Annotated in this window: 52 protein-coding genes and 1 pseudogene (1 of these 53 running past the window's edge); 25 read left to right on the forward strand and 28 right to left on the reverse strand. The window is 70.0% G+C overall.

Annotated features, from left to right (window positions below):
• From JDV09_RS27655 to JDV09_RS22150, 6 genes and pseudogenes are all read left to right on the forward strand, one after another.
• Window positions 1-271 (forward strand): annotated as a pseudogene (locus JDV09_RS27655) (IS701 family transposase); the annotation flags it as partial.
• A 168-nt stretch (window positions 272-439) separates the two neighbouring features.
• Entirely contained in the window at window positions 440-748 is a 309-nt protein-coding gene (gene napA / locus JDV09_RS22130; protein WP_221371288.1) for a nucleoid-associated protein NapA, read from the forward strand.
• 41 nt (window positions 749-789) lie between these two features.
• Window positions 790-1,251, forward strand: a complete 462-nt coding sequence (locus tag JDV09_RS22135) for a LytR C-terminal domain-containing protein (RefSeq protein WP_221371289.1) — start codon at window positions 790-792, stop codon at window positions 1,249-1,251.
• A gap of 10 nt (window positions 1,252-1,261) precedes the next feature.
• On the forward strand, window positions 1,262-1,966 hold the full coding sequence (gene sodC / locus JDV09_RS22140) for a superoxide dismutase[Cu-Zn] (RefSeq protein ID WP_221371290.1): 705 nt from the start codon (window positions 1,262-1,264) through the stop codon (window positions 1,964-1,966).
• Entirely contained in the window at window positions 1,899-3,089 is a 1,191-nt protein-coding gene (locus JDV09_RS22145; RefSeq protein WP_221371291.1) for a glutamate--cysteine ligase, read from the forward strand. Before sodC ends, JDV09_RS22145 begins: the two co-directional genes overlap by 68 nt.
• Window positions 3,090-3,722 carry an LON peptidase substrate-binding domain-containing protein gene (locus JDV09_RS22150; protein WP_221371292.1) on the forward strand — a complete coding sequence of 211 codons (633 nt, stop codon included), beginning with the start codon at window positions 3,090-3,092 and terminating at the stop codon, window positions 3,720-3,722. It abuts the gene before it with no gap.
• Window positions 3,723-3,800: 78 nt separating this feature from the next.
• Here the strand turns inward: JDV09_RS22150 and mnhG are convergent, their stop codons facing one another.
• From mnhG to JDV09_RS22185, 7 genes are all read right to left on the reverse strand, one after another.
• On the reverse strand, window positions 3,801-4,160 hold the full coding sequence (gene mnhG / locus JDV09_RS22155) for a monovalent cation/H(+) antiporter subunit G (RefSeq protein ID WP_221371293.1): 360 nt from the start codon (window positions 4,158-4,160) through the stop codon (window positions 3,801-3,803).
• Entirely contained in the window at window positions 4,157-4,447 is a 291-nt protein-coding gene (locus tag JDV09_RS22160; RefSeq protein WP_221371294.1) for a monovalent cation/H+ antiporter complex subunit F, read from the reverse strand. Before JDV09_RS22160 ends, mnhG begins: the two co-directional genes overlap by 4 nt.
• Window positions 4,448-4,513: 66 nt before the next feature.
• Entirely contained in the window at window positions 4,514-5,047 is a 534-nt protein-coding gene (locus tag JDV09_RS22165; RefSeq protein WP_221371295.1) for a Na+/H+ antiporter subunit E, read from the reverse strand.
• A 60-nt stretch (window positions 5,048-5,107) separates the two neighbouring features.
• A complete protein-coding gene (locus JDV09_RS22170) occupies window positions 5,108-6,724 on the reverse strand; it encodes a Na+/H+ antiporter subunit D (protein WP_221371296.1) in 1,617 nt (538 codons plus the stop codon).
• On the reverse strand, window positions 6,721-7,191 hold the full coding sequence (locus JDV09_RS22175) for a Na(+)/H(+) antiporter subunit C (RefSeq protein ID WP_221371297.1): 471 nt from the start codon (window positions 7,189-7,191) through the stop codon (window positions 6,721-6,723). The genes JDV09_RS22170 and JDV09_RS22175 overlap by 4 nt, the downstream gene beginning before the upstream one ends.
• Window positions 7,188-10,091 carry a Na+/H+ antiporter subunit A gene (locus tag JDV09_RS22180; RefSeq protein ID WP_221371298.1) on the reverse strand — a complete coding sequence of 968 codons (2,904 nt, stop codon included), beginning with the start codon at window positions 10,089-10,091 and terminating at the stop codon, window positions 7,188-7,190. Before JDV09_RS22180 ends, JDV09_RS22175 begins: the two co-directional genes overlap by 4 nt.
• 66 nt (window positions 10,092-10,157) lie before the next feature.
• Entirely contained in the window at window positions 10,158-10,865 is a 708-nt protein-coding gene (locus JDV09_RS22185; RefSeq protein ID WP_221371299.1) for a potassium channel family protein, read from the reverse strand.
• Between the two features lie 86 nt (window positions 10,866-10,951).
• Between JDV09_RS22185 and JDV09_RS22190 the strand changes: the two genes are divergently transcribed.
• The gene (locus JDV09_RS22190; RefSeq protein ID WP_221371353.1) at window positions 10,952-12,448 is read left to right on the forward strand and encodes a potassium/proton antiporter; all 1,497 of its coding nucleotides are present in this window, start codon (window positions 10,952-10,954) and stop codon (window positions 12,446-12,448) included.
• A gap of 32 nt (window positions 12,449-12,480) precedes the next feature.
• Here JDV09_RS22190 and JDV09_RS22195 read toward each other — a convergent pair whose 3' ends face one another.
• The 6 genes from JDV09_RS22195 to JDV09_RS22220 form a co-directional block, all read right to left on the reverse strand.
• Window positions 12,481-12,957, reverse strand: a complete 477-nt coding sequence (locus JDV09_RS22195) for a DUF1707 domain-containing protein (RefSeq protein ID WP_221371300.1) — start codon at window positions 12,955-12,957, stop codon at window positions 12,481-12,483.
• Between the two features lie 145 nt (window positions 12,958-13,102).
• On the reverse strand, window positions 13,103-15,289 hold the full coding sequence (locus tag JDV09_RS22200) for an AAA family ATPase (RefSeq protein ID WP_221371354.1): 2,187 nt from the start codon (window positions 15,287-15,289) through the stop codon (window positions 13,103-13,105).
• 55 nt (window positions 15,290-15,344) lie between these two features.
• Complete coding sequence (gene pssA / locus JDV09_RS22205; protein ID WP_221371301.1) at window positions 15,345-16,223, reverse strand: CDP-diacylglycerol--serine O-phosphatidyltransferase; 879 nt, start codon at window positions 16,221-16,223, stop codon at window positions 15,345-15,347.
• Window positions 16,220-16,918: a phosphatidylserine decarboxylase gene (locus JDV09_RS22210; RefSeq protein ID WP_221371302.1), complete on the reverse strand. Its 699-nt coding sequence runs from the start codon at window positions 16,916-16,918 to the stop codon at window positions 16,220-16,222. Before JDV09_RS22210 ends, pssA begins: the two co-directional genes overlap by 4 nt.
• Window positions 16,919-17,837: 919 nt before the next feature.
• Window positions 17,838-19,037 (reverse strand): molybdopterin molybdotransferase MoeA, encoded by a 1,200-nt coding sequence (gene moeA, locus JDV09_RS22215; protein ID WP_221371303.1) that lies wholly within the window; start codon window positions 19,035-19,037, stop codon window positions 17,838-17,840.
• A gap of 2 nt (window positions 19,038-19,039) precedes the next feature.
• On the reverse strand, window positions 19,040-19,957 hold the full coding sequence (locus JDV09_RS22220; protein WP_221371304.1) for an SDR family NAD(P)-dependent oxidoreductase: 918 nt from the start codon (window positions 19,955-19,957) through the stop codon (window positions 19,040-19,042).
• A 20-nt stretch (window positions 19,958-19,977) separates the two neighbouring features.
• Between JDV09_RS22220 and JDV09_RS22225 the strand changes: the two genes are divergently transcribed.
• Genes JDV09_RS22225 through JDV09_RS22235 form a run of 3 tightly spaced genes read left to right on the forward strand, consistent with a single transcriptional unit; the run spans window position 19,978 to window position 22,764 of the window.
• On the forward strand, window positions 19,978-20,460 hold the full coding sequence (locus JDV09_RS22225; RefSeq protein ID WP_221371305.1) for a PH domain-containing protein: 483 nt from the start codon (window positions 19,978-19,980) through the stop codon (window positions 20,458-20,460).
• Entirely contained in the window at window positions 20,457-21,902 is a 1,446-nt protein-coding gene (locus JDV09_RS22230; protein WP_372453002.1) for a PH domain-containing protein, read from the forward strand. The genes JDV09_RS22225 and JDV09_RS22230 overlap by 4 nt, the downstream gene beginning before the upstream one ends.
• 46 nt (window positions 21,903-21,948) lie before the next feature.
• Complete coding sequence (locus JDV09_RS22235; protein WP_221371306.1) at window positions 21,949-22,764, forward strand: HAD-IIA family hydrolase; 816 nt, start codon at window positions 21,949-21,951, stop codon at window positions 22,762-22,764.
• An 8-nt stretch (window positions 22,765-22,772) separates the two neighbouring features.
• On the opposite strand, the gene JDV09_RS22240 is transcribed toward JDV09_RS22235, so the two are convergent.
• A complete protein-coding gene (locus tag JDV09_RS22240; RefSeq protein WP_221371307.1) occupies window positions 22,773-24,482 on the reverse strand; it encodes a DEAD/DEAH box helicase in 1,710 nt (569 codons plus the stop codon).
• 205 nt (window positions 24,483-24,687) lie between these two features.
• Here JDV09_RS22240 and JDV09_RS22245 point away from each other — a divergent pair, with 205 nt between their 5' ends.
• A complete protein-coding gene (locus JDV09_RS22245; protein WP_221371308.1) occupies window positions 24,688-26,010 on the forward strand; it encodes a PE-PPE domain-containing protein in 1,323 nt (440 codons plus the stop codon).
• Here JDV09_RS22245 and JDV09_RS22250 read toward each other — a convergent pair.
• Window positions 26,005-26,508: a cupin domain-containing protein gene (locus JDV09_RS22250; RefSeq protein ID WP_221371309.1), complete on the reverse strand. Its 504-nt coding sequence runs from the start codon at window positions 26,506-26,508 to the stop codon at window positions 26,005-26,007. The genes JDV09_RS22245 and JDV09_RS22250 overlap by 6 nt on opposite strands.
• Before the next feature lie 258 nt (window positions 26,509-26,766).
• On the opposite strand from JDV09_RS22250, the gene groL reads away from it, so the two are divergent.
• Both groL and JDV09_RS22260 read left to right on the forward strand, forming a co-directional pair.
• Window positions 26,767-28,392 (forward strand): chaperonin GroEL, encoded by a 1,626-nt coding sequence (groL, locus tag JDV09_RS22255; protein WP_221371310.1) that lies wholly within the window; start codon window positions 26,767-26,769, stop codon window positions 28,390-28,392.
• A 220-nt stretch (window positions 28,393-28,612) separates the two neighbouring features.
• Window positions 28,613-30,172: a phytoene desaturase family protein gene (locus JDV09_RS22260; protein WP_308124208.1), complete on the forward strand. Its 1,560-nt coding sequence runs from the start codon at window positions 28,613-28,615 to the stop codon at window positions 30,170-30,172.
• Between the two features lie 13 nt (window positions 30,173-30,185).
• On the opposite strand, the gene JDV09_RS22265 is transcribed toward JDV09_RS22260, so the two are convergent.
• Both JDV09_RS22265 and JDV09_RS22270 read right to left on the reverse strand, forming a co-directional pair.
• Entirely contained in the window at window positions 30,186-30,551 is a 366-nt protein-coding gene (locus JDV09_RS22265) for a pyridoxamine 5'-phosphate oxidase family protein (RefSeq protein WP_221371311.1), read from the reverse strand.
• Between the two features lie 25 nt (window positions 30,552-30,576).
• Window positions 30,577-32,313 (reverse strand): N-acyl-D-amino-acid deacylase family protein, encoded by a 1,737-nt coding sequence (locus JDV09_RS22270; protein WP_221371312.1) that lies wholly within the window; start codon window positions 32,311-32,313, stop codon window positions 30,577-30,579.
• 22 nt (window positions 32,314-32,335) lie between these two features.
• Here JDV09_RS22270 and JDV09_RS22275 point away from each other — a divergent pair, with 22 nt between their 5' ends.
• From JDV09_RS22275 to JDV09_RS22305, 7 genes are all read left to right on the forward strand, one after another.
• On the forward strand, window positions 32,336-32,725 hold the full coding sequence (locus JDV09_RS22275; protein ID WP_221371313.1) for a VOC family protein: 390 nt from the start codon (window positions 32,336-32,338) through the stop codon (window positions 32,723-32,725).
• A gap of 4 nt (window positions 32,726-32,729) precedes the next feature.
• Window positions 32,730-33,242: a mycothiol transferase gene (locus JDV09_RS22280; RefSeq protein ID WP_221371314.1), complete on the forward strand. Its 513-nt coding sequence runs from the start codon at window positions 32,730-32,732 to the stop codon at window positions 33,240-33,242.
• 22 nt (window positions 33,243-33,264) lie between these two features.
• Window positions 33,265-33,663 carry a hypothetical protein gene (locus JDV09_RS22285; RefSeq protein ID WP_255605846.1) on the forward strand — a complete coding sequence of 133 codons (399 nt, stop codon included), beginning with the start codon at window positions 33,265-33,267 and terminating at the stop codon, window positions 33,661-33,663.
• 52 nt (window positions 33,664-33,715) lie between these two features.
• Complete coding sequence (locus tag JDV09_RS22290; protein ID WP_221371315.1) at window positions 33,716-35,245, forward strand: aldehyde dehydrogenase family protein; 1,530 nt, start codon at window positions 33,716-33,718, stop codon at window positions 35,243-35,245.
• 60 nt (window positions 35,246-35,305) lie between these two features.
• The gene (gene ppk2 / locus JDV09_RS22295) at window positions 35,306-36,163 is read left to right on the forward strand and encodes a polyphosphate kinase 2 (protein ID WP_221371316.1); all 858 of its coding nucleotides are present in this window, start codon (window positions 35,306-35,308) and stop codon (window positions 36,161-36,163) included.
• 38 nt (window positions 36,164-36,201) lie between these two features.
• Entirely contained in the window at window positions 36,202-37,083 is an 882-nt protein-coding gene (locus JDV09_RS22300; RefSeq protein ID WP_221371317.1) for a hypothetical protein, read from the forward strand.
• A gap of 263 nt (window positions 37,084-37,346) precedes the next feature.
• The gene (locus tag JDV09_RS22305; protein ID WP_221371318.1) at window positions 37,347-37,604 is read left to right on the forward strand and encodes an ester cyclase; all 258 of its coding nucleotides are present in this window, start codon (window positions 37,347-37,349) and stop codon (window positions 37,602-37,604) included.
• Here JDV09_RS22305 and JDV09_RS22310 read toward each other — a convergent pair.
• Window positions 37,592-40,204 carry a LuxR C-terminal-related transcriptional regulator gene (locus tag JDV09_RS22310; protein ID WP_221371319.1) on the reverse strand — a complete coding sequence of 871 codons (2,613 nt, stop codon included), beginning with the start codon at window positions 40,202-40,204 and terminating at the stop codon, window positions 37,592-37,594. The two genes, JDV09_RS22305 and JDV09_RS22310, sit on opposite strands and share 13 nt — an antisense overlap.
• Window positions 40,205-40,315: 111 nt before the next feature.
• Here JDV09_RS22310 and JDV09_RS22315 point away from each other — a divergent pair, with 111 nt between their 5' ends.
• Entirely contained in the window at window positions 40,316-41,566 is a 1,251-nt protein-coding gene (locus JDV09_RS22315; protein WP_221371320.1) for a cytochrome P450, read from the forward strand.
• 6 nt (window positions 41,567-41,572) lie between these two features.
• Here JDV09_RS22315 and JDV09_RS22320 read toward each other — a convergent pair whose 3' ends face one another.
• The 3 genes from JDV09_RS22320 to JDV09_RS22330 are packed head-to-tail and all read right to left on the reverse strand — an operon-like array spanning window position 41,573 to window position 43,901.
• Window positions 41,573-42,328: an Rv2686c family ABC transporter permease subunit gene (locus tag JDV09_RS22320; protein WP_221371321.1), complete on the reverse strand. Its 756-nt coding sequence runs from the start codon at window positions 42,326-42,328 to the stop codon at window positions 41,573-41,575.
• Window positions 42,325-43,038 (reverse strand): fluoroquinolone export ABC transporter permease subunit, encoded by a 714-nt coding sequence (locus JDV09_RS22325; RefSeq protein WP_221371322.1) that lies wholly within the window; start codon window positions 43,036-43,038, stop codon window positions 42,325-42,327. The genes JDV09_RS22320 and JDV09_RS22325 overlap by 4 nt, the downstream gene beginning before the upstream one ends.
• A complete protein-coding gene (locus tag JDV09_RS22330) occupies window positions 43,035-43,901 on the reverse strand; it encodes an ABC transporter ATP-binding protein (protein WP_221371323.1) in 867 nt (288 codons plus the stop codon). Before JDV09_RS22330 ends, JDV09_RS22325 begins: the two co-directional genes overlap by 4 nt.
• Window positions 43,902-43,975: 74 nt before the next feature.
• Between JDV09_RS22330 and JDV09_RS22335 the strand changes: the two genes are divergently transcribed.
• Window positions 43,976-44,440 (forward strand): GbsR/MarR family transcriptional regulator, encoded by a 465-nt coding sequence (locus tag JDV09_RS22335; RefSeq protein WP_221371357.1) that lies wholly within the window; start codon window positions 43,976-43,978, stop codon window positions 44,438-44,440.
• Here JDV09_RS22335 and JDV09_RS22340 read toward each other — a convergent pair.
• From JDV09_RS22340 to JDV09_RS22370, 7 genes are all read right to left on the reverse strand, one after another.
• The gene (locus JDV09_RS22340; protein WP_372453004.1) at window positions 44,429-45,943 is read right to left on the reverse strand and encodes an FAD-dependent oxidoreductase; all 1,515 of its coding nucleotides are present in this window, start codon (window positions 45,941-45,943) and stop codon (window positions 44,429-44,431) included. The genes JDV09_RS22335 and JDV09_RS22340 overlap by 12 nt on opposite strands.
• Window positions 45,944-46,027: 84 nt before the next feature.
• Window positions 46,028-46,252: an anti-sigma factor family protein gene (locus JDV09_RS22345; protein WP_221371359.1), complete on the reverse strand. Its 225-nt coding sequence runs from the start codon at window positions 46,250-46,252 to the stop codon at window positions 46,028-46,030.
• Window positions 46,253-46,266: 14 nt separating this feature from the next.
• The gene (locus JDV09_RS22350; protein WP_221371360.1) at window positions 46,267-46,902 is read right to left on the reverse strand and encodes an RNA polymerase sigma factor; all 636 of its coding nucleotides are present in this window, start codon (window positions 46,900-46,902) and stop codon (window positions 46,267-46,269) included.
• Between the two features lie 20 nt (window positions 46,903-46,922).
• The gene (locus JDV09_RS22355) at window positions 46,923-47,414 is read right to left on the reverse strand and encodes a YkgB family protein (RefSeq protein WP_221371324.1); all 492 of its coding nucleotides are present in this window, start codon (window positions 47,412-47,414) and stop codon (window positions 46,923-46,925) included.
• Between the two features lie 89 nt (window positions 47,415-47,503).
• Window positions 47,504-48,157 carry an LpqN/LpqT family lipoprotein gene (locus tag JDV09_RS22360; protein WP_221371325.1) on the reverse strand — a complete coding sequence of 218 codons (654 nt, stop codon included), beginning with the start codon at window positions 48,155-48,157 and terminating at the stop codon, window positions 47,504-47,506.
• 1 nt (window position 48,158) lies between these two features.
• Complete coding sequence (locus JDV09_RS22365) at window positions 48,159-50,237, reverse strand: prolyl oligopeptidase family serine peptidase (RefSeq protein WP_308124207.1); 2,079 nt, start codon at window positions 50,235-50,237, stop codon at window positions 48,159-48,161.
• Window positions 50,238-50,349: 112 nt separating this feature from the next.
• Window positions 50,350-52,185, reverse strand: coding sequence for a flavin-containing monooxygenase (locus JDV09_RS22370; RefSeq protein WP_221371327.1), 1,836 nt, complete (start codon window positions 52,183-52,185; stop codon window positions 50,350-50,352).
• 126 nt (window positions 52,186-52,311) lie between these two features.
• Here JDV09_RS22370 and JDV09_RS22375 point away from each other — a divergent pair, with 126 nt between their 5' ends.
• The 3 genes in view from JDV09_RS22375 to JDV09_RS22385 are tightly spaced (at most 51 nt apart) and all read left to right on the forward strand, a layout consistent with a single transcriptional unit that may run on beyond the window.
• On the forward strand, window positions 52,312-53,358 hold the full coding sequence (locus JDV09_RS22375) for a 2,3-butanediol dehydrogenase (RefSeq protein ID WP_221371328.1): 1,047 nt from the start codon (window positions 52,312-52,314) through the stop codon (window positions 53,356-53,358).
• A 51-nt stretch (window positions 53,359-53,409) separates the two neighbouring features.
• Window positions 53,410-54,216, forward strand: coding sequence for an acetoin reductase (locus tag JDV09_RS22380; protein WP_221371329.1), 807 nt, complete (start codon window positions 53,410-53,412; stop codon window positions 54,214-54,216).
• Between the two features lie 44 nt (window positions 54,217-54,260).
• Window positions 54,261-55,547 carry the 5' portion of a GAF domain-containing protein gene (locus JDV09_RS22385; RefSeq protein ID WP_221371330.1) on the forward strand. Its footprint extends 9 nt past the window's final position, so 1,287 of the gene's 1,296 nt are visible here — the first part of the coding sequence; it begins with the start codon at window positions 54,261-54,263; the stop codon falls past the right edge of the window.

Genomic DNA, 55,547 nt, shown 5'->3' on the forward strand with positions numbered 1-55,547 from the left:
GCACCGCTGGACCACCCTGGCCATGCTCGCGCATGCCTTCCTGGCCGTGGCCACCGCGGTCGAACGCGACACCACACCCACCCCGGCCGGGCTGATCACGTTGACCGTCAACGAATTCCGCAGACTCTTCGACGCCATACTGCTGACCACCCGACACACTGTCTCGACCCTGTTGGCCTGGTCACGATGGCGAAGACGACACCAATACCGAGCCCGACAATCCCACTACCGAGCCCGACAATCCCACTACCGACGACGCCAGAATCAATGATCCCGATCTACGGCTGCAGTATTAGTGCCGGTGGTTTCCGGTAGTTACCGGGTAGTTCCCGCGCCGACTCGCGGCGGTTGGTGACGCCTTCCGTGACCAACCCGTGATTGAATACTCGCCGGAACCACAGCTATGTCATTCGACCGTCGGAAGGGTCCGAGAAGCAACATGGACGGCGCGATCGCGCGGGCTGAGCATCCCGGGGACGACTCCGATCCCACCGACGGCCTGACCCGCCGCGAGCATGACATCCTGGCCTTCGAGCGGCAGTGGTGGAAGTACGCGGGCTCCAAGGAGGACGCCATCAAGGAGCTGTTCTCCATGTCGGCGACCCGCTACTACCAGGTGCTCAACGCGCTGGTCGACCGCCCCGAGGCACTGGCCGCGGACCCGATGCTGGTCAAGCGGTTGCGCCGGCTGCGGGCGAGCAGGCAGAAGGCGCGGGCGGCTCGCCGCCTCGGCTTCGAGGTGACCTGAGTTCCGTCGACGCCCACAGCGGGCCGATACAGTAGGCGCCGATGAACCAGCGAGAATCCTCGGGCCTGCCCCTGCGTGCCATGGTCATGGTGCTGCTGTTCCTCGGCGTGGTGTTCCTGCTCGTCGGGTTCCAGGCGATGAGCGGCGGATCGGGCGACGACGACTCGTCGCTCGGCACGGCCACCGTCACCACCACGACGACCACCACCACCTCGGAGACGCCCGAGCCGGCGAAGGCCGAGGTGCGGGTGTTCAACATCTCGACGGTCGAGGGCGCCGGCGCCGCGATGGCCGACAGGCTGAGGGAAGCCGGCTGGGACGTCACCGAGACGGGCAACCTCGAGATGCCGGACACCACCGTCACCACGGTGTTCTTCGGTGACACCCCCGGCGAGCAGGAGGCCGCCGACGAGATCGGCCGGCTCCTCGAGGCCCCGGTGGCCCCGCGCGTTCCGCCACTCATCGAGCAGCCGCCCGGCGTGATCGTGGCCGTCACCGGCTAGGCTCTTGCTCATGTTCAGGACCGCCGTCGCCGTCACCTTGTTCGCAGTGCCCGCGCTCGCGTTGACTGCCTGCTCACCGCCCGGGGAGGTTCCCACCGATACGCCCGGGACCACCCCGGCGATCTGGACGGGTTCGCCGTCACCGGCGGCTCCGCCGGAGGAGGGCGCCGAAGCGGGCGGTTCGGAGGAGGCCGGCGGCGAGACCCTCACCGCGGACCTGAAGCTCGCCGACGGCACCACCGTCGCCACCGCGGAGATCGCGTTCACCGGCGACTACGCCACCGTCACCGTGCAGACCACGGTGCCAGGCGAGCTGGAGCCCGGCTTCCATGGGCTGCACATCCATTCGGTCGGCAAGTGCGAGGCCGACTCCGTCGCACCGGCCGGCGGGGCGCCGGGAGACTTCCTCTCCGCCGGCGGACATCTGCAGGTGCCCGGCCACAGCGGCCATCCCGCCTCCGGTGACCTGACCTCGCTGCAGGTCCGCGAGGACGGCTCGGCCATGCTGGTGACCACGACCGACGCCTTCACCGCCGAGAACCTGCTCGACGGCGAGGGCACCGCGATCATGATCCACGCGGGCGCCGACAACTTCGCCAACATCCCGCCGGAGCGCTACCAGCAGGTCAACGGCGATCCGCCGCCGGATGCGGCCACCCTGGCGACCGGCGACGCCGGAGCTCGGGTGGCCTGCGGTGTCATCACTGTCGGCTGATCGGCGGGCTGATACCCGGATCGACTTCGCCGCGTCGGCGGGACCGTCGCTCGGCGTGGAGTGGGAGTTCGCGCTCGTCGACGCCGACACCCGTGACCTCAGCAACGAGGCCGCATCGGTGCTGGCCGAGCTCGGCCAGAACCCGCGGGTGCACAAGGAGTTGCTGCGCAACACCGTCGAGATCGTCACCGGCATCTGCGCGAACGCCGGCGAAGCCATCGACGACCTGCGGTCCACGCTGCGGCCGGTGCGCGACATCGTGCACGGGCGCGGCATGGAACTGTTCTGCGCGGGCACCCACCCGTTCGCCAAGTGGTCGGCGCAGAAGCTGACCGACGCGCCGCGCTACGCCGAGCTGATCAAGCGCACCCAGTGGTGGGGCCGGCAGATGCTGATCTGGGGCGTGCACGTCCACGTCGGGGTGACCTCGGCGCACAAGGTGATGCCGATCATCACGTCGATGCTGAACTACTACCCGCACCTGCTGGCCCTGTCGGCGTCCTCGCCGTACTGGGACGGTGAGGACACCGGATACGCCAGCAACCGGGCGATGATGTTCCAGCAGCTGCCGACCGCCGGGTTGCCGTTCCAGTTCCAGGAGTGGCGCGAGTTCGAGGACTTCGTCGCCGACCAGAAGAAGACCGGGATCATCGACCACATGAACGAGATCCGCTGGGACATAAGGCCTTCACCGCACCTGGGCACCGTCGAGGTGCGGATCTTCGACGGGGTGTCCAACCTGGCCGAGCTGTCCGCGCTGGTGGCGCTGACCCACTGCATGATCGTCGACCTGGACCGGCGGCTGGACGCGGGGGAGTCGCTGCCGGTGATGCCGCCCTGGCACGTCCAGGAGAACAAGTGGCGCGCCGCGCGGTACGGGCTGGACGCCATCATCATCCTCGACGCGGACAGCAACGAACGCCTCGTCACCGAGGACGTCGAAGACCTGCTCGACCGGCTGACCCCGGTCGCCGAATCGCTGGGCTGCGTCGACGAACTCGCCGGGGTGGCCGACATCTGCCGGGACGGGGCGTCCTATCAGCGGCAGCGCCGGGTCGCCGAGGAACACGACGGGGATCTGCGCGCGGTGGTGGACTCGTTGATCGGCGAGTTGGTGATCTGAATGCCCACGCTGCCGATGTTCCCGTTGCAGATGGCGATGCTGCCCGGCGAGGAACTGCCGCTGCGGGTCTTCGAGCCGCGGTACTCGGCACTGGTGCAGACCTGTCTCGCTGCCGAGGACCCGGCGTTCGGGGTGGTGCTGATCGCCGCCGGCCGCGAGGTGGGTGGCGGCGACACCCGCAGCGATGTCGGCGCGGTGGCGCGCATCGTCGAGTACGCCGACCTCGGAGCGGGCCGCTACCGGCTGCAATGCGTGATGGGCGAGCGGATCCGGGTGGTGGAATGGCTGCCCGACAACCCCTACCCCACGGCCGTCGTGCAGCCGTGGCCCGACGAACCGGGTGATCACGTCGACGCGGAGGACATCCGGGATATCGAGGACCGCATGGTGGCGCTGTTCGAGCAGATCGCCGAGGCGCGCGGGGCCCAGGTGAACCCGCGCGACATCGTGGCGGGGGCCGACGAATCCGCCGACGCCGCAATGTGGTTGTACGCGTTGACCGCCCGGCTGCCGATGGGGCAGGCCGACCGCTATGCCGTCCTGGCCGCACCGACGGTGGCCGAGCGGGTAGCTGCTCTGTCGGACGCCGTGGACACCGTCGTCGCGATGGTGCGGTTTCAGCTCTCCGATTAGCCCCCGGCCGGGGCGGTGAACAACGTTGACCCGGAAGTCATCTCCCCCGCGTGTACCGTCACAACGCCCAGCGTGGTGTCACCGATCACGGCCTCCGGGCTCCGGCTCGGCGGCGAAATCATGCATCTCGTCGGTGGTCAGCAGGTCGTCGCGGATGTTCTGCTCCCGATAGGCGAGCTGGCCGACCCGGTTGGCGATCACCGGTGCGGTGATCAAGGTGAACAGCCCGGTCAGGACCAGCATGCCGACGTCGATGTACCCCCGCAGCTGGATCGCTGCGCCGATCAGCACCAGCAGCAACCCGAGCACCTGCGGTTTGGTCGCGGCGTGCATCCGTGACAGCGTGTCGGGGAAGCGGACCACGCCGATCGCCGCGGTCAGCGCCAACGCCGATCCGCTGAGCATCAGCACGCTGATGACGATGTCGATGGCGGTCATCGCGGGCGCCTCTTGCGTGCGGCTGGATCGGCGACGTCGGGCACGCGGAAGCGGGCGACGCTGACCGATCCGACGAACGTGATCAGCGCCAGCGCGGTCAGGCTGTAGGTGACGGTGGTGTCCCGGCTGTAGGCCGCCCACGCGCCGATCGCGCACATCGTCACCGCGACGAGGGTGTCCAGCGCCACCAGCCGGTCCAGCGACGAGGGCCCGAGCAGCATGCGGAACATCGTCGCGACGGCCGCCGCCGACAGCATCACCGCAACCGCGGTCCAGACATAGGTCATGCGCGATCCGCCTTCGCTTCTCGCTGGAAAGTCATGCGCGATCCGCCTTCGCTTCTCGCTGGAAAGTCATGCGCGATCCGCCTCCTCGCTGGGCCGCCACTCGGCGTCCCGCTCGAACGCCGCCACCAGCAGTCTCTGCAGCAGCGCGGTCTGCCGGTAGAAGTTCCGGACGGTCCGTTCGGATCCGACGTCGAGCACGTGGACGTAGATCATCCGGCGAGCCTGGTCGATCTCGAGCACCATCGTTCCGGGCGTCAGGTTGATGATGTTGACCCCCAGCGCCAGCACCAGATCGGACTTCAGCGCCAGGTGCGCGCGCAGCACGGCGGTCAACGGCGGCGGACCCGGCCTGAGCGAGAGGACGGCGACCTGCAGCGAGGACATCACCAACAGGTAGGCGACCGTCAGCACCAGCCGCAGCAGCGCGATCGGGTGCACCCGGCCCTCGACCGGGACCGGGGGCAGTGGCAACAGCAGCGTGATGATCAGCGCGATCACCAGACCGGACAGGATGTTCGCCGCGGAGACGGAGCCCCACAACAGAATCCAGACCAGGATCAGCCAGCACACCATCCAGACGCGCAGCGCGGTCGTCCTCATCGCTGTCCTCGGCTCTTCATCGATGGCTCCTCGCCCGAGGGCTCGTCGCGGCGCAAGCGCTCATCGCATGTCCCCCAGGACCGCCGAGATGTACTGACCGGGGTCGAGCACTTCGTCGGCCGCGCGGTCGCTGTAGGCGAAGATCGGCCCGGCCAGCACCGTGAGCATCAGCCCGACGGCGATCAACGCGCCCGTCGGGGCGAGCATGCCGATCGGCATCCGGCCGACGTCGTCGCGCTGGGCGAACTCGATGTCCACCGAGTCCTCGGTGTCGTCCAGCAGCACCGCGGGCGCCGCGGTGGCGAGATGACCTTCCGGCGCGTCTGCGCGGGGGCGCCAGAATGCCTTGGTCCACACCCGCGCGATCACGTACAGCGTCAGCAGGCTGGTCACCACGCTGCCGGCCACCAGCGTCCAGGCCAGCGCCGAACCCACCTGCGAGCCGGCCTCCAGCAGCGCCACCTTCCCGATGAAGCCCGAGAACGGCGGGATACCACCGAGGTTGAGTGCCGGGACGACGAAGACGAAGGCCAGCAGCGGGCTCGCCGCGGCCAGCCCACCGAGCCGCTGCAGCGTCGAGGCGCCCGCCTGCCGCTCGATCAGGCCGACGACCAGGAACAGCGTGGTCTGCACCAGGATGTGGTGGGCCACATAGAAGATCGCTCCCGACATGCCCAGCTGGGTGGACAGCGAGATCCCGAACACCATGTACCCGATGTGGCTGACCAGGGTGAACGAGAGCAGCCGCTTGATGTCGCTCTGAGCGATCGCACCCAGGATGCCCATCAGCATCGTCGCCAGCCCCGCGACCAGCAGCACGTTGTCCATCGTGCCGCCCGGGAACAGCAGCGAGTGGGCCCTGATGATCGCGTAGACGCCGACCTTGGTCAGCAGGCCGGCGAACACCGCGGTGACCGGAGCGGGTGCCGTCGGATACGAATCCGGCAGCCAGGTCGACAGCGGGAACACCGCCGCCTTGATGCCGAACGCGACCAGCAGCACCGCGAACAACGCGGTGCGGGTGCCCTGCGGGACGGTGCCCAGCCGCACCGACAGCTCCGCCAGGTTCAGCGTCCCGGTGCTGGCGTACACCAGCGCGATGCCCAACAGGAACACCAGCGAGGACACCATCGACACCATCACATAGGAGATGCCGGCCCGGACCCGTTCCTTGCTGGCGCCGATGGTCAGCAGCACGAAACTGGCGGCCAGCAGCACCTCGAACCCGACGAACAGGTTGAACAGGTCGCCGGCCAGGAAGGCCATGAAGACGCCGGCCGAGAGCACCAGATAGGTCGGCAGGAAGATCGACACCGGCTGGCGCCCGTCGCCGTCCCGGATGCCCTGCCCGATCGCGTAGAACACCACGGCCAGCAACACGATCGACGACACCACCAGCATCAGCGCCGACAACCGGTCCACCACCAGGGTGATGCCCAGCGGCCCCATCCCGGACTCGGCCGGGCCCCAACCGCCGACCTGCAACGCGATGGTGCCGTCGCGGTCGGCCAGGTACACCAGCACCGCCGAGACGACCAGGACCACCGACAGCGCCAGCACGGTGATGGCTCGCTGCAGCCGGGGCCGGCGCCCGGCCACCAACGTCATCGCTGCGGCGAGCATCGGCACCAGCACCGGCAGCGGGGTGAACACCGGGGCGAGATGACCGCCGATCATCGCGACCCCTCGTAACCGGGCAGCGCGTCGAGGTCGTCGGGCAGATCGGTGTCGCGGCTCTCGTCGGGTATCGCCGGTTCGGGGAAATCCTCGCCGACCTCCTTGCCGGACTGCTGGGAGACCCGGGTGTCCTCCGGGTCGTTGGCGACCTCCTCGACGGTGTTCAGCCGGTAGGACCGGTAGGTCATCGCGAGGACGAACGCCGCGATGCCCATCGTGATGACGATCGCGGTCAGGATCAGGCCCTGAGCCAACGGGTCGGCCGTCGTGGTGTCGTCGCCGCTGGTGCGGCCCACCACCGGCGGGTTGCCCGACGGGCCGCCGACCGACAGCAGCAGCAGGTTGATCGCGTTGCTGATCAGCAGCAGCCCCATCAGCATCCGGGTCAGGCTGCGTTCCAGCAGCAGATACACCCCGGCGCTGGTCAGCCCGCCGATGACGATCAGCGGAACCACGAACGTGATCATCGGTGCTCCACCACCTTGCGCTGCTGCCCGGCCAGTTCCTCGTCGATGCGGGCGCCGAGGCTGCGCAGCACGTCGAGCACCAGCCCCACCACGATCAGATAGACCCCGAGGTCGAAGAAGATCGCGGTGACGAACTTGACCGAACCCAGCACCGGCACGTCGAACTGGATCAGCGCCGACGACAGCGCCGGCGCGCCGAACAGCAGCGAGGCCGCCGCGGTGCCCGCGGACAGCGTCAGCCCGACGCCGAGGATCTTGCCCGCATCCAGCGGCAGCGTCTCGCCCAGCTCGTAGCGTCCGCCGGCCAGATACCGCAGCACCAGCGCCAGGCCGGCCATCAGGCCACCGGCGAAGCCGCCGCCCGGGGTGTTGTGACCGGCGAAGAAGAAGTACGCCGACAGCACCATCATCACCGGGAAGATCAGCCGGGTCGCGACCTCGAGCACCAGCGAGCGGTTCCGCGGGTCGCGCAGATCGCTGCCGCGCAGCCAGGTGATGCCACCGGCGGCGGGGCTGTGGGTCGTGTACGCCGCGAGCCGGCCGATGTCGGGCTGGCCGGCGTCGGAGACCCGGGGCGCGGCGCCGAACCGCCTGTTGCGGAACACCATCGAGGCCACCCCGGTGGCGGCCACCAGCAGCACCGCCACCTCTCCCATGGTGTCCCAGGCGCGGATGTCGACGAGTAGCACGTTGACGGTGTTGTAGCCGTGGCCGCGCAGGTAGGCCGCCTCGGGCAGCAACTCGGCGATCGGCCGTCCGGTGCGCGCGGCCATCGCGAACGCCGCCAGCGTGGTGACGGTGGCGCCGACGGCCAGCGCCAGCACCGCGCGGGGGAGACGCAGTCGCCGGATGTCGGCGGCGCTGGTCTGGGCCGGCAGCGTGCGCAGCACCAGCACGAACACCACCAGGGTCAGCGTCTCGACCAGGAACTGCGTCAGCGCCAGGTCCGGTGCGCCGTGGAACGCGAAGATCGCACCGCAGCCGTATCCGGTCACCCCGACCAGCAGCACCGCAGCCAGCCGGTTGCGCATCACCGTGGCGCCCAGCGCGGCCGCCAGCATCAGCACCCCGACCACCACCTGCGGCTCGGAGTCCCACAGCGCGAACTCCGGCCGGTCGCGCGCACCCAGCGCCAGCACCGCGATCGGCACCAGCACCAGCGTCGTCAGGATCACCGACTGGGTGGCCGGGATCGACCCGCGCTGGGTGAGCGCGGTCAGCCGCACCGATGCGATGTCGGCGCCCCGGAGCACGGCGTCGTAGATCCGGTCGGCGTTGGCCAGCGGCAGGAACTTCGGCGTGCGGCCGGCCCGGCCCACCCGGAGGTACAGCACGACACCGACCGCCAGCACCACCGCCGACAGCAGCAGCGGCAGGTTGAGCCCGTGCCACAGCGCCAGGTGGTAGTCGGCGGCGCTGCGGTCCGCGCCGGCCGGGTCGGGCACCGTGGCGGTGTATTCGTGCAGGGCGGCGTCCAGCCCGGCCGGCCACAGACCGAACAGCAGGCCCGCGGCGGCCAGGATTGCCGGCGCGGCCAGGAAACCCGGTGCGGGCCGGTGCATCTCGGCGACCCGGGTGCTGGGCTGCGCGGCGCCCTTGCGGCCGAACGCGCCGAACACCAGCCGCAGGGTGTAGACGGTGGTCAGCACCGAGCCGGCCACGATGCCGGTCAGCACGAACGGTGCCGCACCGCCCAGCGTCGGGCTGTGCAACACGGTGTCGAAGTCGGCCTCCTTGGCGATGAACCCGAAGAACGGTGGCAGCGCCGCCATGCTGGCCGCCGCCGCGCCGCCGATGATCAGCAGCGCCCTGCTGCGGTCGCCGAGCCAGGCCAGCCTGCGGATGTCGCGGGTGCCGGTGGTGTGGTCGATGATGCCGACGACCATGAACAGCGCGGCCTTGAACATCGCGTGCGCGCAGATCATCGCCAGGCCGGCGAGCATCATCTCGCTGCCGCCCGCCCCGACCATCAGCGTGATCAGGCCCAGCTGGCTGACGGTGCCGAACGCCAGGATCAGCTTCAGGTCGTACTCGCGGATCGCCCGCCAGCCGGCCAGCAGCATGGTCGCCAGCCCCAGGATCACCACGGTCGGGCGCCACACCGCGGCGTCGGCGAACCCCGGCGTCATCCGCGCGACGAGGTAGACACCCGCCTTGACCATCGCGGCCGCGTGCAGGTAGGCGCTGACCGGGGTGGGTGCGGCCATCGCCCCCGGCAGCCAGAAGTGCAGCGGCACGATGGCCGACTTGGACAGCGCGCCGACCAGGATCAGCGCGACCGCCACCGACACGGCCACGCCCGCGGGCGGGGACGCGATCAGCTCCGACAGCAGGAAGGTGCCGGCGATGTTGCCCAGCACCACGATCCCGACCAGCATCGCCAGCCCGCCCAGCGTCGTCACCAGCAGCGCCTGGGTGGCGGCCCGGCGGCTGGTCACCCGCTCGGCGTAGTGGCCGACGAGCAGGAACGACAGCACCGTCGTGGTCTCCCAGAACACGTAGAGCACCAGCATGTTGTCGCTGCAGACCAGCCCGAACATGGCGCCGGAGAAGGCGACGAGCTCGGCGGCGAAGCTGGGCAGCCGGTTCTCCCGATGGCCGTCATGATGATGGAAGTACTCGGCGCAGTAGAACAGCACCAGCGCACCGACGCCGAGCACCAGGACGCTCATGACGGCCGCCAGCGCGTCGAAGCGCAGCGCGATGTCCATCGACAGCTCGGGCACCCACGGCACCGTCACGGTTCGCGGCGACTCGGGACCCGGCCAGTTCAGGGCCACCCACAGCAGCGAGCCGAGCGGCACCAGCGCCAGCGGGTAGAAGGCCGTCCGCCCCCACCGGTACACCAGCAGCGGTGCCAACAGCGTGGCGACCGCATGGGCAGCGAGGATGGCGAGCATGGCTCCGTCTCGTCAGGGTCGGCACGGTGTCGGGCGGTCGGTGCCTTACTCGGGAGTCCGCTCAGTCTACGGGGAGCCGTCCGTTTCGTGGTCCGGCCCGCGGCGCACGATCGAGGCGATCAGTTCCTCGCCGGCCGGCCCGGAAACGAACAACAGCTCGTCGCCGTGCCGGAGCGGCCCGTCGGTCCGCGCGACCGGCCGGCCGCGGCGCAGCACCGCCACCAGGGCCGTGTCGGCGGGCATCCGGAGGTCGCTCAGCGGGCGGCCGACCAGCGGGCTGTCCGCGGGCAGGGTCAGCTTGGCGACGTGCGTGCCACCCTCGCCGACCTGTGCCGGTGCGCGGTGGCCCACCTCCATCAACCGCACCGGGTGCCCGACGTCGATGGCGCCTTCGACCGCCGCGACGATGGCCAGCGGGGTCGAGACCGCCACGTCGATCCCCCACGCATCGGTGAACAGCCACTCGTTGCGTGCGTCGTTGATCCGGGCGACCACCCGGTGAATGCCGAACTCCGTCTTGGCCAGCAGCGCCATCGTGAGGTTGGACTTGTCGTCGCCGGTGGCGGCGATGGCCACGTCGCAGATCTGGATCTCGGCCTCTTCCAGGGAGGACAGCTCGCACGCGTCGGCGAGGAACCACTCGGCGCCCGGCACCTTGTCGGGCCGGTAGCGCGCGAACTCCCGCTCGATCAGCAGCACCTTGTGGCCGTAGTCCACCAGTTCCCGGGCGACCGAGCGGCCGACCGCGCCGGCACCGGCGATGGCGATCCGCATGGGCGTCTCCCGCGTCTGCAAGACCGCGACGGGGTGCGTCCCGGTCCTGATTTACTGGCAGCCACCCAAGTGTGAACGAGGTCGGGTTGAGCCTGCACGAGGTTTACGTCGCGCTGTTCGTCGGCGGTCTCGTGCTGCTGGCCAGCATCGTGGCGACGCGGCTTGCCACCGGCGTCGGGCTGCCCAGCCTGCTGCTGTTCCTCGGCGTCGGTGTGCTGCTCGGCGAGGACGGGGTCGGGCTGGACTTCGACGACGCGCAGCTGGCCCAGGGGCTGGGCACCGCCGCGCTCGGCGTGATCCTGGTCGAAGGCGGCCTGACCACCCGGTTCAGCGACATCCGCAGGGTGCTGGCCCCCGCGAGCGTGCTCGCGACCGTGGGGGTCGGGGTGAGCACCCTGGTCACCGCCACCTGCGTGCATCACCTGCTCGGGATGAACTGGCAGTTGGCCCTGCTGCTGGGTGCGATCGTGTCGAGCACCGATGCGGCAGCGGTGTTCTCGGTGCTTCGCGTGGTGCCGCTGCCGCGGCGGGTCGGCGGGCTGCTGGAGGCCGAGTCCGGCTTCAACGACGCTCCAGCCGTCATCCTCGTCCTGCTGTTCAGCGCGTTGCCGCTCGAGTTGCAGCCGGGGGAGATCGCCGTGACCTTGGTGTACCACCTGGCCATCGGCATCCTGATCGGGCTCGGCTGTGGATTCGTCGGCGCGATGGCGCTGCGCCGGATCGCGCTGCCGGCCGCCGGGCTGTACCCGCTGGCCACGTTCGGGCTGGGCATGCTGGCGTTCGCCGCCGCCGGCTCGGTGCACGCCAGCGGCTTCATCGCCGCCTATCTGGCCGGCGTCGTGCTGGCGAATTCCGGTCTGCCGCACCGGTCGGCGACCCGGTCGTTTGCGGAGGGGTCCGGCTGGCTGGCCCAGATCGGGCTGTTCGTGCTGCTCGGCCTGCTGGTGACGCCGGACCAGCTGCCCGGCGACGTGATCCCGGCGATCGTGGCCGGGCTGGTGCTGCTGCTGGTGGCCCGGCCGGTGTCGGTACTCGTGTCGTTGGCCGGGTTTCGGATGCGGTGGCGCGATCAGGCCTTCCTGTCGTGGGCCGGGCTGCGTGGGGCGGTGCCGATCGTGCTGGCCACCTACCCCATCGTCGCGGGGGTGCCGGACAGCGGGCGGCTGCTCAACATCGTGTTCATCCTGGTGGTGGTCTTCACGCTGGTGCAGGGGCCCAGCCTGCGTCTGGTCGCCGAGCGGCTGTCGCTGATCCCGCGCGACACCACCCGCGAGATCCAGGTGGATGCGGCGCCGCTGGACGTGCTCGGCGCCGAGCTGTTGACCATGACGGTGCTGCCGGGTTCGCGGTTGCACAACGTGACCGTTCTCGAGTTGCGGCTGCCCGATCCCAGCGTCATCACGCTGATCATCCGGGCCGGTCGCTCGTTCGTCCCGCAACCGTTGACCCGCATCGAGATCGGCGACGAACTGCTCATCGTGACGACGACCGCGACGCGAGATCTGGCCGAGCGAAGGCTGCGCGCGGTCAGCCGCCGGGGCAAGCTCGCCTACTGGTTCGACGAGTACGGCGACCCCGGCTAGTTTCCGCGCCGAACTCGCATTCCAGCAGGCCTTTACTCGAACTTCGGCTGCTGGAATGCCATTTCGCGATAGCGGCGGGCGCGGCAGGGGGACGGGAACGCGTTGCGGATCGGTAGAGCATGTGTGACGACGCCGATGCCGGCGCCGAGGATGGGCCAGACCGGCCAGAAGTACCAGGCCCCCACGGACAACCCCACCACCAGCCACACCGTGAGCACGATCACGACCATGGACAGGTATGCGGCCAGGTGGATGTGCACGCTGCGCCGGGCGGCGGCGCGGCGGGCGGCCACCCGGCGGGGGTCGTTCCGCCGCAGCGCGGATATCGGCAGATCGGCGGTGAGCCCGCGTAACTCGGGTGTGGTCTGGGCGGCGAACGCCGCCTGCAGTCGCGCCTCGTATTCGGCCATGCCGAGATAACCCTGGGCGAGCGCCTGGCCGAGCAGCCCGGCGGCCGCTTCCCGGTCGCGATCACCGGCGCGCAGCGTGGGTGTGACGGTGGTGGTCATGCGACCTCCGAATCTTGACGGTGACTAGTTTCGACGATGCCACCAGAACTATCCACTGTCAAGATGTGCGGTTCGTTGAGACTGCGCTGACGGCGCGGTTCTCTCGCACGTTCCCGCCGCTAGCGCAATGTCAACGTGGACCGCGTCAGCGGGTGGCGGCAAACGCGCGCAGCGCTTCGACCTGCGCCGGGTCCAGCGACGGACGAACCGCCTCGCGAGCCGCGGCCACATCGGCGGCGGTCACGTCCGCGGCGTCGATCGAGCGGCGCATCGCGGTCAGCGCGGCCTCGCGCAGCAGCGCCACGCAGTCGGCGGCGCTGTAGCCGTCCAGTTCGCCGGCCAGCGTCTCGAGGTCGACGGCCTCCGGTCCCTCGGCCGCGAGCGGGACGGATTTGCCCGCCGTACGCAGGATCTGGAACCGGGCCTCGGCATCCGGCGGCTCGACGAACACCAGCTTCTCCAGCCGGCCCGGCCGAAGCAGCGCCGGATCGATCAGGTCGGGTCGGTTCGTCGCACCGAGCACCACCACGTCGCGCAGCGGTTCGATGCCGTCGAGCTCGGTGAGCATCGCCGCCACCACCCGGTCGGTCACCCCGGAGTCGAAGCTCTGGCCGCGCCGGGGCGCCAGCGCGTCGATCTCGTCGAGGAAGATCAGCGACGGCGCCGAATCCCGGGCGCGGCGAAACAGCTCGCGCACCGCCTTCTCGCTCGACCCGACCCATTTGTCCATCAGCTCGGCGCCCTTGACGGCGTGCACGCTCAACCGCCCCGAGCTGGCCAGTGCACGCACCACGAACGTCTTCCCACAGCCGGGCGGGCCGTAGAGCAGCACCCCGCGCGGCGGCTCCACGCCGAGGCGCTCGAAGGTGTCCGGGTGCTGCAACGGCCACAGCACCGCCTCGGTGAGCGCCTGCTTGGTGTCGGCCATGTCGCCGACGTCGTCGAGGGTCACCGAGCCGACCGACACCTCCTCGGTCGCCGACCGCGACAACGGCCGGATCACGCTCAGCGCGCCGAGGAGATCGTCCTGGGTGAGCTGCGGTGCGGCGCCGTCGTTGCTGGCCCGCGCGGCGGCCCGCAGCGCCGCCTCGCGCACCAGTGCCGCCAGATCCGCGACGACGAAACCCGGTGTCCGTCCGGCGATCTCGCTCAGATCGAGGTCGGCTGCGGGTACCCCGCGCAGCAGCACCTCGAGCAATTGCTTCCGGGTGGTGCCGTCGGGCAGGGTCAGCCCGAGCTCCCGGTCGCACAGGTCGGGCGCCCGCAGGCGGGCATCGACGTTGTCGGGCACGGCCGAGGTCGCGATGAAGACGACCCCGTCGGCGGCGACGGCCTTGCGCAGTTCGGCCAGGATCAGCCCCGCAACAGGTTCCGCGTCCGCGGGGAGGAGCGCGTCGATGTCGGTGATCAACAGCACCCCGCCGCCCTGGCCGGGCGCGGTCGCGGTCCCGACGGCGTTGGTCACCGCGGTGAGCCGGTCGGCGGGTGCCAGCGATCCGATCTCGGGTCCGTCCAGCTCCACCAGCCGGCGGTTGACGCAGACGGTGCGCACCATGGTGGCCTTGCCGACTCCGGCCGGTCCCGACACCAGCACCCCGAGATCGGCTGACGCGCCCAGGGTTTCGAGCAGCTGTGGCTCGTCGAGGGCGAGTTTGAGCCATTCGGTCAGCTTGCCCGCCTGCACGTGCGAGCCCTTGAGGTCGTCGAACGCGACCGTGGGCGTGCTCGGCGGCACCGGCGGTTCGTCGGTGCGGGCCACGCTCCCGTCCGGGCCGCTGACCCGCGGTTGCGGTGGCGTCCCGTCGCCCCAGCTGACCAGCGAATTGGGTTGCACGCTCACCGGGCCGGACGGATCGACGCCGGTGACGGTCAACAGCTCGGAGGTCCAGGTGATGCCCACCGTCGACGTCAGCGCGGTGCTGGCCTCCGACGTCGAGGTGCCCGGGCCGAGGTCGCGAGGCAGCAGCGACACGATGTCGCCGACCGTCATCACCTTGCCCAGCAACGCCTGTCGCAGCGTGGCGGGGGTGATCGACCGGGTGGCCAGCGCCGAGCCGCTGACCGTCACGGACCGGGCGCCGTATACGGTCACCGGTGCCACCAGCACCGAGGTGTCCTCCCGCACACCGGCGTTGGACAGGGTCACGTCGTCGAGCAGCGCGGTGCCCGGCGGGGTGCCGTTCGAGGCCGCGCCGACCACCGCGGCGGTGGTGCGGGAGCCGGTCAGCGACACCGCGTCCCACTCCCGCAGGCCGAGTGCGGCGATCGCCTCGGGATGCAGTCGCACCACACCGCGGCGGGAGTCGCTCGCCGAGTTGTTCAGCCGCGCCATCAGCGACAGTTGCGGGCGCGGTGCCTCGCGGTCGGCGACGTCGAGGTCGGACACCTCAGCTCCTCGGCGGCCGGCGCAGTCCCAGCCGCGTCATGGACCGACGGTGCGGATGGGCGCGGCGGATCACGCGGCGCGGTTGGGAGCGGCGGATCGCACGTCGCGCGGCACGCTGCTGACGCGGCTTGTCGTCCCACACCTCGGGGTGCGCCGCCAGGAAACGCCGGGTCCGGATCGCAAACGGAATATGCAGGGCGTAGGCCACGATGATCGCCAGGATCACGATGTAGCCGTAGAGGATCGCCGCGGCCACGCCGATCGCCAGCAGCGCGAGCAGCGGCGCGACCATGTTCGGTGGCACCGAGAACGTGTGGATCTTGCGCATCGGCAGCGTGCTGACCACCAGCAGCGACACCACGATCATCCAGATCACCACGGCCGGCTCCGAGGTCCACCAGCCGTCGCCGAACTGCATCTTGGCCGCCAGCGGTCCGATTGCCCCGATCGCGCCCGCGGGGGCGGGCATCCCGACGAAGTACTTCTTCTCGAAGTCGGGCTGATCCACGCTGAGCATCGCGTTGTAGCGGGCCAGCCGCAGCACGATGCACACCGCGTAGAGCAGGACCACGATCCAGCCGATCCGCGAGGTCGACAACAACGTCCCGTACACGATGAACGCCGGCGCGACACCGAAGTTCACCGCGTCGGCCAGCGAGTCGATCTCCTCGCCCATCCGCGAGGTGGCCTTCAGCGCGCGGGCGATCCGGCCGTCGAGGGCGTCCAGGATCGCCGCGACGGCCAGGAACGCCATCGCCTCCGTTGGGCGGCCCTCCAGGGCGAACTTGACCGACGACAACCCCAGGCAGATCGCGGCGACCGTCATCGCGCTGGGCAGGATGCGCACGCTGACGACGGGCGCCTTGATGCGGGGCCTCATGACAGCTCGGCCAGGACGGTCTCGCCGGCCAGGGTGCGCTGCCCGACGGTGACCAGCACGTTGGAACCGGCGGGCAGGTAGGTGTCCAGCCGGGACCCGTACCGGATCAGCCCGTAGGTGTCACCGATGCCGACCTTGTCGCCGGGCCGGACGTCGCACACGATGCGGCGTGCGATCAGCCCGGCGATCTGCACGGCGACCACCTCCGCACCGTCCGGGGTGCGGATCACGATGCTGTTGCGTTCGTTCTCGGTGCTGGCCGCGGCGAGGTCGGCCGACAGGAACAGCCCGGGCCGGTGCACCGCGCTCACCACCTCACCGCCGATGGGTGCCCGCTGCACATGCGCGTCGAGGACGGACAGGAAGATGCTGATCCGGGGCAACGGCGTTGCCGCAAGCCCCAGTTCGGCGGGCGGGATCTCCTCGTCGACCAGGCAGACGAGTCCGTCGGCGGGGGCGACGACCACGCCGGGGCGGGTCGGTGGGGTGCGCTGCGGGTGGCGGAAGAACGCGGCGTTGGCCGCCGCGGAGGCCAGACCGGCGCGGCGCAGCCAGCGATTGCGGCGGCCGGCCAGCGCGACCGCCAGGCTGACCCCGACGAACGGCAGGCCGTCGGGGTGCATCGGGGGAACGGCGGAACGGATCAGCGCCGCCAGCCGCGCTGGGCCTGAGTTGAGGTCGGGGCGTCTGGCCATGGTGTTGGCGATTCTACGGCCGACGAGCGCTTGCGCGAGGAGTGGTCGGCTGGAGACGAGCGCTTGCGCGAGGAGTGGTCGGCTGGAGACGAGCGCTTGCGCGAGGAGTGGTCGGCTGGAGACGAGCGCTTGCGCGAGGAGTGGTCGGCTGGAGACGAGCGCTTGCGCGAGGAGTGGTCGGCTGGAGACGAGCGCTTGCGCGAGGAGTGGTCGGCTGGAGACGAGCGCTTGCGCGAGGAGTGGTCGGCTGGAGACGAGCGCTTGCGCGAGGAGTGGTCGGCTGGAGACGAGCGCTTGCGCGAGGAGTGGTCGGCTGGAGACGAGCGCTTGCGCGAGGAGTGGTCGGCTGGAGACGAGCGCTTGCGCGAGGAGTGGTCGGCTGGAGACGAGCGCTTGCGCGAGGAGTGGTCGGCTGGAGACGAGCGCTTGCGCGAGGAGTGGTCGGCTGGAGACGAGCGCTTGCGCGAGGAGTGGTCGGCTGGAGACGAGCGCTTGCGCGAGGAGTGGTCGGCTGGAGACGAGCGCTTGCGCGAGGAGTGGTCGGCTGGAGACGAGCGCTTGCGCGAGGAGTGGTCGGCTGGAGACGAGCGCTTGCGCGAGGAGTGGTCGGCTGGAGACGAGCGCTTGCGCGAGGAGTGGTCGGCTGGAGACGAGCGCTTGCGCGAGGAGTGGTCGGCTGGAGACGAGCGCTTGCGCGAGGAGTGGTCGGCTGGAGACGAGCGCTTGCGCGAGGAGTGGTCGGCTGGAGACGAGCGCTTGCGCGAGGAGTGGTCGGCTGGAGACGAGCGCTTGCGCGAGGAGTGGTCGGCTGGAGACGAGCGCTTGCGCGAGGAGTGGTCGGCTGGAGACGAGCGCTTGCGCGAGGAGTGGTCGGCTGGAGACGAGCGCTTGCGCGAGGAGTGGTCGGCTGGGGACGGGGCTAGCGCAGGTCCCACACCTGCACGCGGGTGCCGGCGGCGACCTCGGCGGTGTCCTCGTCGAGTTCGAGCAGGCAGTTCGCCGACGCCAGCCAGCGCAGGTGATGGGAGGCGGGCGGGCCGTAACCGGTCACGGTGTCCGCGTCGGGATCCCACACGCCGCGCCGGAACTGCCGCTTGCCCCGCGGGGAGGTGAGGTCCTCGGTCAGCACCGCGGTGCGGCGCGGCCGCTCGGTGCTCGGCAGCCCCATCGCGGCGCGCAACGCCGGTCGGACGAACACCTCGAACGACACCAGCGCACTGACCGGGTTGCCGGGCAGCGTGATGATCGGGACGCCGTCGAGCGTGCCCGCTCCCTGCGGCATCCCGGGTTGCATCGCCACCTTGACGAACTCGACGCCGTCGCCGCCGCCGAGGGCATCCTTGACCACCTCGTAGGCGCCGGCGCTGACTCCGCCGGTGGTGAGGATCAGGTCCGCGTCGGGCAGGTGGCGGCGCAGCATCGCCCGGAACGCGTCGACGTCGTCGCCGGTCATCGGGGCGGCCGCCACCTCGCCGCCCGCGTCGCGCACGGCGGCGGCCAGCATCACCCCGTTGGACTCGTAGATCTGGCCGGGCAGCAGCGGCGCCCCGGCGCCGACCAACTCGGTGCCGGTGGACACCACCAGCACCCGCTGACGCGGCACCACGGTCAGCTCCGGCAGCCCGAGGGCGGCGGTAAGCCCGAGCACCGCCGCCGTGACGACCTGGCCCGCCCGCAGCACCGTGGTGCCCGCGGTGACGTCCTCGCCGGCCCGGCGGATGTGCTGGCCCGCCCGGGCGGCGGCGCGGATGGTGACCGTGTCGACCGCGCCGTCGGTGGCCTCCACCGGCACCACCGCGGTCGCGCCCGCGGGCAGCGGTGCCCCGGTCATGATCCGGTGCGCGGTGCCCGGCAGCAGCGTCGGGATGTCGGTGCGGCCGGCCGGGATGTCCTCGGCGACCGGCAGCAGCACGGGCGAATCGGCGCCGGCGCCGGCGACGTCGTCGGCCAGCACCGCGTAGCCGTCCATCGCCGAGTTGTCGAAGCCGGGCAGCGACACCGGAGCGGTCACGTCGGCGGCCAGCACCAGGCCGAGCGAGTCGGCGATCGGCACCGCAACCGCCGGGCGCGGGCGGATCAGCCCGGCCACCACCCGCCGGTGCTCCTCAACGGATCGCATCCTCAGATCCCGAACGTGACGCCGGTCAGTTCCTCGGACACCGCCCACAACCGCCGCTGCGCGTCGACGTCGTGCGACGTGCGGTTGGACCGCACCAGGACCGGATGGCCGACCAGCTCCCGGAATCCGGAGGGCCCGTAGTACTGGCTGCCCTGTACGTGCGGATCGGTGGCGGCGCGCAGCGTGCCGAGCGCACCGACCGCGGGACTGTTGGTGACCAGCCCGGCGAGCGTGACGAACCCGGGCAGTCCGGTGCCGGGGATGTGGCGCATCAGCTCGGTGTTGGAGATACCGGGGTGCGCCGCGACCGCGATCGTGGCGGCTGCGTGGGCGGTGAGCCTGCGCTGCAGCTCGTAGGTGAACATCAGGTTGGCCAGTTTGGACTGGCCGTACGCGGCGACCCGGTGGTAGCTGTGCTCGAACTGCAGATCGTCGAAGTGGATGCCGGCCCGGATGTTGTGGGCGATGCTGGCCACCGTCACCACCCGGGATCCCGGGACCGGCAGCAGGTGATCGAGCAGCAGCCCGGTCAGCGCGAAGTGACCCAGATGGTTGGTGCCGAACTGCAGCTCGAAGCCGTCGGCGGTGGTCTGCTTCGGCGGGTACATCACCCCGGCGTTGTTGATCAGCAGGTCGATGCGCGGGTGTGCGGCGCGTAGTTCGTCGGCCGCCTTGCGGACGCTGGCCAGCGAGGACAGGTCCAGCTCCTGCAACGCGACGTCGGCCCCCGGGTCGGCCTTCCGCAGACCGCGCACCGCCTCCTCGCCCTTGTCGGGGTTGCGCACCGCCAGCACCACCCGGGCCCCGCGGCGGGCCAGCACGGCGGCCGCCTCGAAGCCGATACCGGAGTTGGCGCCGGTCACCACCGCCACCCGGCCGGACTGATCGGGAACGTCGGCCGCGGTCCATTTGGCGCTCATCGCTTCAACATACTGGGGACATGAATCTGGTCGACCCCGCACATCCGCCGAGCCGCAAGGCGCCGTTGGTCTGGGCGATCGGCGCGGCGATCCCGTGGGCCTTCGCGGTCGCCGCCCAGCTCGTCTGGGTCGCGCTGGACCCCCGGACGGTCTGGCTGCATGTGCTGCTCGCGGCGGTCACGGTGCTCGGCATCGCGGTGTCGGTGGTGGTCGCCCCGTTGTGGCGCTACCGCGTGCACCGGTGGGACCTGGACCCGACCGCGGTGTACACCCGGTCCGGCTGGCTGGTCCAGGAACGCCGCATCGCGCCGATCTCCCGGGTGCAGACCGTCGACACCTACCGCGGCCCGCTGGACCGGCTGTTCGGGCTGGCCAACGTGACGGTCACGACGGCGTCCTCGGCCGGCGCGGTGCGCATCGTCGCGCTGGACTCCGCCGTCGCCGACGCCGTCGTCGCCCGGCTGACCGACATCGCCGCGCTCGGCGGCGAGGACGCCACGTGACCGGCCCGTCGCAGCAACAGTGGCGGCGGCTGAGCCCGCGGATGCTGCTGGTGCACCCGGTGCACGAGGTGCTGCGTCAGATCCCGGTGCTGATCGGGTCGCTGGTGCTGGGATCGGCCACCGGGAACCCGATGTGGACGCTGATCGGCATTGGCGCGATCGTCGCCTACGGCATGGCCCGCTGGTTCACCACGACCTACCGCATCGGTCCCGACGAGGTCGCGCTGCGCGGCGGGGTGTTGCGGCGCACCGAGCTCGCCGTGCCGCGCAACAGGATTCGCTCGGTGTCGACCGACGCCCGGCTGCTGCACCGGCTGCTGGGCCTGACCGTGCTGCAGGTCAGCACCGGGCGCACGGCCAGCGGTGACACCGTGTTCGCGCTGGACGCGGTGCCCGCAGGCGACGTGCCGCGGCTGCGCGCGATCCTGCTGGCCGGCTCGCTGGCCCCGGTCGCCGGCGGCCGGGTGCTGGCCCGTTGGCAGCCGTCCTGGCTGCGCTACAGCCCCCTGACGTGGACCGGCCTGCTGATGATCGTGGCCGCACTCGGGGTGCTGGCGCAGACCGGCGTGCTCACCGCCGCGCGGGGTTGGACGTGGGTGCGTGCCGGTGCGGGCGTCGCGCAGACGCTCGGCCTGCTCGGGACCGTGGTGCTCGCCGTGGTCGCGGTGCTGGCGGCGTCGGTGGCGCTGTCGGTGGCGCAGTCGCTGCTGACCTACGCCAACCTGGAGCTGCGCCGCGACGCCGAGGTGCTGCACCTGTCGCACGGCCTGTTGAGGGTGCGCGAGCACACGTTCGACATGCGCAGGCTGCGCGGCGGCACGCTGCGTGAGCCGCTGCTGGTGCGGCTGTTCGGCGGCGCGCGGCTGGACGCCGTGATGACCGGGGTCACCGGCGCCGGGGAGGCGTCGCTGCTGTTGCCGCCCTGCCCGCGGACGACCGCGCAGGACGTGCTCACCGACCTGATCGCCCGCCCCGACGTGGTGACCGGACCGCTGACCCCGCACGGCCCGGCGGCGACGCGCCGGCGCTGGACCAGGGCGATGGCGCCACCGGTGGCGGCGGTCGCCGGGGCGGTGGTCTGGGCCGTCACCACCGGCGTGCCGGTGTGGGTGTGGCCCGCGCTGGCGGTGCTGACGGTGTGTTCTTGCGCACTGGCCGTCGACCGGTCGCGCTCGCTCGGACACCGGTCCGGCGGCGGCTGGCTGGTGTCCCGCAGCGGAAGCCTGCAGCGGCGCCGCGACTGCGTGGCCGCGGCGGGCATCGTCGGCTGGACGGTACGCCAGACATTGCCGCAGCGCAGGGCCGGTGTCGCGACGCTGATCGCCGCGACCGCGGCCGGGGTGAAACGCTACGAGGTGATCGACGTGCCCGCCGCGGACGCGTGGCGGATCGTCGCGACGACGTCGGCGTGGGTCGGCGAGACGGGCTGGGCGCGCGGCTGAGCCGGGTCCGAGTTGCGCGCGGACGTTCGCGGTTTACTGTCGCACCATGGCTATCGGTGGAGTGCTCTTCGACATCGATGGCGTGCTCGTGACCTCGTGGAAGCCGATTCCCGGCGCGGCCGAGACGCTAGCCACGTTGGCGGACAACCAGATTGCCTGTGCGTATCTGACCAACACCACCACCCGCACCCGCACGCAGATCGCCGAACTGCTGACCGACGCCGGCATGCCGGTGCGTGCCGACGAGGTGATCACCGCGGCGGTGCTGACCGCCGACTACGTCCGCAGCCGTTATCCCGACGCCCGCTGCTTCCTGGTCAACAGCGGCCAGATCGGCGAGGACATGCCCGGCATCGACCTGGTCTACTCCAGTGAGTTCACCGGACCCCGGGCGCCCGATCCACCGGACGTGGTGCTGCTCGGCGGCGCCGGACCGGAGTACACCCATCTGACGTTGTCGTGGGTCTACGACTGGATGGCCCAGGGCGTGCCCGTGGTGGCGATGCACCGCAGCACCGCGTGGACCACCGCCGACGGGCTGCGCGTCGACACCGGCATGTATCTGATCGGGATGGAGCAGACCTCCGGCCGCAAGGCCACCGCGGTCGGCAAGCCGGCGCCCGAGGGCTTCATCTCCTCGGCCGCCCGCCTCGGGGTCGACCCCGAGGAGATGTACATGATCGGCGACGACCTGAACAACGACGTGCTGGCCGCGCAGGTGGTCGGGATGAGCGGGGTGCTGGTGCGCACCGGCAAGTTCCGGCAGGACACCCTGGACCGCTGGGCTGCCGACGAGTTCGCGATGCAGCCCAACCACGTCATCGACTCGGTCGCCGATCTGCCCCGGCTGCTCGGCCTGTAGCTCCGGCCTCAGGCGCTGAGCTCGCGTTGCAGCACCCGGACCGCCTCGATGCGTTCCTTGAGCTGATCGCTGGTCGCCGCGGCCAACGGCGGGCCGCCGCACCGGCGGCGCAGTTCGTTGTGGATCCACCCGTGCGGCCTGCCGGTGCGGTGGTGGGCCAGCGAGACCAGCGTGTTCAGCTCGCGGCGCAGTTCGCGTAACTGCCCATGCGTCGACGGCCGCGGCACCTCGCCGCCGGCGGTGCGCTTGGTGAGCTGCTCCTCCTGCCTGCGGCGCAGCAGGTCACGCATCGCCGCGGCGTCCAGCAGGCCGGGGATGCCCAGGTAGTCGGCCTCCTCGTCGCTGCCCGCCGGGGTGGCGGTGCCGAACGACGACCCGTCGAAGATCACCTGGTCCAGTTCGGCGTCGGCGCCCAGGTACTCGATGCCGCGCTCGTTGAGCTCGGGATCGTCGGCCTCGTCGCGACGCTGTTCGGCCAGTTCGGCGTCCAGCGGGTCCTCGAGGCTCTCCCGGTGCGGCTTGCCCAGCACGTGGTTGCGCTGCGCCTCCATCTCGCTGGCCAGCAGCAGCAGGCTGGGTACCGACGGCAGGAAGATGCTCGCGGTCTCGCCGGCCTGCCGGGAACGCACGAATCGGCCGATCGCCTGCGCGAAGAACAGCGGCGTCGAGGCGCTGGTCGCGTAGACGCCGACGGCCAGCCGGGGGACGTCGACGCCCTCGGACACCATCCGCACCGCGACCAGCCAGCGCGACGTGCCCGCGGAGAACTGCGAGATCCGGTCCGAGGACCCCTTGTCGTCGGAGAGCACCACGGTCGGCTTCTCGCCGGTGATCGTGGTCAGCAGCTCCGCGTAGGCCCGGGCCGCGGTCTGGTCGGAGGCGATGATCATGCCGCCCGCGTCGGGCACGTGCTGGCGCTTCTGCTCGAGGCGCCGGTCGGCGGCCGCGATCACCGCGGGCATCCATTCGCCCGCCGGGTTCAGCGCGGTCTTCCACGCCCGCGCGGTCTGCTCGGCGGTCAGCGGCTCGCCGAGGCGGGCCGCGTGCTCTTCGCCGGCGCTGTCACGCCAGCGGGCCTCGCCGGAGTAGGCGAGGAACACCACCGGGCGGACCACGCCGTCGGCCAGCGCGTCGGCATAGCCGTAGGTGTGGTCGGCCTGGGACTGCAGCAGGCCCTCCCGGTCGGGTTCGTAGGTGACGAACGGGATCGCCGAGTCGTCGCTGCGGAACGGTGTGCCCGTCAGCGACAGGCGGCGCGACGCGTCGTCGAAGGCCTCCCGGATCGCCTCACCCCAGCTCTTAGCGTCGCCGCCGTGGTGGACCTCGTCGAAGACCACCAGCGTCTTGCGGTTCTCGGTGCGCACCCGGTGCCGGGTCGGGTGGCTGGCGACCTGTGCGTAGGTGACCACCACGCCGTGATACTCCGACGACGTCTGGGAGTTGGAGTTGGCGAACCGGGGGTCCAGCGCGATGCCGTGCCGTGCGGCGGCCTGCGCCCACTGGACCTTCAGGTGCTCGGTGGGCACGACGATGGTGACCGTCTCGACGGTTCCCTCGGAGAGCAGTTCGGCGACGACGCGCAGCGCGAAGGTGGTCTTGCCCGACCCGGGGGTCGCGACGGCCAGGAAGTCCCGCGGCTTGGCGGCCAGGTATTTCACCAGTGCCCGCCGCTGCCAGCCCCGCAAAGCCTGGGTGCTGGGCGCTGCATCAGCCCGCACCCACAACTCCTCTCGGCCCGTCGGGCCGTCGTCGACGGCGTGACCGGAATGCAGTCTAGGGCAGGCGCTTCCGCGATCGCATCTCCGCTCGGCGTGTCCGCGCGCCGCGTGTCCGGACGCCGCAGAATCGGTGCCGAATTCGGTGAAGCCCGGGCCGCGCGTCCGCCGCCGTGAAAGGCTCGCAGGCAACGCGGGAGGGCATGTGATGGTCGGTTGGTACGCGCGGCTGGTCACGGCGATCGCGGCGATCGTCCTGCTGCTGGGCACCGGAACGGTGGCGCACGCGGTCGGCGACGAGCAGGCGGTGCTGGTCCCCGGGGCCATGCCCTTCAAGCAGATCAACCCGGTCTACCCGTTGCTCAGGCACTTCCTCTACCCGTATATCGGCATCCACTTCCACGACGATGACGACCCCGAGCTGATCGACTATTCGCAGAACCCGCTCGCCGTCGACCGGGCCGTTCGTCAAGGGGTGGACAAGACGATCGTCGCCGTTCGCGAGATCGACGGCAAAGTCGTGGTGATCGGCGAGTCGATGGGCAGCATGGTCGCCGCCAGAGTTGCCGTGGAGCTTGCCGACAGCTCCGAACCTCCGTTGGTCGACGATCTCCGGATCGTGCTGATCGTCCCGCTGGAGGTCGGCATCGCGGAGTACTTCACAGAGGGCACCTACATTCCCATCCTCAACTACCGGGTCAGCCGCCTTCCGGAGTCTCCGTACTCCACCGCGATTCTGATCGGCGAGTACGACGGCTGGTCCAATCCGCCCGATCGTCCGTGGAATCTGGTATCGCTGTTCAACTCGGTCATGGGCATGGTGTTCGTGCACAGCGTCGTCGCGTTGGTCGATCCGGCCGACGTACCGCCGGAGAACATCACGGTCGAACAGAACTCGCAGGGTGCCACGGTGACCACCTATCTGGTGCCGACCGAACATCTCCCGTTGACGCAGGTGTTTCGCCTGTTCCTCCCCGGTTCGCTGGTCGACGTCGCCGACCGGGTTCTCCGCCCGATCGTCGACGCGGGATACGTCCGTCACGACCGGCCGGGTGACCCTCGTCCGTACCTGTCCGAGGGGCGGATCGTCTGGCCGCAGCAGGTGGCTCCGGCCGAGGCCGGCGCCCCCGAACCCGTCGAGCCCGGCGGCGCGACGTTGACCGGCGTCGACAGGCCGGGTCTCGCCGCATCGACGGCATCGACGGAATCCGGTGGCGGGAGCGCACCGGCACCCGAGCCCGAACCGGCAGCCGAGGTCCAGGACGATCCGATCGACGCGGCCGACCCGGCGGAAGACCTGCCAGAGGTCGACGAGACGGAGCCTGCGCCCGACCCGGAGCTCGAGCCTGGGTCCGAGCCGGAGCTCGAGCCTGCGCCGGAGCCGGAGCCCGAGCCGGACCTCGAGTCGGAGGAATCCGGAACGGACATCGAGCAGGACTCGGCGGACACTGCGCCGGAGGCAACCGAGACCGGCGACCCCGGTCCGGCCGGCCGGGAGGTGTCAGAGCCTGTCACGACCGGAAGCTCATGACGGCTGGACGAAGTGGTTGTCGTTGCGGGCGAACCACTCGCTGCGCTGTTCATCGGTGAGCTCGCCGAGCCGTGCGAGACCCTCGAAGTAGTGCTCGCGCGGTGCGCCGGGGGAGAACACCATCAGCAGCGACGCCGGCTCATCGTCCTCGTTGCGGAATCCGTGCACGCCGCCCGGCGGGACGTAGAGGAAGTCGCCGGTCCGGCCGTCGATCCAGTCGCCGCCGTCGAAGAGCCGCACGGTTCCGGACAGCACGAAGAACGCCTCGGACATGGTGCGGTGGAAATGCGGCGCCGGGCCGCCGCCGCGCGGTGCGATCTGCACGCGGTAGAGGCCGTAGTCCCCGCCGGTGGCCTGCTGGCCGGCCAGGTAGTGGTACTGGAACAGTCCGAACGAGTCGTAGTCGGGCGGCTCGTCACCACGCTTGAGCCAGGCGCTGACCTCCGGCTCGTCGGCGGTGTAGCGGACGGGGGGATAGGGCGGCACCACCAGGGACATGCCGCCCAGTGTGCCCCGGCCGACCGAGGTGGTCCCCGGCGGTCTTCGCGTTGGGTGAACATCACGCGACGGCCACCCAACAACCTTGCACTCGCCCAGGTCGAGTGCTAAGAATGCAGTTGGCACTCGCGAACGGTGAGTGCTAGGTCGGGACGGTGAGGCCGGGGCCGCATAAGCGAGCACAGCCCCAGCCGTCCGTCGCGGGCATCGATTCCGACCACAAGACGTGCATCCCCTATCCGGAGGAAACACTTCGCAATGGCCAAGACAATTGCGTATGACGAAGAGGCCCGTCGCGGCCTCGAGCGGGGCCTCAACAGCCTCGCCGACGCGGTAAAGGTGACGCTGGGGCCCAAGGGTCGCAACGTCGTCCTCGAGAAGAAGTGGGGCGCCCCCACGATCACCAACGATGGTGTGTCCATCGCCAAGGAGATCGAGCTGGAGGACCCGTACGAGAAGATCGGCGCCGAGCTGGTCAAGGAGGTCGCCAAGAAGACCGACGACGTCGCGGGTGACGGCACCACCACCGCCACCGTGCTCGCCCAGGCGCTCGTTCGCGAGGGTCTGCGCAACGTCGCCGCCGGCGCCAACCCGCTGGGCCTCAAGCGCGGCATCGAGAAGGCCGTCGAGAAGGTCACCGAGACGCTGCTGAAGTCGGCCAAGGAGGTCGAGACCAAGGAGCAGATCGCTGCCACCGCCGCGATCTCGGCCGGCGACACCCAGATCGGCGAGCTGATCGCCGAGGCCATGGACAAGGTCGGCAACGAGGGTGTCATCACCGTCGAGGAGTCCAACACCTTCGGCCTGCAGCTGGAGCTCACCGAGGGCATGCGCTTCGACAAGGGCTACATCTCGGGTTACTTCGTGACCGACGCCGAGCGCCAGGAAGCCGTCCTGGAGGATCCCTACATCCTGCTGGTCAGCTCCAAGGTGTCCACCGTCAAGGATCTGCTGCCGCTGCTGGAGAAGGTCATCCAGTCCGGCAAGCCGCTGCTGATCATCGCCGAGGACGTCGAGGGTGAGGCCCTGTCGACCCTGGTGGTCAACAAGATCCGCGGCACCTTCAAGTCCGTCGCCGTCAAGGCCCCGGGCTTCGGTGACCGTCGCAAGGCGATGCTGCAGGACATGGCGATCCTCACCGGTGGCCAGGTCGTCAGCGAGGAGGTCGGCCTGTCCCTGGAGACCGCCGACGTCTCCCTGCTGGGCAAGGCCCGCAAGGTCGTCGTGACCAAGGACGAGACCACCATCGTCGAGGGCGCCGGTGACTCCGACGCCATCGCCGGCCGGGTGGCCCAGATCCGCGCCGAGATCGAGAACAGCGACTCCGACTACGACCGCGAGAAGCTGCAGGAGCGCCTGGCCAAGCTGGCCGGCGGTGTTGCGGTGATCAAGGCCGGTGCCGCCACCGAGGTGGAGCTCAAGGAGCGCAAGCACCGCATCGAGGACGCCGTCCGCAACGCGAAGGCCGCCGTCGAGGAGGGCATCGTCGCCGGTGGCGGCGTGGCCCTGCTGCAGTCGGCTCCGACGCTGGACGAGCTCAACCTCACCGGTGACGAGGCCACCGGCGCGAACATCGTTCGTGTCGCGCTGTCGGCCCCGCTCAAGCAGATCGCCTTCAACGGTGGTCTGGAGCCCGGCGTCGTCGCCGAGAAGGTCACCAACTCGCCCGCCGGCACCGGCCTGAACGCCGCCACCGGTGAGTACGAGGACCTGCTCAAGGCTGGCGTTGCCGACCCGGTGAAGGTGACCCGTTCGGCGCTGCAGAACGCGGCGTCCATCGCGGCGCTTTTCCTCACCACCGAGGCCGTCGTCGCCGACAAGCCGGAGAAGGCCGCCGCACCTGCGGGCGACCCGACCGGTGGCATGGGCGGCATGGACTTCTGATTTTCAGAAGAGCCCAGGCTCACTACGAAGAAGCCCGGCTCCCGTTTGGGGGCCGGGCTTTTTCGGTTGTCTGCGTCATCGCGAACGTGACGCTGCCTTCACGCTCGCGCGCGGGTGAGCAGCCATCTTCACGTTCGGCGGCACCACCCTTTACGCTCGGCGCCGCCAGCGGCGTTCCCGGGGCTACCATCGAACCCGGCCCGGAAAGGGGGCGGTCGCGATCCCGAACCAGTACGACGCCGTCGTCCTCGGCGGCGGACACAATGGGCTGACGTGCGCCAGCTATCTGGCCAGATCCGGTCTGCGCGTTCTGGTTTTGGAGAAGCATCACACGATCGGTGGGATGACCGGGACCGAGGAGGTGACGTTGCCCGGGTTCTGGTCGGACACCCACGCGATCTGCATTCAGTTCGCGAACTTCTCGCCGGCACCTGCCGAGCTCGGTCTGGCCGACCACGGCTTCGAGATGCTGCGGCCCGACCCATGCTGGTCGCATGCGCTGCCCGACGGGCGCAGCCTCACCGTCTACCGCGACGTCGACGAGACCTGTGCCGAACTCGCGCGCCACAGTGAGTCCGACGCCGCGACCTGGCGAACGCTCTACCGGGAGTTCCTGGAGCAGGAGTCGGCCATCACCGGCTCGTTCAACGAGCCGCCGCCGGAGGTCGACGTGTCCGGGACCGACCCCGACGGGTACCGCTTCTCGTTGCAGAGCCTGCGGTCGTGGTGCGACGAGCGGTTCGTCTCCGACGAAACCAAGGCGCTGGTGGGGTCGTGGGCGATGCACGTCGGCGCCGCCCCGGACGAGGCGGGCGGCGGCTTCGCGGCGTGGCTGTTCTCGATGGTGGTTCAGCGGTACGGCAACAACGTGGTCAAGGGCGGCATGGGCAACCTGACCGGGGCTCTGGCCGCGGTGGTCCAGGCGCACGGCGGCGAGGTCCGCACCGGCGCGGAGGTGACCCGCATCGCCGTGGAGCACGGTCGCGCGGTCGGCATCGAACTCGCCGACGGCGACCACATCGACGGCTTCGGCCTGCTCGCCGCCTCGAGTCATCCGCGCCCGCTGGTGCTGGACCTGCTGGGAGAGCGCGCGGTGGGGGAGCGCATTGCACACCGGATGCGCAACTACGAGTTGGGCCAGTCGGTGATGGTCATCTACCTGGCGCTCGACTCGCCCGTCGAGTTCCGCGCCGGCCCCACGGCCGGCCGCTCGGTGTACGTGCATCCGAGTCCGCCGTCGCTGGACTACTTCGCGCAGCTCTACTGCGACGCCCGCGGCGGTCGGCTGCCGGCCGAACCCTTCGCGTTGATCTGCAACGACAGCGCCGCCGACGCCGGCCGGGTGCCGCCGGGCCGGGCGCTGATGAAGCTCGTCGTGCAGCCGGTGCCCCACCGGATCACCGGCGACGCGGGTGGCTCGATCCGGGCCCGCGACTGGTCGCAGGCCAAGGAGCCGTTCGCCGATCGCGTCATCGATCTGCTCACCCGCAACTACGTTCCCGACCTGGCCGACAAGATCCTCGCGCGGGTGGTGCACAGCCCGGTCGATCTGGAACAGATCCTGCCCAGTGCGGTGCACGGGACGAACTCGCAGGGCGCGATGCTTCCCTACCAGGCGGGCGGGCTGCGGCCGGTGCCCGGGATGGGCCGGTACCGGACGCCGGTCGACAACGTCTACCTGTGCGGGTCGGGCGCGCATCCCGGTCCGGGGGTGACGATGGCGCCCGGGCGCAATGCCGCGCGCCTGATCCTGGCCGACCTCGGGCTGGCGGCTCCCTGAGTGGGGCGACGCGCTACAGCGGCACGCAGTCGTCCCCGCAACCCGATGCCGTCGGCACGCCCGGAACCGCGGGGCGGTGCAGAACGGCGCGCTCGGGCGTCACGTGCACCACATCGCCGTCGACCTCGGCGCGGCCGTCGACGATCAGCGAGTAGCCGCCGGGATCGGCCGGCGGGTAGAGCAGCGTGACGTCGGGGTGGCCGGCCGCGTTGCGGCGGGTGCTGTTGCCGACTCTGCCGATATCGAGGACGCCGCCACGCAGCACCGGGTCGACCGCGACGGTGTGGGCCCGGTGGTCGTCGCCCACGGTGATCAGATAGCCGAGAGGATGGTCGGCCAGCGTCGCGGCCAGCTGGTCGAGGTCCACTTTCACGCTCATGACGCGAGAATACGTTCGCCGCGCGTCACGCCGGTGTGGGCTGCCGGCCGCGCACCAGCCGGCCCGGACGCGCCTCGGTGGGCACCCCGTTCTCGGCGATCACCTCGCCCGAGACGATCGTGGCGACGTACCCGTCGGCGGTCTGGTCCAGCCGGCGCCCGCCGGCGGGCAGATCGGCCTTGACCACCGGGCGGTGCAGTCGCAGCGCACCGGCGTCGATGACGTTGAGATCGGCCTTGTAGCCCACCGCGATCCGGCCCCGGTCGGACAGGCCCGCCACCCGGGCGGGCACCGAGGTGAGCTCACGCACCGCCTCGGCGACCGACAGCCGCCCGGACGGCCGGTCGCGCACCCAGTGCGTCAACATGTACGTCGGGAACGAGGCGTCGCAGATCATCCCGTAGTGCGCGCCGCCGTCGCCCAGGCCCAGCACCACGTCGTCGCGGCGGATCAGCTCCGCGACGGTGTCCAGCGAGCCGTCGCGGAAGTTGGCCAGCGCCACCAGCAGCATGGCGTGGCCGTCGTCGTCGAGCAGTCGGTCGTAGGCCTCCTCGGCCGGGCTCACGCCGCGGGCCGCAGCCCTGGCATTGATCGAATCCGACGGCGCCGGTTCGTAGTTCGGCGGATCGCCGAGCGGAAACATGTACTTCCAGGCTTGCGCGGCGAACATCAGCGGGTGGCCCCCGGATGCCGGCGCATCGGCCAGGATGCGTTCCCGCACTTCGGGTTTGCGCATCTCGGCGACCCGCTCTGCCAGCGGCAGACCTGAAAGCGCCTGATAGGACGGGTACATCACGAACGGGTTGCCCGACAGCTCCAGGCCGAGTACCAGCCCGATGGGCCGGGGGAAGATCTGCGCGGTGACCACCGGCCCGTCCGCCCCGGCATTGCTGTTGGCCTTCTCGACCATCGTCAGCGCGTCCAGGTAGAACGGCGGCCCGCCGTTGCCGATCGCCAGCGTGAACGTCACCGGCAGGCCGACCTCGGCGGCGACGTCGAACACCGTCTGCAGCACCGGTTGGTAGTCGCCGGCGACCAGGTCGGGCACGAACTGGATCAGCCCCCCACCGGCGTCGTCGACCCCGCGGGCGATCGCCTCGATCTCGGAGCGGTCGACGTCGAAGGTCGGGATCGGCCGCCCACTCTGCGTCTTGTGCAGGGCCAGCCGTGAGGACGCGAACCCCAAGGCCCCGGCCCGCACCGCCTCGGTGGCCAGCTTGCGCATCATCGCCAGGTCCTCGGGGGTCGCCGGCTCCCGGTCCACGCCGCGCGCCCCCATCACGTAGACCCGCAGCGGTGAGTGCGGCAGCAGCGCCGCCACATCGATGTCTCGGGGGCGTGCCGAGACCGCGTCGAGAAACTCCGGGAACGTCTCCCAGTGCCACGGCAGACCGTCGACCATGACCACGCCGGGGATGTCCTCGACGCCGGCCATCACGTCGACGAGGACGTCGTGGTCGGCGGGCCGGCACGGGGCGAAACCGACCCCGCAGTTGCCCATCACCGCGGTGGTGACCCCGTGCGCCGACGACGGGGTCAGCCGGTCCGACCAGATCGCCTGACCGTCGTAGTGGGTGTGCAGGTCGACGAACCCGGGTGTGACCAGCAGTCCGGTCGCGTCGATCTCCCGCTCGGCAGTGCCAGCCACGGCACCGACGTGCGTGATGACGCCGTCGTCGACGGCGACGTCCCCGACGAACGGTTCGCCGCCCATGCCGTCGACGATGGTGCCCCCGCGGATCAACAGCTGATGCGTGGTCATATCCCGAATGTACGGTGAGGGCGTGATCGACCACCTCGGAATCAACTGTGCGGACTGGGAGGCCTCGCGGGCCTTCTACGACAAGGTTCTCGGCGTGCTGGGCTACGCCCGGCAGAAGGACTTCGGCGTCGCCGTCGGGTACGGCGCGCCGGGCAAACCGGACTTCTGGATCGGCGACATGAACGCAGGACAGGCGGCCGGCCCGAACCGGGAGGTGCACATCGCGTTCGCCGCCAAGGACCCGGAGACCGTGCAGGCCTTCTTCCACACGGCGCTGGCACTCGGCGCCGAACCGCTGCACGCACCGCGGCTGTTCCCGGAGTACCACGAGAACTATTACGGCGCGTTCGTGCGCGACCCGGACGGCAACAACGTCGAGGCCGTGTTCCACGGCGGCGGACCGAAGGAGTGAACCGATGGCCGACATCGATGCTGCCCGCGAACTGCTGCGCGACTCCTTCACCCGGCTGATCGAGCACGTCGACGATCTCACCGACGGGCTGACCGACGACGTCGCCTACTTCCGGCCCACCCCGGAGGCCAACACCATCGCCTGGCTGATCTGGCACAGCGCGCGGATCCAGGACGCCCAACTGTGCGCGATCGCCGACCTCGAGCAGGTGTGGCTGCGCGACGGCTGGGTGGACCGCTTCGCCCTCGACCTGCCGCGCGACGCCCACGGCTACGGCCACACCGCCGAGGAGGTCGCCAAGGTGCGCGCACCGGCTGCCCTGCTGGCCGGCTACTACCACGCCGTGCACAAAGAGTCGCTGGCCTACGTGGCATCGGTCTCGGCAGAGGAACTCGGCCGGATCGTCGACCGCCGGTGGACCCCACCGGTGACCGCCAGCGCGCGGCTGGTCAGCATCATCGACGACGCTGCTCAGCACCTCGGCCAGGCGGCCTACATCAGGGGGATCGCCGGTTGAGCGGTCCTGCTCTGGTCCGCTGGTGGCCGGTGATCGGCCTGGCGGGCTGATCCTGCTCGGTCTCGCCGTGGGGACGGGTTCCACACCGGTCGACGACGCGGTCTTCGCCGCCGGTCAGCGCCACCCTTGGCTGGAATGGCTACGGGTGTTCACCGACGGCCGCGTCACGCTCGCGCTCTGGACGGTCGTGCTGGCGGTGGCCCTCGCGCAGCGCCGCGCGCAGCTGGCCGCGGTGATCGCGGCGGCGCCGGTGGTCGCGGTGCTGACCGAACGGTTGGCCAAACAGGCGTTCGGCAGGTTGCGCGACGACGCACTGGCGTACCCGAGCGGGCACACCACCCTCGTGGTGGTGGCCCTGGGGCTGGCGGTGCTGGTGGTCGGGGTGTCGGTGTGTGTGGCCGCCCGGGCCGCCCGGAGTTGACATGTGTCAACCTCGCTGCGACGAGGATCACAGTCATGGTTAGCATGAGGTCATGACAGCGACGCCAGACGTGGAACTGACCGAGCCGTTCACCGGCACCGGCACCATCACCAACCCGGCCACCGGCACGGAAGCGGGGCGGGTCAGCTGGACCGACCCCGCCGACGTGGCCAGGGTGGCGGCCGGCCTGCGCGTCGCGCAGCGCGAGTGGGAGGCCCGCGGCGCCAAGGGGCGGGCCAAGGTGCTGGCGCGGTTCGCGGTGTGGCTCGGCCAGCACCGCGACGAGATCGAGCGGTTGCTGATCGCGGAGACCGGCAAGTCCGCGGTGGACGCCGCGCAGGAGGTCCCGCTGCTGCTGATGATCGCCGCGTACTACATCAAGACGATGGAGCAGGCGCTGGCACCCGAGACCCGGCCGGCCGCCCTGCCGTTCCTGGCGATCAAGAAGGTCACGGTGCACTACCGCCCCCGCGCGGTGGTCGGCATCATCGCGCCGTGGAACTACCCGGTCGCCAACGCGTTGATGGACGCCATCGGCGCGCTCGCCGCCGGCTGTGCGGTGCTGCTCAAGCCCTCCGAGCGCACCCCGCTGACCGCCGAGTTGCTGCTGCGCGGGTGGCTGGAATCGGGCGCCCCCGAGGTGCTCGCCCTGGCGCAGGGTGCCCGTGCGGTGTCCGAGGCCGTCATCGACAACTCCGATTACATCCAGTTCACCGGATCGAGCGCGACCGGGGCCAAGGTGATGGAGCGCGCCGCGCGCCGGCTCACCCCGGTCAGCCTCGAGCTCGGCGGCAAGGACCCGATGATCGTGCTCGAGGACGCCGACGTGGACCTGGCCGCCCACGCCGCGGTGTGGGGCGCGATGTTCAACGCCGGCCAGACCTGCGTGTCCGTCGAGCGGGTCTACGTGCTCGAACCGGTCTACGACCAGTTCGTCGACGCGGTCGTACGCGACGTGGCGAGCCTCAAGACCGGCGCCGGGGACGGCCACAACTTCGGCGCGCTGATCGACGAGAGCCAGGTCGCGGTCACCGAACGTCACGTCGCCGATGCGCTCGCCAAGGGCGCCAGGGCGCTGACCGGGGGCAGCCGCCCGGCGGGTGCGGGCAGTTTCTATCCGCCCACGGTGCTCGTCGATGTCGACCACTCGATGGCCTGCATGACCGAGGAGACGTTCGGCCCCACCCTGCCGATCATGAAGGTCGCCACGGTCGACGAGGCCGTCCGGCTGGCCAACGACAGCCCGTACGGATTGTCGGCCTCGGTCTTCTCCGGTGACGTGGAGCGGGCCAGGGAGGTGGCCGTGCAGCTCGACTGCGGAGCCGTCAACGTCAACGACGTGATCTCCAACCTGATGTGCACCACCGCCCCGATGGGCGGCTGGAAGGACTCGGGGATGGGCGCGCGGTTCGGCGGCGCCGACGGGCTGCGCAAGTTCTGCCGCCAGGAGGCGGTGGTGGTGCCGCGCACCACCGTCGGCGCCGGCGGCAACTACTACAGCAATTCGCTGCGCGCGCTGAAGCGGATGAACGGGTTGCTGACCAAGCTGGCCCTGATCGGGCCGCGTAGAGCGGCGAAGTAATCCATCGTCCGTTCACCGAAACGTCACCGGACGGTACGTAGGGGTCGATAATTTCTGCTCGTGACCCTCGACACCTCCGGCTACACGGTCATCGACGACGACGATGACGACCCGATCCTGCTGATCCAGCCGGGCGACAAGGTCGTCGACACCTGGCGTGAGAACTACCCGTACGACGAGCGGATGAAGCGTGCGGACTACGAGGAGCAGAAGCGGCTGCTGCAGATCGAGTTGCTCAAGCTGCAGAAGTGGAGCCAGTCCAACGGGCACCGCCACGTCATCGTGTTCGAGGGACGCGACGCGGCGGGCAAGGGCGGCACCATCAAGCGTTTCATGGAGCACCTCAACCCCCGCGGTGCGCGGGTGGTGGCGCTGGAGAAGCCCACCGAAAAGGAGCGCACCCAGTGGTACTTCCAGCGCTATGTGGAGCACCTTCCGTCGGCCGGTGAGATCGTGTTGTTCGACCGGTCCTGGTACAACCGGGCCGGCGTGGAGCGGGTGATGGGTTTCTGCACCCCGCGTCAGCACGCCGAATTCATCCGGCAGGCACCGCTTTTCGAGCAGATGCTGGTCAACGACGGCGTGTTCCTGACCAAGCTGTGGTTCTCGGTGTCGCCGAACGAGCAGCGCACCCGGTTCACCATCCGCCAGGTCGACCCGGTGCGGCAGTGGAAGCTGTCACCGACCGACCTCGCCTCGCTGGACAAGTGGGACGACTACACGGCCGCCAAGGAGGAGATGTTCTCCTGGACCGACACCGAGTTGGCGCCGTGGACCGTGGTGAAGAGCAACGACAAGAAGCGTGCCCGGATCAACGCGATGCGTTTCGTGCTGAGTAAGTTCGACTACGACAACAGGGACGGCGAGGTGGTCGGCCGACCCGATCCGCTGATCGTGGGACGCGCGCTGGGCGACTGAGCCGGGGCGACCTCTGGCCGCAGGAGGAGGATGCGCCCGTGCGCTTTCTGGCCGCACTGCTGATGTGGCTCATCACCACTGCGGGGCTCGCGGTCGCGGTGCCGGTGGTGTGGGCCCAGCTGACGGTGGTCGGCGAGGACGGTTATGCGGCGCTGGCGGCCTCGGCGGCCCGGGACACGCGACTGCAGGACGCGATGGCCGACGAGCTCACCACCCAGATCGTCGCGCTGGGTGCCGACAACGGCTTCCAGCTGAACCCGGTCCTGGTGTACCAGGTGGCCGCCGCCTACACCGGGAACACGGGCTTTCCCGGCCAGTTCGCGCAGGCCAACCGGATCGCGCACCGGTGGATGTTCACCGGTGCCGTCCCCAGCGGAAACTCCACCGACGAGTGGTTGATCGACGTCGCGCCGATGCTGTCGGATCCGTCGTTCGCCGCCACGTTGGGCAGCCTCGATCTCGAGCTGCCGCCCACCCTGACGGTGCCGATCACGGTGGACACCCCCCGGCTGCAGCCGGGCAAGCTGCGCCCGCTGGCCACCTGGGGGCCGTGGGCCGCCGTCGCGGCCGTCGTCATCACCGCGGTGAGCGCGCTGCTGACGTTGGCCGTGGCCCGATCGCGCGGTAGGGCACTGGCCGCGTTGGGCGTCTCGGCGCTGCCGGTCGGTGCCGCCGGCTGGGCCGCCATCGAGGTGGGCAACCCGTATGTCGAGGATGCTCTCGATCGGACCACCGGCAACATCCGTACCGTCGCCGACGTGATGCTGGCCCACGCCGAGTCCAGCCTGCACACGTGGCTGACCGGCACACTGATCGCCGGTGGCGGACTGGTCCTGCTGGGTGCCCTCGCCGCCGCGCTGGGCGGGGTGCGGCGGTCTAGAGCCGATTCATTTCCCGGGACATCAACGAGCTCTCGATGAACACCAAATGGTGTGGGTGCCCGTGGATGTCCCAGTCGGATCTCACCCGTCGCGGGTGATGAGTCCGCCAGTGCAGCAAGGCCGCGACTTTCGATGGCTTCATGGTGATGGTCATCACGGCTCCCTCCGTCGGTTCCGTCTGGTACAGACCATCGTCGAACGCCGATCCCGGATGTCGGTAAGTAGTCGACTACTGGTATTTCCGGGGTTCTCGCGTGCTACTCGTTGACGGAGCCGGTACGGCGGGTTGGAAGGCGGCCGAGATGGATGAACAGGCGATGCGGTTGTCCGCCGACTTCCTCGCCGAGGAGTGGGCCGAATTGCACTGCTATGTGTGCGACGACGCGCTCGTGCTCGAACAGCAGATGACGGGCACCGTCGTGGGATCCATGCTCGGACTGGCCGGAAACGGCAGCCGGATCAGCTTCCGGATGCCGCACGTCTTCGAGTTCCGCGACGGACTCATCAGCCGCGAGAACGTCTGGCTGGATACGGCAGCCGTCCTCGATCAGCTCGGCTGAGCCGGCGCGGGGCTGAGCAGAGCCGCCAGTTCTTCGCGACTGGCCGTGCCGGTCTTGGCCATCGCCTTGTAGATGTGGCTCTCCACGGTGCGCACCGACAGTGACAGCGTCGCAGCGATGTCGCGGTTGGACATGGCCGTCCCCAGAAGCATCACGATCTCACGTTCGCGACCGGTCAGCGGGAGACGCTCGGCTGCGCGGCGATACGCGGGTGTGGAGATGCCGCCGCCCGCCTGTGCGAGAGTCTCGGCCCGCGTGGAGCAACGTAGCGCCGAGCCGCGAAGTCCCCCGGCGCGGAAGCACGCGGCGGCATGTGAAGCCGCGTCGACGGCCGCCACGAGATCGCCCATCGATTCGAACCGTTCCGACAGCGACTCCAGCTGATCGGCATCTGCGGTGTGGAGAGCCTCTGCCAGTCCCGCCGCGAGGCCGGCGCGTGGTCCTTCGACGGTGCCCACGAGTTCACCCAAACGTGCGGCTGTCGAGGAGTCGCCGAGCTGGGTTGCGGTCTGAAGGCACATCACTTCGGCAGCGTATTGGCTTGTCTGCCGGGAACTTTCGGCCGCGGATCGCACCGTGGCAATCGCATCGCTCAACAGTCCCTGAGTCGCCAGGACCCACGCGGAAGCGATGGCACGTGCGTAGTCGAGGGATCGCCACCCCGGGTGCCAACATGCATCGATGGCGGCGCACGCCTGCTTCGCCTGCTGTGTCATCCCTCGCATGGCCAGAGCGGTGGTCAACAAGATCTGGTACCGGTACCGGAATCCGGCCGTCGAATTCCACCCCGTCACAAGGTCGATCGCCGACGCCAGCAGCGAGCACGCACTGTCCAAGTGCCCGGCGGCGAGTGCAACCTGTCCGGTGACGGCGACAGCGATCTGACCGAACGTCGCACCCTGCGCCGACATCGCGCGGTGCCGCATCATGGCCGCCACGTCCTCGGCCGCGGATATCCGCCCGGCCAGCGTCAGGGCATTGGCGTGTGCATCGGCGATGACGACGAACGCGCGCACCGGGATCGGGTATCCCGCCTTGGCTGAGGCCACCGCTCGAGACGTCGATCCGGTTTCGCCGTGCGCGACCGTGACGGCCCAGGCGCTCAACCTCATTTGAAGGTGGTCCGGCAATGCGTCCGGGTCGAACTTCCGCGCGTACTGCAGCGCCGCTTCGGGGCGGCCCATGGCCGCCCAGTACACACAGCGGAATGCATTCATTGAGTCCTGGCCGGGTGCCTCGTCTTCGGCAGCGTCGTTGACCAACGTCAACGCGGCGGCCGGGTCGGCGAGGGTGAACAGCAGATTCACGGCGCGTAGGAACGTCGTCTGGGCCCGACGGACCGCATCCAGCTCGGAGGAGTCGACGTCGGCGAGCACCGAGTCGGCCTCCAAGCCCCGGCCCTGCCAGGACAGGACGAACGCACGGATCAGGTTGGCCTCGGCGCCGCCGCCGGCCCGAATCGCCGCGGCGGCCAGCCGGTCCGCCAGTTGAAGGTCGACCAACCACGCCGCACCGCGTGCCGCCCTGATCAGAACGCCGACGTCAGGGTCGAGGTCCGAGTCGAGACTCAGTGATGCTCTGCGAACCACGACGTGAATATCATCGGCGTCGTCGCACGCAGCCAGTCCGGCAGCGACAAGGCCCCGTAGCCGCCGCAGTGTCGTCGTCGGGGCCCGACTCCTGCGTACCTCGCCGTACAGCGGATGTGCCAGCCGCACCTCGATTGCGCCGTGGGCAGGCTCGAGGCAGATGAGGCCGCGGCGGTCTGCGTCCTCGACCGCGTCGGGACCGCTGATTCTGGCCAGCACTTCCAGCGAGACCGGTTCACCCACCGCGAGCAGGTCGACCACATCGCTGACCCGGTCCGGCAGACGACCGATGCGGGCTTCCACCAGCTCGACCAATCCCGGAGGAAGGGTCGCATCACCGTGCCAGGTCCAGAGCCCGTCCCGGACCGCCAGGCGGGCGTCGGCCACTTCCTGCTCGACGATGTTGCGCAGATAGAGCGGATTGCCCTGAGCCAGGGTCCACAGCCGTTCCTCCGCGTCGCGGTGCAGGCGGCCACCCAGGGCTTCGGTGATCATGGCTTCGGCGGCCGATCGAGGCAGCGGCCGCATATCGAGGCGGTCGAAATCGTCGGTCCTCCAGAGGTCACCGGTCGCCGCCGGAATCGGCTCGCCCCCTCGGACCGTGAGCACCACTTTCGCCAATCTCTGCACCACGATCTGGTGTATGACCACGATCGACAGGTCATCCAGCAAGGGTGCGTCGTCGATCCCGATCAACACGGGGAGCCCGCGCGCCGATGCGGTCAACGCCGCCACGACGCCGTGGATCAGCATGAGGCTGTCATCGCTGGTGGAGTGCGCCCAGGTGGTCAGCGCCCCGAGCGGAAGTTTCTGCACTGCCGAACTGCCGACCACCCAGCGGACCTCCCAGCCCTGGTTGGCGAACGTCATCAGCGTGTCCCGGACGATGCGGCTCTTGCCGACACCCGTGGCTCCGCTGACGACGATGCCGGCGGAATCAGCGTCGAGGACCGCGGCCTGGATGAGTCGCGCTTCCTCCGACCGGCCGGTCAGCGGCCACGTCAAACGCACACCTAAAGGGTAGGAGCCTGGGGAACACACGTAGTGATATTGGCGGTCTGCCTCCACAACCAGTAGTCGACTACTGACGACGCCCGGCGGTTCCCGGCCGACGATCACCTCATGACCATCGACGTCGCACCGGTGCGGCAGAGCCCGAACGCCTGCCCTTCAGTTTTCGAAGCCGGACTGCCCATGCTGGCCTATGACCACCTGGACGACCCCTGGGAGGCGCACCGGCTCATCGCCGGTGCGCGGGCGCGCGGGCCCATCGCGATGGGCCCGCACGGACCCGAAGTCCTGACCTACGAACTGGTCCGCACCGTTCTGCACGACAAACGGTTCCGGGTCCCACAGGGCATGTTCCTGGCGGCGCAGGGCATCACCTCGGGTCCGATGTGGGACCGGGTCGCCGCCAATCTGATCAGCCTCGACGGCGAGGAGCATCACCGGCTGCGCAAACTGGTGGCACGTGCTTTCGCGCCGCGGGGAGCCGCCCGGGTGCGCGACACGGTGATCGAGGTGATCACCGGGCTCGTCGACCGCCAGCTGCCCAACGGGCGTTGCGACGTTGTCGCCGACATCGCACAGCGTTATCCGATCCCGGTCATCTGTGCCTTCCTCGACGCGCCGGTGGAGGACTGGAAACTGTTCTCCGACTGGACCGATGACATCTTCCGCGCCTTCAGCTGGGACGCCGCCGCCAGCGAGCAGCGAGTACTGAAGGCCTGGCAGGAACTCGACGACTACATCGATGATCTGGTCGAGGCGCGGCGCGGCGCGCTCGGCGACGATCTGCTGTCCGAGCTCGTCCGCGTCGAGGACGAAGGCGACCGCCTCGACGCCGACGAACTCCGGATGCTGGTGGCGGGGCTGCTGATCGCCGGAACCGACACCACCCGCAACCAGGTCGCCGCGGCGGTGCACGCGTTGAGTGAGTACCCGGACCAGTGGGCGCTGCTGGCGGAGGAGCCCGGGTTGGCGCAGGCCGCGGCCGAGGAGGTCATCCGGCACTCACCGGTCGTCTTCGGCATGCTGCGTACCGCGACCGTGGACGTCGAACTGGCCGGGGTGACGATTCCCGCGGGCACCCTCGTGCTGGCGAACCTTGCCTCCGCCAACCGTGATCCCGCAGTCTTCGACGACCCCGACCGCCTCGACATCACCCGGCCTCGCAGCGCTCCGGCGTTGACGTTCGGCGGTGGCATGCACTACTGCCTCGGATCCCACCTGGCACGACTCGAGGTAGCCGAAGGTCTGGCGGTGATGGCCGGTCGAATGCGGAACATCCGCATCGACGGGCCGGCGCCGTGGAAGCCGCTCACCGCGCTGAGTGGACCACAGACGTTGCCGGTCGTCTTCGACGGATCCTGAGGCGACTCAGGTGTTCTTCGCGATGAACCTGCGCAACAGCGGCCGGCCGGCGGCGAGGTTGAACACCACCCCGCCGACGAGATACGGCCACCACACGCCGCCGGCGCACGCCACCCAGAACGCCTTGGCCGGCCAGTAGGGCGGCAGGATCCCGAACGCCAGGTCCCACGGCGGGGAGACGAACCAGGCCAGGCACGGCAGCCCGGCGATGACCAGGCCGAGCAGCCGCAGCATCGCCAGGCCCTGGATCTTGTTGCTCGCCACCGCGACGATCAGCAGCATCGTCACCACCGACGACAGCCCGGCGACCAGGCCGATCGGGATCAGCGGCAGCACCAACCCGGCCGGCAGCAGGCCGCTGAGCGACATCGTGGCCACCACGTAGCCGGTGGTGACGGCGACGACGGTGCCGGCCCGGTAGCCGAAGAAGCTCGACAGCGGCACCGGGGTCACCCGCAGCGCTGGCAGGGTGCCCGAATCGAGCTCGTCGAGGATCAGGAACGCTCCGAGCCCTCCGACGACGATGATGCTGGTCAACAGCAACAATCCGGTGAGCACCAGGGGGTGGTAGGGCACCAGGTCGAAGTCGTAGCGCCGGGCCACCGTCGTGGTCAGCCGCGGCACGATGACCGCGGTGCCGACTGTCCAGATCACCGGAGCCAGCACCAGCATGGCCATCAGCGGCTCGCGGTAGGTTCCGCGGATGTCATTGCGGCCGAACGCGGTCCACGCCTGGAACAGCCGTGCCGCCGGAGCCGTCATCCCGGTGCCCCGGCGCGCTCGACGACGTAACGCCCGAACATCTTCTCGGCCAGCCGGTACATGCCGGCCGCGCACACCAGCGGATAGGTCAGCGCGTAGAGGACCTGCCAGGGCGCCAGGCTCAGTTGATCGAACACCGCGGCCAGCAGCAACAGCGGACCCTGGGTGGGCAGGACGTAGAGCACCGGGCTGGTCCACACGCCGGTCAGGTACAGCACCGGCAGCGACAGCACGGCCAGCGGCACCGACGTGGACAGGAACCAGTCGCCGACCGAGGCGAACGGCAGCGCGGAGGCGAACCCGGCCAGCAGCATCACCAGCGTGCCGAGTGCGATGCCTGCCAGCAGCGGCAGCGGATGAAAATCGGTGCCCCGGGTGGCGATCACCACCGCGACCGCGATCGCCAGCGAGATCGTCATGAGCGCGAGGATCTTGACCGACAGGTACTCGCCGAACCGCAATGGGGTACAGATGATCGCGCCCAGCGTGCGCTCCTGCTTCTCGAAGAACACCGAGCCGCCGACGAAGAAGAAACCGATCACGGTGATGTCGCCGAAGAGCACGTACGGCTCGACGATGCCGCGCAGCTCCGGTGGCATCGGCAGCAGCACCACCAGCCACAACAGCCCGGAGACGGCGGCGGCGTGGGTGAACCGCTGGCGCAGCTGCAGTTCGGCCTCCAACCGCAGCGCGCTGGTCCACCGGCTCATGCCAGCCTCCTGCCGGTGACGTCGACGAACACCTCGTCGAGGCTGGCCTCTCTGCTGTGGATGGTTTCGACATGGTGGTCGCGCAGCACGGCTCGGAAGCCGGGATCCTCTGCCAGACCGTCCATCCCGAACTCGGCGGTCTGCAGGGCGCCGGCGGGGTCGCGGTACTCCACCCGGACCAGGCGCCGGCTGCGGGCGATCTTGAGCTCGGCGGGTGAATCGAGGGCGGCGATGCGACCGTCGACGACGAATGCGACCCGGTCGCAGAGCTCGTCGGCGGTGGCCATGTCGTGGGTGGTCAGGAACACGGTGCGGCCCCGGGCCTTCAGGTCGCCGATGATGTCCTTGACGGTGCGGGCGTTGACCGGATCCAGCCCGGAGGTCGGTTCGTCGAGGAACAACAGCTCGGGGTCGTTGACCAGCGACCGGGCGAAGGTCAGCCGCATCTGCATTCCCTTGGAGTACCTGCCCACCCGGATGTCGGCGGCGTCGGCGAGGCCGACGGCCTCGAGCAGTTGTGCCGGGTCGCGGGTGGGGCCGTCGTACAGCGACGCGAAGAAACGCAGGTTCTCCGCACCGGTCAGTTTCAGATAGTGGTTGGGCAGCTCGAAGGAGACCCCGATGCGCTGGTAGTAGTCCTGCCCCCAGTCCAGCGGGTCGCGTCCCCAGACGTGAGCCCGGCCCCGATGGCCCCGCAGCAGGCCGATCAGCAGTTTCTGGGTGGTGGACTTGCCCGCGCCGTTGGGACCGAGGAAGCCGAAGATCTCACCGGCTCCGACCGTGAAGTCCATGCCGTCCACCGCGGGTTCGGCCGCCTTCGGGTAGGCGTAGGTCAGGTCGCGAACGTCGATGACGGTTTCCACCGGGCCTGACTATACTGAACTTTCAGAAATTATTGAAGAACGTTCTGCCGAGGAGGATCTGGCCGGTGGCGAAGCTGCCCGACAGCGCGGAGCGGTTGGCGCTGGTGCTGGCCTCCCAGGGTTTGCAGCGAATGACGGCCCGTGTCGTGGCAGCGCTGCTGTTCAGCGAGCGGCCCAGCGTGACCATGTCCGAACTTGCCGATGAGCTGGGGGCCAGCGCCGGGTCGATCTCGGGTGCGCTCAAGACGCTGACGTCGGTCGGCCTCGCCCAACGAGTGCCGGCGCCGGCCAGTCGCCGCGACCATTTCCGGTTGCGTCCGGACGCGTGGGCGACGTTGTACACCGGCCAGAACCAGACGATCGCGGCGTTCCTGGACGCCGCGGACGCCGGGATCGCCGCCACCGCCACCGGTAGCCTGGCCCACCAACGGCTGGCCGAGATGCGTGAGTTCTATGCGTTCCTGCTGGCCGAGATACCGGAGCTGTTGCGGCGCTGGCACGAGCAGCGGTGCTCCGGCCCTGCGTCGTCAGCGCGTTGAGCCGGTCGTCAATGCGGTTGTGAGCCAACGGGTCACACCGTCGGCGTCGGTGGGATCGCCCCGCCACGCCAGGTGGCCGTCCGGCCGGATCAACATCGCCTCGTCGTCGTCGTAGGTCAGCGCCTCGACGAACTCGCCGAGATGTCGGCGCGCGGCATCGGCGCAGCCGGGTGTGTCGGGGGGAGCCAGCACCGCCCAGTGCGCGCCGAGTTCGCGGTGCAGCCGGGTGGCGCCGCCGTCGGGCCTTGCGCACTCGGTATCCGGGATCGGGTCGCCGGGGCGCGGTTTGGGTCCGCGGCCGCCGAGCGGGCCCTTGCGGTAGCTCACCCACAGCTGCGACGCGGTGTAGGTCGTCCACCGCTGCACCGGCGCAAGGCCGAAGATCTTGGGCGCGACCCGGTCCCGCAGGAACCGCGCGACCGGGTTGCCGGCGACGTTGACGCGGGTCACCGCGCTGGTGCCGCGCAGCACCTCGGTGGCCAAGGGTCGCCGCTCGGCCTGATAGGTGTCGACGAGCGCGTCGGCGGCCAGCCCACGGGTCACCAGAGCGAGCTTGAAGGCCAGGTTCTCGGCGTCGCCGATGCCGGTCAGCATGCCCTGCCCGCCGAACGGGGCGTGCGCGTGGGCGGCGTCGCCGGCGATCAGGATCCGGCCGCTGCGGTACCGCTCGGCCAGCCGGCGGTGCACGGTGAACACCGACAGCCACTCCGGGTCGCCGACCCGGACCCGGCGACCGCTGCGGTGCGGGATGATCTCCCGCATCCGATCCAGAATGTCGCTCTCGCTGGGCTTTTCGGCCCGGCCGGGATCGTAGGCGAATATCCGCCACAGGTCGCCGCGCTCGCTGCCGTCGCTGGGCATCGGCATGGCGCCGACCAGCCCGCTGGGATGGATCCACCCGGTCGTGCCGCCGCGGTCGAGGTCCCACTCCAGGTGCAGGTCGGCCAGCAGCCAGCGCTCGGTCAGCTTGACGCCGGGAAAGCCGATCCCGGCCAGCGTGCGGGTGGTGCTGGAGACGCCGTCACAGCCGACGACCCAGCGGGCCCGGATGCTGGTTCCGTCGGCACACTCGGCGACGGCCGAGTCGGCGCGCTGGCGCAGCCCCACCAGGCCGTTGCCCCATTCGGGCGCGGCGCCGAGCTCGGCCAGCCGATCGCGCAGCGAACCTTCCACCCTGGCCTGGGAGATCACCATCGGCGGTGCGGCCGTGTGCAGGTGGGGGTCGCCGAACTCCAGCGTGACGAGCGGGCGGTCACCCAGGTAGTTGGTGATCCGCATGGCGCGCAGTGACTCGTCGGGCAGCGTGCCCAGCGCGCCGATGCGACCCAGCACCTCCGAACCGCGGGCATGCAAGAAGTTGGCCCGCGATGTCGTCGCCGGGCCGTCGGAGCGGTCGACGACGCGCACCCGGATGCCGTGCAGCCGCAGCGCGCAGGCCAGGGTCAGCCCGGTCGGCCCGGCGCCGACGACGAGCACCTCGGTGTCCACCACCTTCCCCGTCACGGCTGGATGACGTGTGACGGGTCGGGTCGCCCGTCGGGCGGGGCCTGGCCGCAGTCGCCGAAGTCGTGTGCCACGCCTTCCGTTCTACTGCCAGTTACGGAACGCGGTGAGCAGTCTGCTCCGGAAGGTCGGGTCCAGCTCCTCGTCGCCGAGGCTGCCGAGCGAGGCGACGGTGGTGCGGAACTGCTGGAGGTAGTTCCCGCAGCCGTCACATTCGAGCAGGTGCTCGTCGAACCGCGCGCGGGTGTCCGGGTCCAGCGACCCGTCCAGGTAGGCGGTCACGAGCTCCACCAGCTCGTTGCAGTCCATCTCGCGTTCTTCGCTCACGACGCGTCCTTCAGGTAGTCCTCGAGTGCCTGCCGCACGGCCGCCCGTCCTCGGTGCAGCAGTACCCGCTGGTTGGCGATGCTGATGTCGAGCAGCTCGCACACCTCGGCGGAATCCATGTCCAGCACGTCGCGCAGCGTGACCACGATGCGCTGCCGCTCCGGTAGCTTCTCGAGCTCGCGGCGGGTGACGGTCATCAGCTCCTCACCCAGCAGCGCACCCTCCGGGGATGCGGGGAACGCCGTGGGCAGCTCCGTCGCCTTCCAGTGGCCGGGCCATTCGTCGTCGCTGTCGCGGAACCGTGCCGGGTCGACCGTGCCGCCGGTGTGGGCGGCGATCGCCATGTCGCGGTCCTTGCGTTCGCGCAGCCCGCGGGTCTTGGCGATGTTGATCAGCACGGTGAACAGCCACGTCCGCAGCGACGAACGGCCCTCGAAGGTGTCGATCCCCTTCAGCAGCGCGATCCACGCTTCCTGGACCACCTCTTCGGCGATCTCGTGGGTCGCGACATAGCCGCGGGCCACCCGCAGCATCGCCGGGGTGTGCCGGTCGACCAGGTCGGCGAAGACGGACTCGTCGCGCGCCCGCAGGGCCGCGACGAGTCCGCCCTCGTCCGAGGCTGTGGTGGTCATCACCGCCCGATGCTAGTCGGTCAAACACGCAGGCTGCGGACGGAATCGGCGAGCGTCCAGACCGAGAGGCCCAGCAGTGCAACATCCTTGATCAGGAACTGGCCGGTCAAGGACAGCACGCCGAAACCCGCCGTCGCCTCGAAGACGCCCGGCGTGGTGAACAGGAAGCTCAGGGTCGCGACGAACAGCCCGATCGCGATCACGCTGCCGGCCATCGACAACCTCGGCCACCACGGCTTGGCCGCGATCAGCAGCGCCGTGGCGACCTCGAGCACGCCGAGCAGCGCCGAGAACGTGGTCACTCCGACGATGGTGTAGACCCAGCTCATCAGTGGGCTGTGCGACACCAGCGGTTCGATGCCGTGGGCCTCGAACTCGGTGAACTTCAGTACGCCGATCCAGGCGATGACGACGACGAGCCCGTAGCGGGCCAGCGTGCCGGCGACCCGGTCCAGGGCCGGCGACGGGCGATCGGTGTGCAGAGACGGCGTGGTTGCGCTGGGCGCGGCCATGACGGGATCCTCTCGGTCGGGTACGGGTCTCGCCGGACTGCGCGACCCTCACCGACTCAGTGCCCTCGGCCGGGCGGGGCGTTACAGCCCTACGGCAGCACCACCTGGAACCCCTCGACGATCTCGTCGGCGTCGTCCTGGTAGGTCGGATTGTCCGGGTCGGTGGTCTGGATCGTCAGCGTGGCGAGATGGGTGACGCCCCCGTAGGTGGCGACGACGGCGTGCATGATCACCGGGCGCTGCGGGATCGACCCCATCGCGGGCGCAGTGTATTCGGTTGTCTCCGAGGGAAATCCGCAGGTCGTGTTGGTCTCGGTGTCCAGATCGGAGGCGTTCATCATCCGGACCAGGTTGTCCCGGTTCTGCTCGAACACCTGGTCTGGCGAGGAGTTTCCGCGCACCGACTCGAGCGTGACGACCGCGTTGGGGGTGAAGCCGTCGGCGACGAGATCCTGCGCCACTATCGCGTACCGGATGATCTGGCTGTCCATAGTCGAGTTGCGTTCCCACCCCTGCGGAATCGGGATGCGCAGGCGCGGTTCGGTGTCGTCGACGACCGGGATGTCGGCCAGTGGCGCATCGACCGTCCGGCATTCCCCGCCCGAGGGCCCGGGCGTTCCGGATGCCGTTGCGGTGGCGCTCACCGCCGTTCCGCTGACATCGCGCGCACATCCGCCGAGCAGCACGGTGGCCGCGGCGCAGACGGCTATCAGGGATCGGAGGGTCACGAGCGTGTCCGGCATGTCAGCTCCCGTCCAGGGTGCGCCATAGGAATTCGTACACCAGGGCTGAGCGGAACGCGATCTGTGGGTTGTCCGAGGCGCCGGCGTGGCCGCCCTCGATGTTCTCGTAGTAGTGCACCGGCTGGCCGGCCGCCTCCAGCGCCGCGGTCATCTTGCGCGCGTGGCCGGGGTGCACGCGGTCGTCGCGCGTCGAGGTGGTGATCAGCACCGGCGGGTATCGACGATCAGACGAGATGTTCTGGTATGGAGAGTATTTCGAGATGAACTCCCAGTCGGTGGGTTCGTCCGGGTCGCCGTATTCGGCGACCCAGGAGGCGCCCGCCAGCAGCAGGTGGAAGCGCCGCATGTCGAGCAGCGGCACACTGCACACCAGCGCCCCGAACAACTCCGGGTACCGGGTGAGCATGATGCCCATCAGCAGGCCGCCGTTGCTGCCGCCCTGCGCGCCCAGCTGCCCGACCGTGGTGATGCCCCGTGCGACCAGATCGCGCGCCACCGCGGCGAAGTCCTCGGCCACCAGATGCCGTCCCTCGCGCATCGCCTGGGTGTGCCAGGTGGGGCCGTACTCGCCGCCGCCGCGGATGTTGGCGAGCACGTAGGTGCCGCCGCGGGCCAGCCACAGCCGGCCCAGCACGCCGTCGTAACCGGGCGTGCGGGCCACCTCGAAGCCGCCGTACCCGCCGAGCAGTGTCGGACCGGCGGCCCCGCGATTCCGTTGGCCCACCACGAAGTACGGGATGGCGGTGCCGTCGTCGGAGTCGGCGAAGTGCTGGGCCACCTCGAGGTCGGTCGCGTCGAAGAACGACGGTGCCCGCTTGATCTCGGTGAGCTCATCGCCGGCGGCCCCATGCAGCAGTCGCGACGGTGTGCCGAAACCCGATGAGTCCAGGAAGACCTCGTCGCCGAGGTGGTCGGTCGCCACGATCGTGGTGTTCGTGTTCTCCGGCAGGCCGAGCACCGCATGCGGGGTCCACGTGCCGGGGGTGAACACCGCGACGTGACTGGCCACGTCGGCCAGCGTGACCACCACCAGGCGGTCGCGGGTCCACGAATAGTGGTGCAGGCAGGTGTGCTCGTCGGGTGCGAACACCACCTGCACGTCGGCGGTGCCCGCCAGGAACCCGTCGTAGTCGGCCGCCAGCAGCGACCCCGCCGCGAAATGCTGGACACCCCCGGTCGCGAGGTGGTGGTCCCAGTCGGTGCGCAGCTCGATCAGCAGCCAGGTGCGGTGGATCGAGATGCTGGCGTCGGTCGGGGTGTCGATGCGGATGAGCTCGTCGCCGCGCAGTTCGTAGACCTCCTCGTTGAAGAAGTCCAGCGCCCTGCTGATGATCGTGCGTTCGAAGCCGGGAGTGCGGTCCACCGACGCGGCGACGATCACGTCGGTCGGGGCCCCGCTGAACACCGTGGGGGCCTCGGCGAGCGGCCGGCCCCGCATCCAGCGCCTGACCTGTCGCGGGTAACCCGACTCGGTCAGCGACCCCTCGCCGAAATCGGTACCGACCAGCAGCGTGTTCTCGTCGGCCCAGCTGGTCTGTGACTTCGCCTCCGGCAACGTGAAACCGCCGTCGACGAACTCGCGGGTTCGCATGTCGAACTCACGCACCACCGCGGCATCCGACCCGCCCCGCGACAGGCTGATCAGCGCGCGGCTGTGGTCGGGTTCGATGACGGTCGCGCCGGCCCAGACCCAGTTCGTCCCGTCCTGCGCGGCGAGTGCATCGACGTCGATGATGACGTCCCAGTCGGGCTGCTCGGTGCGGTAGCTGTCCAGCGTGGTGCGCCGCCACAGGCCCTTCGGGTTGGTCGCGTCGCGCCAGAAGTTGTACAGGTACTCGCCGCGGCGGCGCACGTAGGGGATGCGGCTGTCGGTGTCGAGGACCTCCAGTGCCTCGGCGCGCATCTGCTCGAAGCGTTCCCCGGCGAGCTCGGCGATCGTCGGCTCGTTGTGCCGGCGCACCCAGGCCAGCGCGTCGTCGCCGGTGACGTCCTCGAGCCAGAGGTGCGGGTCGCTCCCGGTGTCGGCCTGGGTCCCGGTGTCGGTCTGGTTCTCGGTGTCGCTGGGCGCAGTGTCGCTCACGCCCCCATTCTGAACGGTCGCCGAAATGGCGCTTCTGAACGGTCGCCGAAATGGCATTCCGGCAGGTCCTCACTCGACCTTTGGCTGCTGGAATGCCATTTCGGCGCGGGGCTCACTGCAGGTGGTGGACCTCCTGGAGGCCGTACACCGGGGTGGCCATGCCCTCGTAGCGGGCCTTGAGCTGCAGCGCCAGGTACAGCGAATAGTGCCGGGACTGATGCAGGTTGCCGCCGTGGAACCACAGGTTGGGCTGCTGGGTGGGCTTCCACATGTTGCGCTGCTCGCCCTCCCACGGCCCGGGGTCCTTCGGCGTGTCGGACCCCAGGCCCCACACCTTGCCGACCCGGTCGGCGACGTCCTGGCCGATCAGGTCGGCGGCCCAGCCGTTCATCGAGCCGTACCCGGTCGCGTAGACCACCACGTCGGCGGGCAGTTCGGTGCCGTCGGACAGCACCACCGAGTCCTCGGTCAGGTGGTCGACCTGCCCGTGGGCCAGCTTGATCCGGCCGTCGGCGACCAGGTCGCACGCGCCGACGTCGATGTAGTAGCCCGAGCCGCGGCGCAGGTACTTCATGAACAGCCCGGACCCGTCGGCGCCCCAGTCCAGTTCGAAGCCGGCCGCCTCCAGTCGGTCGTAGAACTCCCTGTCGCGCTCGCGCATCTGGTCGTACAGCGGGATCTGGAACTCGTGCATGATCCGGTACGGCAGCGACGCGAACGTCAGGTCGGCCTTCTCGGTGGTCATGCCGCCGGCGACGGCCTGCTCCGAGTACAGCGCCCCCAGCCCGATCTCCATCAGCGAGTCGGACTTCACGATGTGCGTCGAGGATCGCTGCACCATCGTCACGTCCACGCCGTTCTCGTAGAGCGCCTTGCAGATGTCGTGCGCGGAGTTGTTCGACCCGATCACCACGGCCTTCTTGCCGACGTAGGCGTCCGGGCCCGGGTGCGCCGACGAGTGGTGCTGGTCGCCGCGGAACACGTCCTGGCCCGGTAGCGTCGGCACGCTGGGCTTGCCGGACATCCCGGTGGCCAGGACCAGCTGGGCCGGATGCAGCGTGAGCCGCTCGCCGTCTCGGTCCAGCTCGACGGTCCAGGTCTGGGACTCCTCGTCGAAGGACGCCGAAGTGCAGGTGGTCTTCGACCAGTACGGCACCTCCATCACGCGGGTGTAGAACTCCAGCCAGTCGCCGATCTTGTCCTTCGGCGCGAACACCGGCCAGTTGGCCGGGAACGGCAGGTAGGGCAGGTGGTCGTACCAGACGGGGTCGTGCAGGCACAGCGACTTGTACCGCTTGCGCCACTGGTCGCCGGGCCGCTCGTGCTTGTCGACGACGATGGCCGGCACCCCGAGCTGGCGCAGCCGCGCCCCGAGCGCGATGCCGCCCTGCCCACCGCCGATCACCAGGGCATACGGCTGCTCGGAACGACCCAGCGCCTCCTGCTCGGCCTCGCGCTTCTCCGCCCAGGACCGCGGATCGGGATCGTCGCCGTGCACCGCGCCGAGCACCCGGGTCGGGCCCTTGCGCTCCTCGTGGCCCTTGAGTTCCTGCAGTGCGGTCAGCAGCGTCCACGCCCGGTCGGTTCCGTCCTCGTCCCGCAGCCGCAGGTGGCCGGTGCCCCGGCCGGCGGCGGTCTCGAACTCGATGAACGCCGAGACCACACCGCCGCCGTCGTCGCTGGGCGCCTCCCGGGTGGCGAAGCCGGACGGATCGGTGCCGGCCAGCCGGGCACCGAGCATGTCGGCGATCTGGTCGCGACCTTCCAGGGTCTTGATGTTCCAGGTGAACGACACCAGGTCGCGCCAGAAGCCGTCGACGGCGAACATGCCGGCGACGCGCTCGATGTCCCGGACGGCCAGTGCCGACTCGAAGTCGGCCAGCCAGGCGTCGACACGCTGCTGCGGGGTCACATCGGTTGTGGTCTGTGGTTCAAGTGTGGATGTCATGTGACCCAGGGCACACCCGATGCCCGGTGCCTGACAAGAGTTGCGAACCGTTGCAACCGGGGCGCCCGGGCTGCAACCCCCTGCAACTCTTTCGCACTGTGTCGGCCATCACATAGAACTGCCGGTATGAAAGCCGCTGTCTACTACGGACCGAACAAGCTCGAGATCGACGACGTCGCCGAACCGCAACCCGCACCGGGCACGGTGAAACTGCAGGTCGGATACAACGGCATCTGCGGTACCGACCTGCACGAGTACTACGCCGGGCCGATCTTCGTCCCCACCGAACCGCACCCACTGACCCATCAGCAGCTGCCGTTGACGATGGGCCACGAGTTCTCCGGCACCATCACCGCCGTCGGTGCCGGTGTCACCGGGTGGAGCGAGGGCGACCGGGTGGCCGTCGAACCGATCTACAAGTGCGGCACGTGCGGGCCGTGCCGTGCGGGCAACTACAACGTCTGCCAGCAGATCGGCTTTCACGGCCTGATGTCCGACGGCGGGATGGCCGAATACACCGTGGTGCCGACCAGCATGCTGCACCGGCTGCCCGACAACGTGGGCCTGGAACTCGGCGCGCTCGTCGAACCGATGTCGGTGGCCTATCACGCCGCCACCCTCGGCGACGTCGGTCCCGGCGACACCGCGATGGTGTTCGGTGCGGGCCCGATCGGCATCGGCCTGTGGTTCGCGCTGCGCGGCAAGGGCCTGCAGGACGTGTTCGTCGTCGAGCCGTCGCCGACCCGGCGCGCGGCCATCGAGGCGCTCGGCGCGGCGACGCTGGACCCGACCGCGGTCGACGTGCCCGGCTTCATCGCCGACCATACGAAGGGCGACGGCGCCGACGCGGTGTTCGACGCGGCCGGCGTCACCCCGGCGGTCAGCACGGCGCTGGCCTGCGTCGGATCGCGCAGGCCGATGGTCAGCGTCGCGATCTACGAGAAGCCGCTGGAGACACCGCTGCTGAACCTGGTGATGAACGAGTCCAGGATCCAGGGCTCGCTGTGCTACACCGGCGCCGACTTCGAGGCGGTGATCGCGCTGATGGCCGAGGGCGCCTACGACACCACCGGCTGGGTGACCCGGATCCCGATCGAGGACGTGGTCGACGAGGGCTTCGAGGCGCTGCACGCCGGCAAGAAGATGAAGGTTCTCGTGGACCCCTCGATCTGACAGGAACCCCTCGGTCTGACAGGAACCCCTCGGTCTGAAAGGAAAAGGCACATGACAGGGCAGACGACACTGACGGGCAAGGTGGCTCTGGTCACCGGCGGTGGCCGCGGCATCGGGCGGGGTATCGCGCTGCGACTCGCCCGCGACGGCGCCGACGTGGCGCTGGTCGACGTGCGACCCGAAGGGATCAACAGCGTCGCCGACGAGATCGGCGCGCTCGGCTGTAAGGCGACGACCTGCGTCGCCGACGTCAGCGATCGCGATCAGGTGTTCGCCGCCGTCGACTACGCCGCCTCGGCGCTGGGCGGGTTCGACATCATGGTCAACAACGCCGGCATCGCGCTGGTCGGGCCGATCGCCGATGTCACGCCGGAGGAGGCCAACCGGGTGTGGGCGATCAACGTCAACGGCGTGCTGTGGGGCATCCAGGCCGCGGTCGCGAAGTTCAAGGAACTCGGTAACAAGGCGCAGGGAAAGACCAGCAAAATCATCAATGCGTCGTCGATCGCCGGGCACGACGGCTTCGGCATGCTCGGCGTGTACAGCGCGTCGAAGTTCGCGGTGCGCGCGCTGACCCAGGCGGCCGCCAAGGAGCATGCCGCCGACGGCATCACCGTCAACTCGTACTGCCCCGGTGTGGTCGGCACCGACATGTGGGTGCAGATCGACAAGCGTTTCGCCGAGTTGACCGGGGCCGCCGAGGGGGAGACCTACGACACCTTCGTCGGCGGCATCGCGCTGGGCCGGGCGGAAACCCCCGACGACGTCGCGGGTTTCGTCTCGTATCTGGCGGGTCCGGACGCCGACTACATGACCGGGCAGTCCGGGCTGATCGACGGCGGACTGGTCTACCGCTGAGATGGCCTGGTCTGGCGCGGGCAAGGGGAGCACAATCGGGGTCGATGCAAGGTTCGCCCGTGCCTGAACCCGCGGTGGCAGTCGGAGAGGATCCGCGCAGCTACGCGCGGCTGATGTCGGCCGTGTACGACGCGACGATGGCGGGGCACCGGGCACCCGCGCGGCCCAGGGAGGTCATCGGCGAGAGCTGGCAGCGCATGATGGCCAGCGGCATCCGACCCGACGAGCACACCCCGCCGGTGGTGGAGACGGCCCCGCTGGAGCTGCTGCGCCGTTCGTCGGGGCTGCTGGAGGTGCTCGACGAGATCTCCCACGGGCTGGAGTCGCTGGTCGCCGACGGCGAGAACATCCTCGTGGTCGCCGACGCGCAGGGCCGGGTGCTGTGGCGATCGGGCTCGCCGTCGGTGCTGTCCAATGCCGACCGGCTCGGCTTCGTCGAGGGCGCCAACTGGGGTGAGGGCGCGGTCGGTACCAACGCGATCGGCACCGCGCTGGTGTCCCAGCGCGCCGTTCAGGTGTTCTCCGCCGAGCATTTCCTGCGCAGTCACCACCCGTGGACCTGCGCGGGTGCGCCGATCAAGGACCCGCGCACCGGCCAGGTCATCGGCGTCGTCGACGTCTCCGGTCCGGCCCCGACGGTGCACCCCACCACCATCGCGCTGGTCGACGCCGTGGCCCGGCTGGCCGAGTCGCACCTGCGGCAGGAACACGACCGCACGCTCAACCGGCTGCGTGCGTTGGCCGCGCCGATCCTGGCGCGGATGGGCAGCCCGGCGCTGGCCGTCGACACCGACGGCTGGGTGGCCGCCGTCGACGCGATGCCGCTGCACAACCGGATCCTGCTGCCCGAACAGATGGGGCCGGGCCGGGTCTGGGTGGCCACGCTGGGGATGTGCGCCGTCGAGCCGCTGCCCGGCGGCTGGCTGGTGCGGTTGGCGTCCGACGACACGGGCTCCGACGGCGCCGACGTGGTCTCCCGGGTGACGCTGGACTTCAGCAACCCGGACACGCCGTCACTGTGCCTGACCGGTGAGTTCGGGTCCTGGCGCCACGACCTGTCGCTGCGGCACGCGGAGATCCTGTGTGTGCTCGCCGGTTCGCCGGAGGGCCGGTCCGCGCCACAGCTCGCCGAGGACCTCTACGGCGACCGGTCGCGCGTCGTGACGGTGCGCGCGGAGATGTCGCGGCTGCGCAAACAGTTCGCCGGGCTGCTCGCCGCCCAGCCCTACCGGTTCGCCGGGTCGATCCGCCTCGAGGTGCGCCGCCCCGACGACCCGCGGATGCTGCTTCCGCCGTCGACGGCCCCGGCGATCCGCGCTGCCCGGATGGCG

Source organism: Mycolicibacterium xanthum (assembly GCF_019710635.1).
Classification (GTDB): Bacteria; Actinomycetota; Actinomycetes; order Mycobacteriales; family Mycobacteriaceae; genus Mycobacterium; species Mycobacterium xanthum.

What these genes read in the sequence shown, in the direction of transcription:
- napA (WP_221371288.1), top strand. Translation starts at nt 440, where the DNA reads ATGGACGGCGCGATCGCGCGGGCTGAGCATCCCGGGGACGACTCCGAT.
- JDV09_RS22135 (WP_221371289.1), top strand. Translation starts at nt 790, where the DNA reads ATGAACCAGCGAGAATCCTCGGGCCTGCCCCTGCGTGCCATGGTCATG.
- sodC (WP_221371290.1), top strand. Translation starts at nt 1,262, where the DNA reads ATGTTCAGGACCGCCGTCGCCGTCACCTTGTTCGCAGTGCCCGCGCTC.
- JDV09_RS22145 (WP_221371291.1), top strand. Translation starts at nt 1,899, where the DNA reads ATGCGGCCACCCTGGCGACCGGCGACGCCGGAGCTCGGGTGGCCTGCG.
- JDV09_RS22150 (WP_221371292.1), top strand. Translation starts at nt 3,090, where the DNA reads ATGCCCACGCTGCCGATGTTCCCGTTGCAGATGGCGATGCTGCCCGGC.
- mnhG (WP_221371293.1), bottom strand. Translation starts at nt 4,160, where the DNA reads ATGACCGCCATCGACATCGTCATCAGCGTGCTGATGCTCAGCGGATCG.
- JDV09_RS22160 (WP_221371294.1), bottom strand. Translation starts at nt 4,447, where the DNA reads ATGACCTATGTCTGGACCGCGGTTGCGGTGATGCTGTCGGCGGCGGCC.
- JDV09_RS22165 (WP_221371295.1), bottom strand. Translation starts at nt 5,047, where the DNA reads ATGAGGACGACCGCGCTGCGCGTCTGGATGGTGTGCTGGCTGATCCTG.
- JDV09_RS22170 (WP_221371296.1), bottom strand. Translation starts at nt 6,724, where the DNA reads ATGATCGGCGGTCATCTCGCCCCGGTGTTCACCCCGCTGCCGGTGCTG.
- JDV09_RS22175 (WP_221371297.1), bottom strand. Translation starts at nt 7,191, where the DNA reads ATGATCACGTTCGTGGTTCCGCTGATCGTCATCGGCGGGCTGACCAGC.
- JDV09_RS22180 (WP_221371298.1), bottom strand. Translation starts at nt 10,091, where the DNA reads ATGCTCGCCATCCTCGCTGCCCATGCGGTCGCCACGCTGTTGGCACCG.
- JDV09_RS22185 (WP_221371299.1), bottom strand. Translation starts at nt 10,865, where the DNA reads ATGCGGATCGCCATCGCCGGTGCCGGCGCGGTCGGCCGCTCGGTCGCC.
- JDV09_RS22195 (WP_221371300.1), bottom strand. Translation starts at nt 12,957, where the DNA reads ATGACCACCACCGTCACACCCACGCTGCGCGCCGGTGATCGCGACCGG.
- JDV09_RS22200 (WP_221371354.1), bottom strand. Translation starts at nt 15,289, where the DNA reads ATGGCGCGGCTGAACAACTCGGCGAGCGACTCCCGCCGCGGTGTGGTG.
- pssA (WP_221371301.1), bottom strand. Translation starts at nt 16,223, where the DNA reads ATGAGGCCCCGCATCAAGGCGCCCGTCGTCAGCGTGCGCATCCTGCCC.
- JDV09_RS22210 (WP_221371302.1), bottom strand. Translation starts at nt 16,918, where the DNA reads ATGGCCAGACGCCCCGACCTCAACTCAGGCCCAGCGCGGCTGGCGGCG.
- moeA (WP_221371303.1), bottom strand. Translation starts at nt 19,037, where the DNA reads ATGCGATCCGTTGAGGAGCACCGGCGGGTGGTGGCCGGGCTGATCCGC.
- JDV09_RS22220 (WP_221371304.1), bottom strand. Translation starts at nt 19,957, where the DNA reads ATGAGCGCCAAATGGACCGCGGCCGACGTTCCCGATCAGTCCGGCCGG.
- JDV09_RS22225 (WP_221371305.1), top strand. Translation starts at nt 19,978, where the DNA reads ATGAATCTGGTCGACCCCGCACATCCGCCGAGCCGCAAGGCGCCGTTG.
- JDV09_RS22235 (WP_221371306.1), top strand. Translation starts at nt 21,949, where the DNA reads ATGGCTATCGGTGGAGTGCTCTTCGACATCGATGGCGTGCTCGTGACC.
- JDV09_RS22245 (WP_221371308.1), top strand. Translation starts at nt 24,688, where the DNA reads ATGGTCGGTTGGTACGCGCGGCTGGTCACGGCGATCGCGGCGATCGTC.
- JDV09_RS22250 (WP_221371309.1), bottom strand. Translation starts at nt 26,508, where the DNA reads ATGTCCCTGGTGGTGCCGCCCTATCCCCCCGTCCGCTACACCGCCGAC.
- groL (WP_221371310.1), top strand. Translation starts at nt 26,767, where the DNA reads ATGGCCAAGACAATTGCGTATGACGAAGAGGCCCGTCGCGGCCTCGAG.
- JDV09_RS22265 (WP_221371311.1), bottom strand. Translation starts at nt 30,551, where the DNA reads ATGAGCGTGAAAGTGGACCTCGACCAGCTGGCCGCGACGCTGGCCGAC.
- JDV09_RS22270 (WP_221371312.1), bottom strand. Translation starts at nt 32,313, where the DNA reads ATGACCACGCATCAGCTGTTGATCCGCGGGGGCACCATCGTCGACGGC.
- JDV09_RS22280 (WP_221371314.1), top strand. Translation starts at nt 32,730, where the DNA reads ATGGCCGACATCGATGCTGCCCGCGAACTGCTGCGCGACTCCTTCACC.
- JDV09_RS22290 (WP_221371315.1), top strand. Translation starts at nt 33,716, where the DNA reads ATGACAGCGACGCCAGACGTGGAACTGACCGAGCCGTTCACCGGCACC.
- JDV09_RS22305 (WP_221371318.1), top strand. Translation starts at nt 37,347, where the DNA reads ATGGATGAACAGGCGATGCGGTTGTCCGCCGACTTCCTCGCCGAGGAG.
- JDV09_RS22315 (WP_221371320.1), top strand. Translation starts at nt 40,316, where the DNA reads ATGACCATCGACGTCGCACCGGTGCGGCAGAGCCCGAACGCCTGCCCT.
- JDV09_RS22320 (WP_221371321.1), bottom strand. Translation starts at nt 42,328, where the DNA reads ATGACGGCTCCGGCGGCACGGCTGTTCCAGGCGTGGACCGCGTTCGGC.
- JDV09_RS22325 (WP_221371322.1), bottom strand. Translation starts at nt 43,038, where the DNA reads ATGAGCCGGTGGACCAGCGCGCTGCGGTTGGAGGCCGAACTGCAGCTG.
- JDV09_RS22345 (WP_221371359.1), bottom strand. Translation starts at nt 46,252, where the DNA reads ATGGACTGCAACGAGCTGGTGGAGCTCGTGACCGCCTACCTGGACGGG.
- JDV09_RS22350 (WP_221371360.1), bottom strand. Translation starts at nt 46,902, where the DNA reads ATGACCACCACAGCCTCGGACGAGGGCGGACTCGTCGCGGCCCTGCGG.
- JDV09_RS22355 (WP_221371324.1), bottom strand. Translation starts at nt 47,414, where the DNA reads ATGGCCGCGCCCAGCGCAACCACGCCGTCTCTGCACACCGATCGCCCG.
- JDV09_RS22360 (WP_221371325.1), bottom strand. Translation starts at nt 48,157, where the DNA reads ATGCCGGACACGCTCGTGACCCTCCGATCCCTGATAGCCGTCTGCGCC.
- JDV09_RS22370 (WP_221371327.1), bottom strand. Translation starts at nt 52,185, where the DNA reads ATGACATCCACACTTGAACCACAGACCACAACCGATGTGACCCCGCAG.
- JDV09_RS22375 (WP_221371328.1), top strand. Translation starts at nt 52,312, where the DNA reads ATGAAAGCCGCTGTCTACTACGGACCGAACAAGCTCGAGATCGACGAC.
- JDV09_RS22380 (WP_221371329.1), top strand. Translation starts at nt 53,410, where the DNA reads ATGACAGGGCAGACGACACTGACGGGCAAGGTGGCTCTGGTCACCGGC.